Raw genomic sequence first — 57,671 nt, 5'->3', positions numbered from 1 at the left:
TTCGGGTTCGGATATACCGTAAAGATTGAACCGTTGAATGCATTCTCGGCTACGCCGGTGCAGGGATCTACAATTACGGTAGCAGAATCGGTGGCCGAACAACCATTGGCATCAGTGAAGGTGTAGTAAACTACATGAGAACCTACACCGGCAGCCACCGGATCAAATGTATTGCCGCTCACAAACGCACCGCCAAATGTGCCGCCGGCCGGTGAGCCAAGCAGTACAAACAGGCTGTCCTGATCGCAAAGCGTATCCTGTGTGAGCGATACAGTCACCACCGGAATTGCATTGATGGTTACAAGCACTGAGTCGGTTGACGAACAGCCGAGCGAATCAGTTACGGTTACACCATAAAGTGCGGTGCTGGCAGCCACAATGGTTTGTGTGGTATCGCCGGTGCTCCAGGTGAAGATGTTGCCACCTGTGCCTGCATCAAGCGTAACCGAACCGCCGCAAAGCGTGGTGTCGTTGCCGAGGTTTACTAACGGCAGCGCCGAGAAGCTCACGTTCACCGAATCAGTAGCCGAACAGCCAAGTGAGTCTGTTGCCGTTACCACAAACACGCCGGTGGTGGTAGCAAAAATGGTTTGCGTGGTATCGCCGGTATTCCAGTTGTAGAGCATACCTGCCACGCCTGCATCAAGCTGCACAGGGCCGCCGGCACAAGCTGTTACATCGTTGCCGAGGTTCACGGCAGGCAGTGCATTTACGTTCACGGCAATGGTATCTGTTGTTGAGCAGCCGAGTGAATCGGTTACCATTACAGCATACACACCACTTGAAGTGGCGGTAAGCGTTTGTGCCGTGGTGCTGTCGCTCCAGAGGTAGGAAGCACCAGCGTTTCCGGCATCAAGCACCAGCGAGCCGCACACTGTGGTATCCGCACCAAGGCTGACAACCGGCAATGCGTTAATGGTTACAGCAATCGAATCAACTGCTTCGCAGCCGTTGGCATTGGTTACGGTTACGGCATACACACCGCTTGCGGTTACGCTAAGCGTTTGTGCCGTGCTGCTGTCGCTCCAGAGGTAAGTTGAACCTGCGTTGCCGGCATCCAGTGTAAGCGGACCACCGCACACGGCTGTATCAGCACCAAGTGCAACCACAGGCAGGCTGTTTACAGTTACTGCTACAGTAGTTGTATTCACGCAGCCGGTTACGGTGTTGGTGCCGGTTACGGTGTAAGTAGTGGTAGCCACAGGAGCCACGTTTACCGAAGCACCGCTCAGGTTGCCGGGGTTCCAGGTGTAGCTGTCGGCACCGGTTACACTCAGCGTAGCCGAATCACCCACACAAATTGCAGCCGATGAACTGCTGGCCGCAAGTACCGGAAGTGCATTTACAGTTACCGAAACAGTAGCTGTGTTTACGCAGCCGGTTACGGTGTTTGTACCGGTAACCGTGTAAGTGGTAGTAGCCACAGGCGATACACTTACAGAAGAACCACTCAGGTTGCCGGGGTTCCAGGTGTAAGTATTGGCGCCGGTTCCGGTAAGTGTGGTTGTATCACCCACACAAATTGCAGCTGATGCGCTGCTGGCAGCAACCACAGGCAGTGCGTTTACGATTACAGTTACAGTTTGTGTATTTACACAACCGGTTACGGTGTTGGTGCCGGTTACGGTATAAGTGGTGGTAGCAGCAGGTGTTACTGTTACAACTGCACCACTCAGGTTACCCGGATTCCATACATACGTATTGGCACCCGAAGCAGTAAGATTGCTCGAACCACCGGCACAAATAACAGCCTGTGCAGCTGAAGCAGTAATCAGCGGCAACTGGTTTACAGTAATGGTAATTGTGCGTGTACCTGTACAGCCGGTTAAGGTGTTGGTACCGGTTACGGTGTAAGTGGTAGTCACTACCGGATTCACTGTAACCGAGCTGCCGGAAAGGTTACCCGGTTGCCAGTTGTAGATACCGGCACCACCGGCATTAAGCGTTACCGGGCTGCCTGCACAGCTGGTGAGTGAAGATGCTGTAGCGGTAACTACCGGCAGCGGGTTTACAGTAATGGTAATGGTTTGCGTATTGCTGCAACCCGTTACCGAGTTGGTTCCGGTTACGGTATAGGTAGTGGTAACACCGGGAATAACGTTTACAGAAGCGCCGCTGATGTTACCGGGAGTCCATACATAACTGGACGCACCTGAAGCGGTAAGCAAAGCACTTTGACCAAAACAGATTACTGATGAAGAGGCACTGGCCGTAATCACCGGCAACGGATCAACGTTTACACTTACCGACTGAGTGGCTGTACAGCCGGTTACCGTATTGGTGCCCGTTACTGTATAAACCGTGCTGGTTGCGGGAGCTACCGATACCGAAGCACCGCTAAGGTTGCCGGGATTCCACACATAGGTATTGGCACCCGTGGCTGAAAGCGTGGTGTTGCTGCCTGCACAAATTGAAAGCGGACTGGCAGTTGCAGTTACTACAGGAAGCGGATTTACGGTAATGGTTACCGTTTGTGTATTGATACAACCTGTAATGGTGTTCACACCGGTTACTGTAAATGTGGTGGTAGATGAAAGGAACACAGTAACTGAAGCACCGGTAAGGCTACCGGGGTTCCAGGTATATGTATTCGCGCCGGTTACGTTCAGTGTTACCGAGTTGCCGTTGCAAATGCTGGTAGCCGAAGGCGTGATGGTAAGCACAGGCAGCGGATTCACGTTTACAGTTACGGTTTGTGTATTGGTACAACCCGTTAATGTATTGGTGCCGGTTACGGTGTATGTGGTAGTGGTAACAGGTGATACGTTTACAGAAGAACCACTCAGGTTACCCGGATTCCACACATACGTATTGGCACCGGTAGCCGAAAGTGTAGCTGTAGCACCTGCACAAATTGTAGCGGCTGATGTGGTAGCTGCTACAGTGGGCAACGGATTAACTGTTACAGATACCGTAGCCGTATTTGTACAGCCTGTGGCAGTAATGGTGCCGGTTACTGTATAAGTAGTATTGCCCGTGGGCGATACACTCACAGAAGAACCACTCAGGTTGCCCGGATTCCACACATAGGTGTTGGCGCCGGTAGCAGTGAGTGTGGTTGAACCACCCAGGCAAATTGCAGCTGCTGCACTGGAAGCAGTAACCACAGGCAGCGGATTTACTGTTACAGTAACAGTGCGTGTATTGCTACATCCGGTTACGGTGTTGGTGCCGGTAACGGTGTACGTTGTGGTAGCTGTGGGCGATACGCTGAGGGTAGCACCACTCAGGTTACCCGGATTCCACACATACGTATTGCCACCGGTAGCAGTAAGTGTAGCCGAACCGCCCGCACAAATAGCCGGAGCCGATGTGCTTGCTGTAATTACAGGCAGCGGGTTTACGGTAACAGCAACTGTGGCTGTGTTGGTACAACCTGTAGCTGTAAGTGTTCCGGTTACTGTATAAGTAGTGGTAGCTGTGGGTGAAACACTTACCGAAGCACCGCTCAGGTTACCGGGGTTCCACACATAAGTATTGGCACCGGTAGCCGAAAGCGTGGCCGAACCACCATTACAGATTGCAGCTGCAGATGTGCTTGCAGCTACAGTGGGCAGCGGATTTACAGTAATGGTAATGGTTTGTGTATTCACACATCCTGTTACAGTATTGGTACCGGTAACCGTATAGGTGGTGGTAGCGGAAGGCGTAACCGATACGGATGAACCGCTCAGCGAGCCCGGATTCCACACGTAGGTGTTTGCACCGGTGGCGCTGAGTGTGCTTGAACCACCCGCACAAACCGCAAGCTGTGTAGCTGTAGCGGTAATGGAGGGAAGCGGATTAACAGTTACTGAAACAGTGGCCGTGTTTGTACAACCAGTTGCAGTATTGGTACCGGTTACTGTATAAGTTGTGGTTGCTGTGGGAGAAACAACTACCGAAGCACCGCTCAGGTTACCGGGATTCCATACATACGTATTTGCACCGGTGGCGGTAAGTGTAGCATTTCCGCCATTACAAATTGCAGCTGCCGATGAAGATGCAGTAACTGCCGGAAGCGGATTTACGGTAATGGTAATTGTTTGTGTATTGCTGCAGCCATTGGCATCTACACCGGTTACGGTGTAGGTAGTGGTGGCCGAAGGTGTAACAGAGACTGATGCACCGGTAAGCGCGCCGGGATTCCAGGTATAGGTGCTGGCACCGGTTGCACTAAGTGTGGTTGACGAACCGTTGCAAAGGGTGGTTGCCGTTGCAGAGGCTGTAATTACCGGCAACGGATTTACAGTTACGGTTACTGTTGCTGTATTAAAGCAACCCGCAGAAACTGTTCCGGTTACAGTATAAGTGGTGGTAGTTGTGGGTGAAACCGATACTGAAGCACCACTCAGCGAGCCTGGCATCCAGTTGTAGGTTACTCCGCCGGTAGCAGTAAGCGTGGCCGAACCACCTACACAAATAGCCGCTGATGATGTGGCTGCTGTAATGGTGGGCTGTGCTCCAACAGTAATGGTTACAGTTGCCGTATTCACACAACCATTCACATCAGTACCGGTTACGGTGTAAGTTGTCGTTGCTGCAGGTGTAACAGATACGGATGAGCCTGTGAGGGCTCCCGGATTCCAGGTGTAGGTACTTGCCCCGCCTGCTGTGAGCGTTACACTGTTGCCGGTGCAAATGCTGGTTGATGAAGCCGAAGCCGTAACAACCGGCAGCGGGTTTACAATAATGGTAATCAAATCGGTATTCACGCAGCCGTTTGCATCGGTGCCGCTCACGGTATAGGTAGTGCTGGTGGTGGGCGATACGCTTACCGAAGAACCACTCAGCGCACCCGGATTCCACGTATAGCTGACTCCGCCGGTAGCACTGAGGGTGGTTGATGAACCTGTGCAAATGGCAGCATTGGTGGCTGAAGCAGTAATAACTGGCAACGGATTAACCGTTACCGATACTACATCTGTATTTACACAACCATTTGCATCGGTGCCGGTTACGGTATAGGTTGTAGTTGCTGCAGGTGTTACCGAAACAGAAGCTCCGCTCAGTGAACCCGGCATCCAGCTATAAGTTGCTGCACCGGTTGCAGAAAGTGTGCTTGATCCGCCCGCGCATATGGTAAGCGGTGAGGCAGTAGCATCAACTGTGGGCAGCGTATTTACGGTTACCGTCACCACATCGGTATTTACACAGCCATTGGCATTGGTGCCGGTTACGGTGTAGGTGGTGGTAGCTGCAGGTGTAACGGATACTGATGCACCGCTCAGGTTGCCGGGGTTCCACACGTAGGTGGTGGCGCCGCTGCCGCTGAGTGTGCTTGAGCCTCCCGGACAAACAGCCGCAGGTGATGCTGCCGCTGATACGGTGGGCAGCGGATTTACGGTAATGGTAAGTTGTGCAGTGTTTACGCAACCATTGGCATCAGTACCGGTTACCGTGTAAGTGGTTGTTGCAGCAGGTGAAACAGAAACCGAAGCACCGCTCAGTGAGCCGGGCATCCAGTTGTAGCTTACAGCGCCGCTTGCATTCAGTGTGGTTGAACTGCCAATGCAAACCGAAGTAGCCGATGCGCTGGCCGTTACTGTGGGCAATGCATTAACGGTTACTGTAGCCACATCGGTGTTTTCACAGCCGTTGGCATCGGTGCCGGTAACCGTATAAGTAGTAGTGGCCGAAGGCGTAACAGAAACCGAAGCACCGCTCAGGTTGCCCGGATTCCATACATACGTTACAGCACCAGTGGCCGAAAGTGTAGATGAACTACCAATACAAACCGCAGCAGGCGAAGCCGAGGCCGACACGGCAGGCAGCGGATTTACGGTAATCGTAATGGTGCTTACCGCATTGCAACCGTTTGCATCAGTACCCGTTACGGTGTAAGTGGTGGTTGCGGCAGGTGATACGCTTACCGAAGCACCGCTGAGGTTGCCCGGATTCCATACATATGTATTTGCCCCGGTGGCCGATAATGTGGTGGAAGCGCCGGCACAAATTGATGTGGCCGATGCAGAAGCATTAACCGTAGGCAGGCTGTTTACTGTAACCGTAGTTTGCGCAGTGTTTTCGCAGCCATTGGCATCGGTGCCGGTTACGGTGTATGTAGTGGTAGCAGAAGGTGTAACCGCCACAGCAGCGCCGCTCAGTGAGCCGGGCATCCAGGTGTAGGAAACAGCACCGGTTGCCGAAAGGTTAGCCGTGCTTCCGTCGCAAATTGCCGCAGGCGAGGCTGAAGCATTTACCGAAGGCAGCGGATTAACCGTGATGGTAATTTGTGCTGTATTCTGGCAGCCGTTGGCATCAGTACCGGTAACCGTGTAGGTGGTGGTGCTCACTGGCGAAACTGTTACCGTAGCACCGGTAAGTGAACCCGGCATCCAGTTGTAGGTTACACCGCCTGTTGCCGTAAGGTTGGCGGAAGCACCAATGCAAATTGCACTTGCGCTGGCCGATGCACCAATGGCAGGCAACGGGTTTACAGTAAGAGTTACCGGACTGTTATTCGAACAAACCGCATTGGTAGCTGTAAAGGTATAGGTAGTAGTTGCCGTTGCAGCAGTAGCCACAGGGTTAATAATACTGGTGCTGCTCAGGAACGTAGCCGGAGACCAGCTGTATGTGGGAACAGGAGGTGTAAAGGTGTATATCACACCCGACGCAGGTGGATTAATATTCGTGTTGTTAGCTGCAGAAGTACTAACTGTTCCGGTTCCGAAAGTAAGCGACTGAAAGTTGCCAGCGCCACCGGTTAAACCACCCGAAGCTGATTCCAGACCGGTAATTCCCATGGTACCATAACGGAACTCAACCACATTGGTTGACTCGTACAGCCACGCCTGACAGGTAGAGTTTGCAGGGCCTGTAAAGTTATAAGGAACTGTCACAAACCACTGCACCTTGAGAATCCGGTTGGGGGCTGTTCCGGTTACCACATACGTTACACCACCATTGGTTCCCGTAGTAATATCATCCCAATAAGGATAGAGTTTGGGAATATTAGTGGTACTTGTTACGGAGTTTGTAAACTGCGAAGTGGGGGCCACATTACCCATGCGCAACCATCCGTCGGGTGAAACAGAAAAGTCGGTGTAATTAACCCCGTTGAAATTGAATGTAAATCCAATGGGAATTACACCCGAGGGCGTATCATCTACGTTTGCACCCACAGCAGTTGCTGCGCCGGTCATCGGGTCGAGTGATGCACCTGTGCCGCTGGCAAACGAATATGTGTTTACAGGTGTATTAAAGGTAATGTTACCCTGCAACTGTGAGTTGTTGCCGGTACAAATTGAAGCCGGTGTAGCAGTTACACTTGTAATTACGGGATTCAGAACGGATGTAATCGTAGTCACCGCTGTATTCACACAACCATTCACATCAGTACCTGTTACTGTGTAAGTGGTAGTGGCAGCCGGTGAAGCCGTTACCGTTGCTCCGGTTGTGGCACTCAGTCCTGTTGCAGGCGCCCACGCGTAGGTGTTAGCACCCGAACCGGTAAGTGAAACAGGCGTTCCTCCCGGTGAACAGAAATTGGCAGTGGTGGGGGTTACGGCAACCAGCGGAAGCGGATTGATAAGTCCGGTTACTTCGTTGGTGGTAGCCGTTAAACCGCTGAGCGAGCAGGTTACCACACACACAAAGTAGGTGGTGGCAGAAACTGTGCCGGTTGTATAGGAAGATGTGTTAGCGCCACTGATGTTGGTGTAGGGCCCGCCTGAAACGGCGGATGATTGCCACTGGTAAGTGATGCCGGGGCCTGTGGATGCGCCGGTAAGCGAAAGCGAGAATGTACCCGAAGCACAACGTGCAGCAGGAGTTGAAGCTGCTGTGCCCGCAGTGGGTGTACCCGTACAACCAACCAGGAAACCATCGTACTCATCAGCCCCGATATCGGGCGAAATAGCGCCGCCATTTACTGAACCGGCAGGACCGGGACGTGTATCGTTATCAAAATCGTTTGTAATACCGGCAATGTTTGTTCCGCCACTTTCGAGCAGGTAGCTTGTAGCAGCAGGAATATGCAGGAAGCCTGCATTACCCACAGCCGTGCTGGTAAATACAGGATTTACAGAAACGGAAGCCGCTTCGCGTGCACTTACACGGGCCTGATAAGCCGCAAGTGTCTGATCGATGTTGCTTCCATCGAAGAAGATAACGTTGTTGGGACCCGGTGTTCCGGCAAAATAGGCGTTATTGTTTGAGGCAGCAGCGAGCGAAGTAAGAATGGTGCTGGAACGTCGGTAAGCGACCGTAAGTCCGGTTCCATTTGGCGTTGATAAGTTAACCACCAGGTTATTTCGCAAATCAACGCTAGAGGTGGTAGATGTAAAAATACCGCTTGTACCAAACAACGCACCTGAACTTGTGGCGTTAAGCAAAATGGTATTGAAATAAATATTAGACGTAGTGCCGCCGGTAATGTTTATGCCATTAATCGCATTGGCTACGTTGGCCGCTGTGGCACGAAGATCACCAATGAGGTTATTGTTTACGTTGTTGGTTACTCCGCCAGATACCGTGATACCATTTACCGACGGATTCGTATTGGTTGAGAGCAGGTCGCCGATTTTGTTACGGGTAACAAATATAGTAGAACCTGCTGATACCACTAAACCGGTTACTGTTGCACCCGTTGAGCTCAATCCGGAAATGGTATTTTGGGTGATGGTATATGTGGTAATACTCGACGAGCCACCCGTACAACCAATTACATTTCCGCCTGTTCCAGAAGATACTAAACCGGTGATGGTATTGTTTGACACAGTCATATTGGCCCCATTCGAGAAGGAGCCCATTAATATGCCTGTAATTGCTCCCGTTCCGCTGATTGAAGAAATGGTATTGTTGCTGACTATAGTGTTCGTACTGTTGTAATTCGTCTGAATGACGGTAACCGCACTGCTACCGCAAGCCCAGTTACTAAACGTGTTGTTGGAAATATTTTTTGCAGGACCGCCAAAAGATGTACCTTCAAGATCAGCCCAGCCGGCCATAGTGGTTGCTCCGGTTAGCGTAATGTTGGAGAAGTTGTTGTTTTGGTGTGTCTTTGTAGTACCTGCTACCGACGACGGGCTTGTAGTGGTGTAATACAAGGTAACCGTAGAACCGGCTGCCGGTTTGGAAAATGCGGTAACGATAGAATTTCCTGTAACCGTAACAGAACCTCCTGCGGGAAGTGCTACGTTATTCGCCATGAAACGAACCTCGGCCGTGGTATTGGCAGTAAGGTTGGTAAATGTGTTGTTGTTGAAGGTTTGTGATAAAGTGGCCGCAGTGTTAACCATGTAAAACTGCGTTCCGCTACCAACAAGGCTATGTATTATTCCCTGAAAATTATTGTTACTTATTGAAAGTGCTGAAGAGTTGGCTCCGCCGTTGTTGTTTAAACACAATACAGCACCCGAAGTAGTTGCACTGAAAGTAATCGCATTACCACTTGCATTACCAATCTGGTTACTGTTTATATTGATGCTGGAGACCACAGCTCCGGTGTTCGAAATTCCGGTTAAGCCACCTGTTGTGGCTGTTGAAGTAAGACCGCGGATTACGTTCGAGTTCATATTCAGCACACCCGGCCCCGAACTATTGATAATACCCACAATAGTTGAAGAAGATGCCGCTCCGGTAATCGCAGAGTTAAGAATAGTATTGTTATTGATGTTAATAGTGGCTGTAACCAGCGTACCCATTGACTCACTGCGAATATGCTCAAATGTACCGGAGGTAAACCCGTTGGTCATGGTAAGCGTATTGTTGGTGATGTTCACGGTAAATGTTCCTGCCGGACTAATACCGTAAGTCTTATAGATTCCGCGGAATGTAACCGCTGTGCCCGATACCGCTGCACTGGTAAGGCTGTTGTAGGATACATTTTCACCAATCTGGTTATTCATAAAAATACAATAACTGGTACCCGTGTTGGATACATAGGAGCTGGGGGCTGCAAGTCCGCCCCAGTTGGTGATTGTATTTCCTGTAGCAGGTGAATTACCGCCGATATCGTTTCCGCTATCCATATTAGCCGCAGTTGCAGTACCAATGAAAGCCACACCGTAGTTTACGTTACTGATAATATTTGCCAACACACGGTTGTTGCTGTTTGCACCTGTGGGAGAGGAAGCATCAGTAACTATTAAGATCACGGTAGCGGAGTGACGGGTGTTACTGTAAACACCCCAGGTATTGCCATAGGTTCTGTTCAGCGAAATGGTGTTGCCTGCAATGGCATTGTTTTGCGCACCATCGGTAGCTGAACTGGCAAATAATGCCACACCCCATTCTGTCATGGTATTTGAAGCAGTGGGCGTTAATACCGTGTTTGCCGGGTTTTCCTGCATTACAAAACCATTGATGGCGATAAAGTCGCCACCGATAATTTTGAAAATGGCATCCGTTAATGACCCGGTAGCCTGTGGCGTAAATGCGGTAATCACGTTAGCATTACCCTGAATAATAATCGGATTAGCCAACGAACCGCTTGCAGTGATCTGATAGCCGCCTGCAGGCGCTGTTTCAGGGTTGCCTGCAATCAGGTTAAGGGTTACACCACCTGCACCAACGCCCTGTGTATTCAGGTCGGTAATGGCTGCAGCAAGTGTGGCATAGTCGCCCGGAATGTTTCTGGTTCCGGTGAGCTGCGCGCTCAGCATTCCGGGCAGGAGCACCGTAGTCAGCGCCATGAGCGCCAGCTTCAGTAAACCCGGTGATTTCAGGGTAATTTTTGTTTTCATCGTAAATTGAATAAGTCGCTCACTGACAGAATTTACCCGAGCTGAAAACGTAGCTTTCCGGCCGGGCGGTTGGGTTTTGGTAAATTTATTTATGGGTTGGCCGGTACCTGACCGGTTTGCAGGGATTGATTTTGATGTTTGAAACGAGTTAGCCGCGAAATCGGATTTTCACGTTTTACCACTCAAAGTTAAACAACACTTTACAATTGGTCTTTTTAATTAAATCAATTTTAAGAGGGGACTAAACATGCACGTGGTAACAAATAAATACAACAAAACACTCACTTACAGGCACTTGAAAAAGCACACACCCTGAGGGAGACGAAAAGTTATTTTAATTACACCTCTTCGCTAAAACCTATAAATCACGGTTTTAAATGATCTATAAAAGCTGATCGGGGTGATTGCGGGTGTTTTTGTATAACACAAACAAACCTGCTGCGGCTACAACTATGGCTGCGATAAGAACGCCGTAGCCAGGATTCCAGTTGGCCCACCACGATTTGGGAGCATGCTGCCCGATGAACGAATCAGTTACTTCAAACGCATTAAAGGCAAAATGTCCGATAATACTCACCCGCAGCGCACCTGTCCATAAAAAAAGATACCCAAGAATAACGCCGCAGAGAAATATAGCCGGAAAGCCTGCCACGGTGGCATGCAGCAGGGCAAACACCATGGCCGAAAGCCACACGGCAACATGGCTGTTTTGAAGCCAGTTTCGGAGCAGCTGAAGCAGTGCTGCGCGGAAGAAAAGCTCTTCAACCAGTGCCGGCAAAAAAGCCAGCAGGAACAAACAGGCCGCATAATCGCTCCATTCGGGCATGAGTTGAATCTGGCGGCTGTAGATACTCGAAAATTCCTCGCTGCTGCGCAAGGCCGGATCATCAATGAGTGTGGCCATCCAGTTGGCTACCGGATTAGCCACAAAAATCATGGCCAGCATAATTACCGCGGCTGCCAGCAGCCACCACACAGGTGTGCGCCGGTGCAATCCAAGCCAGTAAAACCGGTTGTGCGGAAACGCATTGGCAATAACCAGCGCAGGCACCGCAAACAGCAGCAGCGAACCCACCGCATTGGCAATGCGCATCTGGCTCACCGTTACATCATCGCCATAGCCTTTCAGAAACTCAAGGCCGGGAATATACATCAGCATCGACTGAATGCCGCCGCAACAGAAGAATAGGCTGATAAGCAGCAATACCCGAAAGCCGGGGCCGAAAATTGCAGACGCTGACGGGCGTTGAGGTGACTGTTCCAAGTGCTTTGCGTAATTTTGCACAAAACTAAGCATTCGTGGCCCGCATCGGTTCTGTTGATCTCGGTAATTTTCCGCTTTTACTTGCTCCCATGGAAGACGTGAGCGATCCGCCCTTCCGCTATGTGTGCAAAAAAAACGGCGCCGACCTCATGTACACCGAGTTTATCTCGTCTGAAGGCCTGATCCGCGATGCCATAAAAAGCCGCAAAAAGCTCGATATTTTTGAATATGAGCGCCCGGTAGGCATTCAGATTTTCGGCGGCGATGAAGAAGCCATGGCCCTGGCAGCCAAAATTGTTGACACTACCCAGCCTGATCTGCTCGACATTAATTTCGGCTGTCCGGTAAAAAAAGTGGTGTGCAAAGGTGCCGGTGCCGGTGTGCTTAAAGACATCGACCTCATGGTGCGGCTCACCAAGGCGGTGGTAAAATCAACCTCGCTGCCGGTAACCGTGAAAACACGCCTCGGCTGGGACGATAACAGCATCAACGTAATGGAAGTGGCCGAACGCCTGCAGGATGTGGGCATACAGGCACTCACCATACACGGCCGCACACGCGCACAGATGTACAAGGGCGTGGCCAACTGGGAACGCATTGCCGAAGTAAAGCACAATCCACGCATACACATCCCCATCTTCGGCAACGGCGATATCGACAGCCCCGAAAAAGCACTCGAATACAAAAACCGCTATGGCATAGACGGCATTATGATTGGCCGCGCCGCCATTGGTTATCCGTGGATTTTCAACGAAATAAAACACTATTTCGCCACCGGCACACACCTGCCCGCCCCCACCCTCGCCCACCGCATCGACGTATGCCGCACACACCTGCTCAAATCGGTTGAATGGAAAGGCGAGAAATTAGGCATTGTAGAAATGCGCCGCCACTACGCCAACTACTTCAAAGGCCTTCCCAATTTCAAGGAATTCCGCACCCGCTTTGTCACTACCGATGATTTACAGCCACTTCTTGAAATTTTTGATGAAGTGGCTGAGCGGTATGCCGAAGTACTGAATGAAGACTGATTCCATCTCGCCTCAATCCTTTTTCCCTGTAGTAAGCGTTTACCGTCTGCTTATTCAGATCAGTTAAAAACACATTATTGATTTTTGTTGCGCAGATTGAAATAGTCCTTCAGTCCGTAAATCAGCACTCCCAACACAACCAATACAGGAATGAGAAATGCAATCAGCTCATCTTCATTGTGCTCAACATTAGCCTGAAATACTTTTTTTGCTTTTTTCTCCGGACATCCGCAACCGCTTCTGTTCAATGTTACAGTATCACGATCAGACGGACTGATAAATTGAATTGCATTGGTAAGTGAATCATTTGTATTCCCGCACATATCCATCAACGAAAATCTCACCTCATACATACTGCTGTCGATAAGTCTGAACTCACCAAAATATCGCTCAGCCCCGACACGTATTTGGTTGTATTGTAGTGTTAAAATGTATTCGAATATTTTACCTGATTTTAAATCCTTCAATTCAGTATGAACTAAAACAGAAGAATCATCGTCTGTACATGCACAGAAGTAAGTATATCTATTGCGTTCATATTCGCTTTGACGGCAGTAGTTCCCGATATATGAAGGACTTTTTAACCATACAGGCTTTTCATAATCAGCAGGTAAACTAACTTTAAAGTAAAGAGAATCCCTTTCTAACCGGGCTGCTTCGTATTGTTCCAAACTATCAATACACAATTTATAGGTTAAACCTGCCGTCAGGTTATTTACCGGCTTAAGAAGTGCCATACTCTTCCCATCCATTCCATTGTATATTTTAACTACCTCCAGCAGAATTGTTTCTGACCCTGACTTAAGACTGACGGGATACTTACTATTGAGTTCTCTGATTGTATGCTGACCATAAGCATACCCCTCAACAATAATGAGTGAATTGGGCGATAATTGATGACTTTGTGGCCAGACACGCAAATCCCAAGCTATACGCAACGCTAAAAGCGGCTCAGCAAGCAGAAAGAATAAAAACAACAATCCTGTCTTCTTCATTTCGAATAAAGTGGTATTAAGTAGCTGGGGATGAATATACATTCTTTCTGCAGAATGGAATTTTGCCGGAAAAGCCTCACTTGATTGCTGAGCAGAATTCTTTCCAAATAAATCTAATTATGTTAAGTAAGCGGGGCGGAGAGGAAAAAACGTTCAAACGTCTGAAGTGAAAATTAGCGGCAATACTCTTTATTTACAGCATCATCATTTATCAATCCGAAATAATAACTACACTTACATTCTTCCCGCTTCATCCCCAAATTCAAACCTGTGAATAACTATTCTCCCTTTTCATCAGAAAAAGTAAACCCTGTGTCCTTTTTCACGTAGAACACCCAAACCGGAAAATCAAGTTTCGTGCGCATACCTGGAATCGACTCGCTGCGGGGGCTGGCGGCAGTATCGGTGTGTTTGTATCATTTTGTATGTACAACCACCGGTTACGTAAGCAATGAGACAATATCCGATGCTTTTCATTGGGGGGAGAAAGGTGTGCAGGTATTTTTTATTCTCTCCGGAATTGTCATTCCGCTTGCGCTGCTCCGCTCTGATTTTTCACTGCGGAAAACCCATGTGTTTCTGGCAAAACGTTTTACGCGCATTATGCTTCCGTTCTGGGCTGCTCTGGGTGTAACCGTAGCCTATTTGCTGGTTCGCAACTATACACAGGGCAATAATCCCGGATTTCTCATGCCCGATGCGGGGAATATGTTCACCAATGCATTCTGGCTGGTTCCGTTTACACCACATGCACACTGGCTGAATCCGGTTTTCTGGACATTGGCCATTGAAGTGCAGTATTACATTGCGCTTGCGCTGCTTTTCCCGCTGGTGATGCAGCCACGTGTAAGATACCGTGCCTTGTTTTTTGTTGTAGTTGCCGTTATGCCGTTTTTGCCTGCCTCAAAAGCTTTCTTCCTGCATTGGGCGCCCTATTTCGGGTTAGGCATTGCGTGGATAATTTTTCAGCATAAAAAAATTACGCGCTACGAATACATTGCCTATACCCTGATGTGTGCGCTGGTTGTATTTCACGTGCAGGGATTTGCCGATCTTTGTATTGGCATAGGCACGCTGATGCTGGTGAGTTTTTTTGGCCGCAAGCGCACGGCAGCAACCGAATGGCTGGGCGAAATTTCTTATTCGCTTTATCTGGTGCACACGGCAACGGGTTCAGCCATTATCAACCTGCTTTCGCACCAGCTGAATACACCACTTCAAAAAGTACTGGTTATTATGGCCGGATTTGTGCTGAGTGTGATGAGTGCGTGGGTTATGTATATGCTGGTTGAAAAACCGGCTATGAAACTGGCTCAGCGCATTGGCCGCAGCACACCAAACACCACACGCAAACTCAACGAAGCAGCAGAACACCGCGAAGCCGCCGAAGTGGCCTGAACTACTTTGTGTGCAGCAACAGACTTTCGTCGTTCATTACTATTGCTGTTTGCTGCGTAAAACCGATTTTGCGGAGCAGTGCAACAGACTTTTCGTTATCGGGAGTAGTGATGGCCACCACGTTTGAAATGCCTTTGGTTGCGGCAAAATTCATAACTTCTTTTGCGGCTTCCAGCGCATAGCCTTTGCCCTGATATTCGGGCAAAAATGCAAAACCAATGTCCACATCCTCCAGTCCGTCGCGCTTGATAAGGCCGCAAAGCCCAAGCGGTTCATCATTGTCAATCAGGCTCACCACATAAAATCCGAAGCTGTGTGTGGCATAATGCGGAATATACACGTTGCGCAGGTATGCCGCTGCATCGTCGTGCGTGCGTATGTGCCTGTCGCCGATAAACTGAAGCCAGCCTTCGCTGTTCATCATGCGGTACATGAAAGGCGCATCGGCTTCGGTAAGTTCGCGCATGTGCAGGCGCGTGGTGTGCAGCAAATACATAACTGCTTTTTACACAAACAACGCCTTCAGCTCAGTAGCTTCGTGCGGGTTCATTTTACCGGCCAGAATAAGTGCAAGCTGGCGGCGGCGCAGTGCACCGTCGAAACGCTTTTTCTCCTCTTCCGTTTCCGGCTCAATGGGCGGCACAGGCAGCGGCGATCCGTTCTGATCAACCGCCACAAAGGTGTAAATGGCTTCGTTGCTTTGCACCTTCTCGCCGGTTACCGGGTTTTCTACAAACACGTCAATAAACACTTCCATTGACGAAGAAAACGCACGCGAAACTTTTGCTTCGAGCGTAACGATGCTTCCGTAGGGAATAGGCTGGTGAAAGGCCACGTGGTTAACCGTAGCTGTAACCACTACACGGCGGCAATGGCGGTGAGCCGATACGGCCGCAATTACATCCATCCACTCCAGCAGGCGGCCGCCGAAAAGATTGTTCAGGTTGTTGGTATCGTTGGGCAGTACGTGATGGGTGGAGATGGCCAGCGAATCGGAAGGTTTTCTTGATTTCATAACGGATGTATGTGCAGATGCAGGTCTTGTTAATGCGGGTGAGAAAGTGAGGTCTTGTAAAACGGCACGGCATTTTTTACCGCTTCTTCCACAGTTCTGTAGCTGAGCGGCATGGCCTGAGCCAGTTTGCTTCCGCCAAAACGGTTTACGGTGTGCAGCACGCGGGCAGTTTCGCGGGTGAGGGCGGGTTTTCGGCCAAACAGGCGCAGTAGCTTTTCCATGCGCCAGGCAAGGCTGGTCATCCACGGTTTAAGTGCGCGGCTGGTGGGCTTATGACCAAACTGCTGCATGAGGTAATCGAGAAAGCGATGGTAAGTAATGTTTTCAGCGTTTATGATGAAACGTTCGGCAGTGCGGTTACAGTTCAGCGCCCAGAGCGCAGCAGCAGCCACATCGCGGGCATCCACATAGCCTGTCACACCTTCGGTAAACCACGCTGTGCCTTTGTGCGCAATAGGAAAAATAACATTGCTGCTGCGCGTGGCATCGCCGGGGCCGATGATGTAGGACGGATTGAGGATAACCACATCAAGCCCTTCTTCCACGCCGCGCCATACTTCACGCTCGGCATTGTATTTCGAAATGGCATACTGCGTATTGCCGGGCGCATTTTTCCACCAGGCTTCTTCATCAATCACCGCCCCGAACTCGTTACCGCCGAGTGCTGCAATGGAACTGATATGCACCAGCCGTTCCACACCGCAGTACAGCGCGGCATTTACCACATTGGCCGTGCCTTCGCCATTGATGCGCCAGAGTGCATTGCGCTCCTTCGGATCGAAAGATACCAGTGCTGCTGCGTGTACCACTTTGTGCACACCCTGCATGGCTTCTTCAAGGCTTTGCATATCGAGCACATCGCCGGTGGCCCATTCTATTTTCCCGAACAACGCTTCGGCACCGTAATAGGCAAATACCGACTTTGCCACCGCCGTGCTGCTTTGCTCACGTTTCAACCCACGCACGGCTTCACCGCTGCGAAGCAGTTCGAGTGCAATGTGTGCACCCAGCATTCCTGTAGCGCCGGTGAGCAGAATCATGGCTGCAAAGATACTCAGCCTTTAGCAATTGAACCCTGTTTACCTTTCACTTACCGTATTAAATCAATTTAACCGGTTCCGGTATGCATCCATGCACGAACACGCACAAAATTAACGGTTCCACTCACTGGCAAAATCGGTACCCTTTAATTGTGCCCTCAATAATACACGTAGTGATTGATTATGCTGAAAAAACAGAACATCCTCTTCCGTTTTCAGGCTCTCCCATTTATTTTCAAGTGCTTTTATCAGCTGCCGTATTTTCACCTGCACACCCTTTGCAACCTGCTGATAAAATACCTGTAAATAGCGTTCCGCCTCGCTGATGGTTCTTTTACCCTGTTGTTCATTTATAGCAGTAAGCACACTTCGCAACAACTCATATCCTCCTGTTTTCAGGTAACAAAACATAAGCAGGTAATTCAGCTGTCTGAATCGTACATCACCATAATACTGTTCCCTTAATGCATCTGCCATTGCAAGCACACGTATCGGCTTCCGGTAATTCCCTGCCAGTAAACAGGCAATTACAAAATTATAGATCAGCATATACGAACGCGGATGGCCAATTTTCAGCAACTCATTTGAAAAATGAAGTACCTGCTTTTCCAGTTTCAGTGCCTTCTCAAAATTGCCTTCCAGATTGCAGAGGTATAATTTGCCCAGTATAAACATTGAATCAATAAGTAAAGGCAGATAGCCACTGCGTGATATGCCTTTATTCAGAATACCTTCGGCATGCTTCAGCAAGGCTGTCAGTTTTACTGTGTCGCGCTGAACATAGTAATTGCTGAGGTTATTCATCAGTACGGCTGTTAACTCAGGCAGGTGAGCTGCGGCAATCCACTTATTTGCAGTAAACAGCTCAAGCATTTGTTCGCTGTGAACAATCAGTTGAGGCGTGTTTATACGCGATGCATAATAGTACTGTACGTAAATACTGTGCCTTAGTATTTCAGCCCTTATACTCCGGGGTTTATGCGTCTGCTGCATCAATTCATGCTCAAGCAGCCACACTGCACGTTCCGAACCGGCATGCGTTGTACCGGTAAATCCATTTGTAATTTCAATGACATGGGCCAGTAACTCCGAATACTGTTGTATTTCATCAAGCACAGCAAGCAATTCACGCTTCTTACTGTTCAAATCGGCAAAACGGTCTGCGCTTTCCTGCACATAAATACGCATCAGCAGATTGACTGCGTCAAGCTCAATTTCATGCAAACCGGCCTGATTACAAAGGTCTATCGTTTTGAAAAGAAGTTTGGCGGACTCCTTATGGAAATGCCGGTAAAAAAGCAGTTCGGCCTGTGCTATTTGTTTACGCATACGCAGCGAAAGCACTTCATCTTCATGATAGTGCACAAGTGCATTTAATACCCGCTGCCACAACTTGTGCTTATTGGCTGCAAAAAAACGTACAAATGATTTATTCCTGTGCTTACGCAGAAAGTCTTTTTCAGAACGTTCATCCGCCCGGACAATTGCATGAAACAGTTCGAGATGATCAGGCACATGACCGCGTTCATAATGTGAATTAAGTAAACTGAAAAACCTTTTTTCACCCGGAACCAATGATTTAACAAGTGTAGAAATATCATTCATAAGTACTATCTAAATTTAGTTTTATTACTTGTATATCAATCATTTAAAATTACAAAAAAAATTCCTAACATGAATTCTAAATTCAACCGGAAATAACCGGAAGCATTATAGTGAGTTGTTTTGCAGCGTAAATAATTTAACAAAACAACTATGCGTTCCCGATTCATTTTCTTTTGTGCAATTATACTGCTTGCAGGAAGTGTACAGCTTGTTTCACAAACCATTCCTATGAGCTGGATCAGACAGGGAAACAGTCAGGGAGCCAGCATACTTTCATCTACCGTAGTAACTGACGATGGCGGAAATATTTATACCACAGGTCAGTTTCTCGATCGTATGTACATTGGCAGTGACACACTCACAGCGTTCTCGGCTTTTTACCCCGATATCTTCCTCACCAAACATGATTCTTCGGGCAACTTAATCTGGGCAAAATCATTTGGGGAAAGCGGCTACGACCGGAGTTTCGACATTGCCGTGGACTCCGACAACAATGTGTACATCTGCGGAATTTTCGACAGTCCTTCACTTACGTTTGGCGCGTTCACACTTACTCAATCGCCGGGTACATTTTCGAGCGGATACTGGGCAAAATTTTCACCTGGCGGACAATGCCTTCAGGCGGTGCAGATGCGATCAGTAAACAGCCTCCCGTGGTATTTCGAAAACAAAATAAATTCAATTACCATAGACACGCAGGACAATGTGCTGGTCACAGGCAGTTTCAGTACTGACTCCATTTGCTTTGGCAGTCATTGCCTTACGTTACAGAAAGACTCTTTGCTTTCAGGCAGCAATGTATTTGCGGCTAAATTTGATCCGCTTGGAAACTGTATGTGGCTGAGTGGTTCGGGGCCGGGCACTGAACCGGGGTTGTATGACGAAGGGCTTGACATCAGCGCCGATCAGAACAATACCGTATTTATCGGTGGCAAAATCGGCAGTTTAAAGCATGTCCTCGGAGCAACCACACTACATGTAGCCAATGGTGAAGAGGGATTTTGTGCCGCTTTAGACGGAAGCACCGGTAATTTTCTGTGGGCAAGAGCCATTCGCGGCTATCATTTTGGCGAGTTTACATATGATGAAGTCACCGGCGTGATGCCCGATCATTCAGGGAATTTGTATGTGGGTGGCACCTATCAGGGATTTAATGTGGTGTATGACAGTATTTACACGGTTTCATCACCTCAAAACCCGCAAAACCCGGATAGTCTCAAGGTATTCTTATTTAAAATTGATGCCACCAATGGTATGCCTGTTTTGGGTAAGGGATACGGGAATACTCCCCTGGGCGTTGCGGTGTCTGCAGGCTGGGCAATAAGTCCTGATCTGAGCCGCATTGCAGCCTGCGGCATTTACAGCGGAAACACCGGTTTCGATGCCATTACCCTGCCGCAAACCATGACTCAGTTTGGTCCTGCCACCTGCGGTTACCTGATGGAGCTTGACACGTTGGGCAATGTGCAGCGCGCGCTCGACATGCGGGGTAATATACAGCAGTGGTTTACCGGTGTAACTTACGATGATTTCGGGAAAATGGTGTGTACCGGGCAATTCAGCAGTGCAACCACTACAGTAGGCTCACAATTTTCGTTACAGAATCCGTATCAGCCGCAGGGCGGTTTTTACAGCCTGATGCTTGCCCGCAGCGGCACCCTGCAACCTAATTCTGTTGCGGAGCCGGTATCTGACGGCCTCGTGCGGCTGTGGCCCAATCCCGCTTCCGGCATACTGCACATTGAAATTCCGCAAGCCGATGGCGAACTTATTGTCACCATAACCAACTTTTCCGGTCAGTTAGTTATGCAACGCACAATTGCTGCAGGAATGTTAAGCTTCACAGTTGATTCAGCTACACTGGGAAGCGGTTGTTATGTGCTGTCTGTCAGGGGGAAAACACAGATCAGCCACATTCCGTTTGTGCAGACGGGGCAGTAATGTTCGCAGCAAACTGCCGGCCCCCGCTTTCGGATCGAAGGCGGGGGCATTCCGTTTTAAAAACATGCCGTAAAGCCCGCCGAATCTGTATCTTTGCCCCGCTATGCATACCAATTTTATTGAAGAGCTCCGCTGGCGGGGCATGCTACATGATGTAACTCCGGGTGCCGAAAAACTGCTTACCAGCCAAATGGTAAAAGGCTATATCGGCTTCGACCCTACGGCTGATTCGCTCGGCGTGGGCAACTTAGTGCAGATTATGACCCTGCTGCATTTTCAGCAGGCCGGACATAAACCCATTGCCCTGGTGGGCGGCGCTACCGGCATGGTTGGCGACCCTTCAGGCAAATCGCAGGAACGCAACCTGCTCGACGAAACCATTCTCCAGCACAACCTCAGCTGCCAGCGCGCGCAGCTTGAGAAATTCCTCGACTTCAACTGCGGCGAAAACGCAGCCGAAATTGTAAACAACTACGACTGGTTCAAGTCGATTGATTTTCTCGGCTTCATACGCGATGTAGGCAAATACATCACCGTAAACTACATGCTCTCCAAAGACTCAGTGAAACGCCGCATCGACGGCAGCGAAGGCGCCGAGGGCATGTCGTTTACCGAATTTACGTACCAGCTTATTCAGGGCTACGATTACTACCACCTCTGGAAAAACCACGACGTGAAACTGCAGATGGGCGGTTCTGACCAGTGGGGAAATATTACCACCGGCACAGAGCTCATTCGTAAAAAAGCCGGTGGCGAAGATGCCTTTGCGCTCACCACGCCGCTCATTAAGAAGGCCGACGGACAAAAGTTTGGCAAAACCGAAAAAGGCAATATCTGGCTCGATCCCAAACGTACTTCGCCCTACACGTTTTACCAGTTCTGGCTTAATGCCGGCGATGAAGACGTGAAAAAGTACATCCGCATTTTCACGCTCAAAACGCGCGCAGAAATTGAAGCGCTCGAAGCCGAACATGCACAGGATCCGGGCCGCCGTGTGTTGCAGAAAGCACTTGCCGAAGACATTACGCGCCGCGTACACTCCGAAGAAGCCCTGCAAACCGCCATCGAAGCCAGCGGTATTCTCTTTGGCAAAGGCACCATTGACACACTCCGCAAATTCAGCGACGAGGATTTTGAAGGCGTGTTTGCCGATGTGCCGCAGAAAGAAGTAGAAGCCACGCTGCTCGAAACAGGCATTAACATTGTGGATCTGCTGGTGGCGCAAACCGGCTACTACGCTTCAAACGGCGAAGTAAGACGCGCCATGCAGGGAAACGGCTTTTCACTCAACAAGGAAAAGCTCAGCGACCCAGCCCGCACCATTACCAAAGACGATCTGCTCAACAACCGCTACCTGCTGCTCAGCAAAGGAAAAAAAGACTACCTGCTTGTGCGCGTAGTGTAACATTATGCAGTTTACCCTCCAGCATACCGACCCGCACAGCAAAGCCCGAGCCGGCGAAATTGTGACCGACCACGGCCGCATTCAAACGCCTATTTTCATGCCTGTGGGCACCGCCGGAACCGTGAAAGCCGTGCATCAGGGCGAGCTCGAAAACGAAATCCGCGCGCAGATTATTCTCGGCAATACCTATCACCTCTACCTGCGCCCGGGCCTCGATGTGCTTGAAAAAGCCGGCGGCCTGCATAAATTCAACAGCTGGAACCGGCCCATCCTTACCGACAGCGGCGGGTTTCAGGTGTATTCGCTTTCGCACAAACGCAAGCTCACCGAAGAAGGCGCAAAGTTTACCTCGCACATCGACGGGTCGAAGCATTTCTTTACACCCGAAGGCGTGATGGACATTCAGCGCACCATTGGCGCAGATATTATCATGGCGTTTGACGAATGCGCACCGTACCCGTGCGATTACGAGTATGCGCGCAAGTCGATGGAAATGACACACCGCTGGCTTACACGCTGCATTGACCGGTTCGACAGTACCGAGCCTAAATACGGCTACAGCCAGACGTTGTTTCCCATTGTGCAGGGCAGCACGTACAAAGACCTGCGCATCCGTTCGGCCGAATTTGTGGCCGCACAAAACCGCGAAGGCAATGCCATTGGCGGCCTCTCGGTGGGCGAACCGGCCGAAGTAATGTACGAACTCACCGAGCTGGTGTGCGATATTCTGCCTGCCGGCAAGCCGCGCTACCTGATGGGTGTGGGCACGCCGGCCAATATTCTCGAAGGCATTGCGGCAGGTGTGGATATGTTCGACTGTGTGCTGCCTACGCGCAATGCTCGTCACGGACTGCTGTTTACCTGGCAGGGCATCATCAACATCCGCAACGAGAAGTGGAAAAACGACCACAGCCCGCTCGACCCCGAAGGAAAATCGGCACACGACCTGCGCTACACACGCGCCTACCTGCGCCACCTCATGCACAGCGACGAAATGCTTGGCGCCATGATTGCATCAGTGCATAACCTCGCCTTTTACCTCGATCTGGTGGGCGAAGCGCGCACACGCATTATCGACGGCAGCTTCCGCGCGTGGAAAGAGGCAATGGTGCCGCAACTCGCCAAACGACTTTGATGAAAAATCTTCTCCCGGTACTCGACCGATACATTCTGCGCAAGTTCATGGTAACCTTTTTCGGTTCCATCAGCATGCTCATCAGTATTGTGATTGTATTTGATATTTCGGAGAAGATTGAAGACTTTTTGCGGCACGATGTAAGCGCCAATGAAATTGTGTTTGACTATTACCTCAATTTCATTCCGTACTTCATCAACCTGTTCAGTCCGCTTTTCACGTTCATTTCGGTAATCTTCTTCACCTCACTCATGGCCACACGTACCGAGGTGGTGGCCATACTCACTTCCGGCATCAGCTTTAACCGCTACCTGCGTCCGTACATGATTGGTGCGGCCATCATTGCCATCACGTCACTGCTGCTGGGCATGTTTGTCATTCCGCAGGCCAACAAAACGCGGCTGGGTTTTGAAGCGAAATATGTGGGCGGAAGAACAAGCTCGGTAAAAAACAATTTTTACCGGCAGGTGGCCCCGGGAGTAATTGCGTATGTAGAACGTTATGATTTGTTTGAAAACACCGGCACCCGTTTCACCCTCGAAAAAATAAAAGGACAGGAACTCACCTATAAACTTTACGCCAAGGAAATACGCTGGGACACCCTGCGCCGCCGCTGGTCCATACGCGACTACACCGTGCGCGAAATAAAAGGCAAAACCGAACGCTTCTACAAAGGCGCCCGCATTGATACGGTGCTCAACCTCACGCCCGAAGATTTCGACATGCCCAACAATTTCATGGAAAGCATGACCCAGCCCGAACTGCTCCGCTACATCAACAACGAGCGCATGAAAGGCTCTGAGAATATTCTCTATTACGAACTGGAATATTACAACCGCTTTGCCCTGCCCTTCTCCACGTTTATCCTCACACTCATTGGCGTGGCCGTATCAAGCCGTAAGGAACGCGGCGGCACCGGCAAGCACCTGGGCATTGGCATTGCCATCAGTTTTATTTACATCTTCTTCCAGCGCTGGTTCCAGTCGTATGCGCAAAGCGGGGTTATTCCGCCGTATGTGTCGGTGTGGATTCCGAATGTGGTGTTTCTGGGGGTGTGTTTGTATTTGTTGAAGCGGGCACCGAAGTAGGGGGGGGGGTAGATTTTTATAATACTAAATCAATTAATTTGAGATGATGGAAATCATGTCTTAACATAATAATTGTCTTCATAATTAAAAATGCACGCAAACTATAGTGAACTAACAAACCTCAGTAAATCATCTAAATCATCTCCATATTTTTTTACTCTTCTTCTAATATCTATACAAAACTCATCATTGAATTCAAAAGCATGGTCACCAACACCAACTATAACTCTTCCCTCAGAAGATGTTTGATTTTCATGTCCAAGTATATTTCTTTTTTTTGTTATTTCAGAATACCTACTAGTGAAAACACCATATTTATACGGCTGTGTAACGTTATGACTAACTGTGTCAATTATGAATTGTATAGCATTAATTTTTTCAGAAGTGTCAAACATTACAGTATCTTTGATAACCTGATTAATATTTTTATTATAATAATATCTATCAAATTTTTCCTTCTTTCTTGAAACTTTACTACTTACACTGTCAAAAATTTGATTAATTAGATTTTCACGGATACCCAACGAGCTATTATCAATTCCTATCTTAATAATTTCTAACATAGTCTTATCAATATCGCTAGTTTCTGCCATTATTAATCCCCTCATATTATTTAGATCCTGAACTTTTTTTACTGTAGTATGAATTACTTGCCTCACTTTATCTTCAAAATCAGCATTTTCTCTATCAGCACAGTAAGCACCATCAATTTTAAAACTCCTAAGTGCATCTCTAACAGCATCTTCACCATAAGATGAATAAAAAACAACCTCTGTAAAAACTTGTTCTGTATTTCTAATGAAATCGACTATTGAAGTACCTTTATCATTATTGGCTAAGTTTAAATCAACAATTATCAAATCAATATCACGATAATTAATCTGCTCTATATTTCTAGAATCAATCTCACGTAAAGGCTCTGGAAATAAAAAACCTAATTCATCCTCAATAATATTCTTAACAATTTCCTTTTTTCCACTGTAAGAAACATCATTATCTTCAAACCAAAGAATATTATATGCTAACTTCATTTTTTATTTTAATTATGAATTGAACACCTTTTGTAAGTTTAGTTACATCTATTCCCCAGCTGTACTCAGTTACAATATTTGAAATATGATATAATCCTAAACCAGTACTTCTAGTCGTAGAAAAACCCTTTTGGAAAACACTGTATTTATCATTAATAATCGGCGCCAGACCTATCCCATCATCTGTAAAAGTAAATTCCGCCTCTTTATCTGATATTGAATTAAAGCCAATGACTAATTTTTTAGCACCTGCTTTCTTGGCGTTGCTAATCATATTGTCAATAATAATAGAAATATCCAAAGGTCTAAATGTAGTTATGAATGGAGTATTTGTTTCAGATAAAAAAACGACTTTTAGTTTACTATTAGCAAAATAATTCGAGATTTTAGAAACGTAATTACTAATAAATGAATTTAGATCAGATTTAGTTTTATCAGTGAAGTTTTCAAATATTGCTCGCGTTCCAAATTTGGAAATGGACTCTATTTTATTATTTTCAAGTGAAATGACATCAATAAATTCCCTCACCATCTCATGAGTAATTTGCTGTACTTTATCTAATTTCCTAGTAAATAGCGTGATTTGAGTTGAAATATTATCACTTAGCACTCTTACTTGATGGTGAAGATTGGTTACTTGATCTATATCCTGTGAATCGATCGCAATAGATATTTTTAACTGCTCTATAGTTTTTTCTAACTCCTCTTCAATATTTTTTTTCTCTTGAACTTTTTTATCCCTTTCTTTTTCCGCTGCATTAGCTCGTTTTAGGGAACTTGAAATCGCTTTCTCTACTTTCTGCGCCTCCTTATAAAGTTTTTCGTTGTTTGATTCAGCAGCAATTCTCTTAAAATTCTTGACAAGTTTAGTTGCGCTCTTTTCTTCCTTGAGAGAAAGAAGATTGAGAATATCCTTGTTATATTTAATATCTATCGTTTGTTTATCTGTGATATTAGCTACTAATTTTACAAGTCCTTCGATAGCTTTCTGTGAAGTGAGATCAATGTTTTCATCATCATTATTAACCCCCCATTGTGTAACATCAATAACATATTTTTCTAATCGTCTTAATGTTCTAATAAGAAAACTATCATCTTTATTCGCTAATTGATTGTACGTTTTATTTCTCAACAAACCATCGCCTCTGCTGGTTGTTTCTCTTAGGTCATAGTTCATTCCTTGAATAGAAATTTCACCTATCAAACTCCTTAAACCTATATATCTTGCGTAACCTTGTAATGCTCGATTATCAATTCCTAATGAATCATCATTTCTTTCACCATAAGGATAAATTCTAAAACCATTTTTGTAAACAAACAAACTTCCAAAGTCAACATGCTCAACCCCTGTTCGTTTGTGAAAAGTTAGTTTAGCAGAACGATTCAAAAAGTAGAGTGTTATACTAACATTTGAAAGCAATTCAAACTCAGATTTCTCCTTTATTTCATAAACAAAATTTTCTCTGTCTGAAAGTTTCGTTGTGATTATTCCTTTGTCATCAATGTGAGCTTCTATTTTTGTTGTCTTTATGTTAAGCTCATTAAAAACAAAATTTTTAATTTCCCCATTTACGGTATTATAATATTGCTGAATTTCTGTGTTAGTACTTTGTTTTAAGGCTTCTCTATCTTTATTTTCTTCATCGGGAACTGAAAGAATTATTTTAAACCTCTGTACTTCGTCAGAAGTATTTAAGTCCGGGCGGATTAATTTTGAAAGCTTCTCTTTTAATTTTTTGAAATTATCTCTATTCCAAAAATCATTTGAAATCCCTGTAATTTCTAAAACAGTTCCATGCTTTAAATTATATTTTGTTTTTGAAAGTTCGCTTTGAACAACAGGGATTTTATCAAATAAAATCTTTTGATTTTGCTCAAATTTTGACCAATCAACAAAGATATTCTCAATTTTACTATTAGGTTTTTCACTGACCGTGATTAGATTTAAATATTTCCCAAGTCGGTCACACGAAAACCTACCTACACCTTTCGCCCCTGCATAAACTCTTCCAGATTTAATTTTATCTCTGTAATCCTCTGTGTTATCTCGTTTTGCTGAATAGCCAAGGAATAGCCACTTTTCATTGAGATCATCGCTGTCCATTCCTTTACCATTATCTTGAATAATAATTTTGGCATTTGTAGAGTAAATATCTTCAAAAGTAATTTTTACTTCTGTCGCTCTGGCATCAAAAGAATTTTTCACCAACTCAAAAACAGCAACATAATTATCAGTAATTAAATCACTTCCAATTAAGTTTTTTAAAGCTGAACTTATTTTAAAATATTTATCACTCATTAGTTAGTTGTTTTAATACCAATCCGCTTTGCTCACCAAACAAAGGAGGAATCGCGTTGCCAATCTGAGAATATCTAGGAACTTCTTGTGTTCTTCGTTTTCCTCCAGTTGTGTATTTCCCTTTAAATTGATACCAATCGGGAAAACTTTGAATTCTTGCATACTCACGAACAGTCAAAATCCGTGGTTCGCAGTAATGAATGTAATCGTCAGGCAAAGTTGTAATTGTTGGGCTTTTTGCGTTTTTGTCAAGAGGAATAATCGTATGCTTCTTAATATTAAAACGTTCTCTTGTCTTGGGGTCTATATCTTTATTTTTCTGGCAAGTATTTAATATCACTTGGAACTTTTGAATAATATCAGGTCTATGTTTGGGAAAACGATGACTGTCTGCAATTTTATTATCAACCCCTTTCCTCAATAAAACTTGATATGGATTCTTTGTTTCCGAATAAATACCCGCTTGAAAATTTGCCGTATCCGGTGATTGAACCGTTCCGTTTTTCTTAAGCAAATCTGAAATAGCATCTTTCAGTTTTGTATTGATAGTAAGATTCTTGTTTACTAGAAATTGTGTTTTGTTTGCTTCAATTTTTTTAAAAAATGACCCTGCGATTTGCTTGTTATTTTTAGCTATATCATTTCTTACTCCAACCAAAATAAACCTTGTTCGCTTTTGCGGAATTCCAAAGTCACCAAAGTTTATCAGTTCTCCTTTTACTTTGTAACCAGCCCTTTTCAGAGCGTTTTCCACATAGTTAGAATATTGTTTCCCCTTTTCTCTGTTTTTCTTGAACTCTTGTGTAAAGCCCTTTACATTTTCAAAAAATATGATTTTAGGCTGAACCAGTCTGATAAAACTGATATAAGATTTAACAAGTTTGTTCCTATCATCATTTTCGTTTCTCCGACCAGCCATTGAAAAGCCCTGACAAGGTGGTCCGCCGGCAACCATATCAACCATTCCCCTTAATGCAGTCAGTTGGGACTTATAGTTTTTTATTACCTCATTTATCTCGAGGTTGGTTTGCGGCAACCAATCGCACCAAGTAAAGTGTTTTTTCTGGTCAATGAGATTATGCTTCAATGTCTTAAAAGCATCGGGACTTTTTTCAATTGCAAAAAGTCCTTTCCACCCTGCATTGTGTAACCCCAACGAGAGTCCACCACACCCGGCAAACAAGTCAATATAAGTATAGGATTTGGTCATACGTGTTTCTGCAAATTAAAGTGTTTTATCGGTTATCAAATCTTACATATTACTCTTTTTTTAAACAGTTTTTGTAAATATTATCAGGAAATATCTTGACACCTTACATACAAAACACACAAAACGAACCGAGTTTGGGGTATATTGATTATCCCCCCCTACCCCAACTCCCCCCCCCAAACAGCCGCCCCGGGAAACATCCCCGCAAAATCCCCCCCCCGCTCAAACAACCCGAACACCGCCGACCCGCTCCCGCTCATGGCCGCATAAAACGCCCCGGCCTCATACATCTGCTGCTTAATTTCCCCAATGCGCGGATGCGCGGCAAACACGCTTGGCTCGAAATCATTCACCAGCAGCTCCTTCCAGCGGCTCCTCGGCTCGTGCAGCAGCGTGTGCTCGAGCGCATGGGCGGGCTTGCGCGGCGTTACGCCCCGGTAGGCTTCGGGCGTGCTTACGTGGATGCCCGGATGCACCACCACAATGTGCGTGCCCGCCAGCGAAAGCGCAATGCTTTCATATACATCGCCTTTCTGTTCGGCCAGCACGGGGCGGTTGGCGATGAAAAACGAACAGTCGGCGCCGAGCTGCCGGGCGTAGTGATGCAGTTCGCCCCAGGCTAAGCCGAGTTCAAACAGCTCGTTGAGTGCGCGCAGAAAAAAAGCGGCATCGGCCGAGCCGCCGCCCAGTCCGGCGCCAATGGGCACGCGCTTTTCGAGGTGTACTTCCACGCCGGGCATCGGATAATCGGCCGAAACGAGGTGGTAGGCTTTCACGAGCAGATTATCATCCGGAATGCCCGGCACGGGAATGCCCGAAAGCCTGAGCGTAACCCCGGGCGCAGTATTGGCTGCGGGCTGTATGTGCAGCACATCGCTCCAGCCGATGGGATAGAAAACGGTTTCGATATTGTGATACCCGTCGGCCCGCTTTTCAAGCACGTGAAGCCCGAGGTTGATTTTGGCGTTGGCAAAAACTTCCATTGCCACGAAGGTAAAGGCTAGGCTGCGATTTTCGGCAATTGCGCAGCGCACTAACTGCCAGCTACTTGCATTTTAATGCGGTTTTCCCTCAATTTCTTACCTTCGCTGCTTCGGACCAAACTAAATACCTCGATGAATTACCTTGATTTTGAAAAACCGATTGCCGAGCTTACCGAACTGCGCGACAAAATGGTGCAGACTGCCGAGAAAAGCAAAGTGGATGTATCGGGCTCAGTTCAGGAAATTGAAGAAAAAATTGCGGCCAAACGCAAAGAGATATACAGTTCACTTACGCCCTGGCAGCGCGTGCAGGTATCACGCCACCCCGACCGGCCTTACTCGCTCGACTATATCAAAAGCATTACCGATGGCAATTTTGTAGAGTTTCACGGCGACCGTACCGTGAAAGACGACAAGGCCATGATTGGCGGTTTGGGCATGTTCAACGGCCGCTCGGTTATGTTTATTGGTCAGCAGAAAGGGCGTAATACCAAGCTGCGTCAGTTTCACAACTTCGGGATGCCCAATCCCGAAGGCTACCGCAAGGCGCTGAGACTGATGAAGATGGCCGAGAAATTCGGCAAACCCGTAGTTACGTTCATTGATACGCCCGGCGCATTTCCGGGTCTCGAAGCCGAAGAGCGCGGACAGGGCGAAGCCATTGCACGCAACCTGCTTGAAATGGCCCGTTTGAAAGTGCCGGTAATCTGCATCATTATTGGCGAAGGTGCTTCGGGCGGCGCGCTCGGCATTGGCATCGGCGACCGCGTGATTATGCTTGAAAACGCATGGTATTCGGTGATTTCCCCTGAAAACTGTTCGACTATTCTCTGGCGCAGCTGGGATCATAAAGCCCGCGCAGCCGAAGCCATGAAACTTACGGCCGATGATATGATGGGCCAGGGCCTGATTGATGGCGTGATACGCGAACCGCTGGGCGGCGCACACACCAACTGGGACGAAATGTTTGCCATCATGCGCACTGAACTGCAGCGCCTGCTCGATGAAGTAATGCCGATGGATGCCAATGAACGCATGAATCAGCGCATTGAAAAATTCTGCCGCATGGGTGTTGTAATTGAAAATTAACCGTGCATAGCATATAAATAAAAAACACGGCCGGACAGCCGTGTTTTTTTATTTCCATTATACTGTACAACAGTCAATTATTCTTTCGTCTCAAGAATCACCTTTTTAGTCGAAAAATATTCGGTAAACCCGATGCTTACTGCTATTTTCGCAACATACCATCTATGCCTCATCTCCCGGTAAGGTTGCTTTTAATGATTGGGTTCCTGCTGTCGGTAATTTCCGCCAGCGGTAACCGCTATAACTTTCGCACATTTTCTGTGGCCGAAGGTTTGGCACAATCGCGCGTAACCGCCATTACACAGGATGTGAACGGCTACATCTGGGCAGGCACCAACGGCGGTTTAAGCCGCTTCAACGGTAAAACATTCCGCAACTATTTCCTCGAAGACGGCTTACCGTCCAACCGCATTACTTCGCTGTGCAGTTCACCGGGTTATTTGTGGATTGGCACACCGCAGGGGATTTCGGTCTGGAACGGTTTGCGCTTTGAAAGCATAGGACAAAAAACCGGACTCCACAAAAACACCATCAAACAACTGCTCTGGAACAACGGACTTATCTACGCCATCACTCCGGGTGAGATTTACACAATCAGAGAAAATGTGCCGGGGGGCTCGTTTGCCGTTGATTCACTCAACTCGCGCAATTTTTCAATAATGCCGCAATTTTCAACCGGCATCATTGACAACGACGGGAACCTCTGGGTGGCGTGCACCGATGAAGGGCTGTACGGACTGATCTGGAACAAGAGCCGGGTTTCACAAACTTCGCGCGCGCCGTGGATTACCACCACCGGCAAATTTGCAGGACGCACCACCGAAGTGATGCTGCTGAATAAAGACACCGTTCAGTTTGGCATGAACATTACCTCGCTCACACTCGACCAGCAGGGCAATATCTGGTTCTGCGATCTGGCTGAAGGAGTGGGGCGCATCCTGTTGCCGGCCGGTAAGAACATGAAAGTGCAAAGCACATTAGTGACGGCTTCAGGCACTGATTTATTTCCCAAACGCCGCTACCGTGCTATTTTGTGCGACAGCCGCGGCACCATCTGGACCGGCACCGACGGCGGCGGTGTAATACGCCTGCTTCCGTCAGATACCAAAGGCAACTACACCATTTCCGAAACCCAGCTGCGCGAGTTTACCTACAACACCGGCCTCAAAAGCGACCACATTGTTTGCCTTTATGAAGATGATGAGCGCAACCTCTGGATTGGTACACTCAACGAAGGTATGGCCAGCCTGAACGGCGAAAAATTTATCACACACATTCCCTCAAACCGTTTCGACGGTGATAATACGCTTTGTGTATTCAAAGACAGTTTCGGTAATATCTGGAGTGGTGAGTATGGTGGTGGTTTAAACTGGCACGTGAACAATGATTCGATGATCAACTACCTCTGGGAAAAGGGGATCTGCGAAAGCATTATTACCAGCATTACCGAAGACAAATATCACGGCATCTGGTGTGCCACGGTGGGTGGCGGCATCAGCATTCTTCCCTATGCCAATCGAAATAAAACCGAAAATGCATTTGTGTGCCTCAACTCGGAAAACGGGTTGCCGTGGGACTTTGTATCGGTTGTATTTACCGACATAAGCGGAAAGATTTGGGCAGGTATGCAAACCGGGGGCGTATCGCTCATCACTACTTCAGGCCCGGAAGGTCCGTTTTCTATTTATCAGATTGGTGAGGAAGAAGAAGTATTGAATTCGGGACGCATCAATGCCATTTTTCAGGATGCGAAGGGCGACATCTGGATTGCTACAAGCAAAGGGCTGGCACAACTGAATGAAGACGGCAAAGTGAAAAATATTACCCCGGCAACAGCTAATTTACTGTACGGTGATATTGCCTGTATTGCACAGGATATGTTTGGTAATATTTGGCTGGGCACAAACAATAATGGTATATGGATAACCAAATCAGCCAAGCAGGTTAAATATACATTCTCCGGTACGGCTGATAAAGACGAGTTTATCTCCACTCAAAGCAACGGTCTTTCAAACAACATCATAACCGGCTTTCTGGTAAACCGCGATGTAGTTTGGGTAACCACACGCCTGGGGCTGAATAAAATTGTGCTTAACAGCAGCGGAAGTATTGCCTCGGTGCGCTCATATACACAGGAAAGCGGATTAAACACCGTTGAAATCAACAACAATGCCATTATCCGCGACCGGCACGGCGATATCTGGCTGGGCTCGGTTACCGGTCTGACCCGCTTTATTCTTGATAACGACATTAACACCTACCCGGCTCCTCACCTGAACATTGAGCAGATACTGCTGAACTATAAAAACATTCACACCTACATCAACAATAACAAAAGTGCATACTTCCGCTTCGACAGTTTGCAAAGCTGGTTCGCACTTCCCGCCAACCTTCGCCTGCCCTATTCCATGAATCACATTTCATTTGTGTATTCGGGTATTCAGCTTGCAGCTCCTGAGCGGGTGTATTACCAGTATAAACTCGTTGGATTTGATGATGAATGGAGCCCGCCCACACGCGAAACGAGAGCGGTGTACTCAGGCCTGGAACCGGGCGAATATACGTTTATGGTGAAAGCCAGTAACGCTGACGGAAAATGGATGAGCGATGCACGCACGTACCGGTTTTCGGTATTGGCACCATTTTACCGGACCTGGTGGTTTTATTTGATGTGCGCGGTGCTTGTGGCAGGAAGCATTTTTGCCATATTCTGGTTGCGCGAACGAAACCAGCGCCAGACTCGCGAAAAGCTGGAACGCACCGTACAGGAACGCACCGCCGAAACGCTCAAACAAAAAGAAGAACTCGAAAAACAGGCAGTGCTTATTCAGGCCAAAAACCGCGATATCACCAGCAGTATTGAGTACGCACAGCGTATTCAGCAAGCCATTCTTCCCGAAACAAATCAGATCAACGCTTTCTTCTCTGATCACTTCATCATTTATCAGCCCCGCGATATTGTGAGCGGCGATTTCTACTGGATGGCTGAAAAAGATGAGATGATTTACATTGCTGCTGTTGACTGCACCGGGCATGGTGTGCCGGGTGCGTTTATGTCGCTAATCAGCTACAACCTGCTCAACGAAGCACTCATTGTGTCGAGTACGCGCATTTCGGATGTACTCGAAAACCTGCGGCTGAGCCTTTACAGCCAGCTGAAAAAATACGATGAGGAATCAATTATTTACGATGGTCTCGACATCAGCCTGATCAGCTTTGATCCGCGTACGCGACTGCTTTCCATTACCAATTCAAACCGGCCTTCATTTATTATTTCCGGCGATGTTCTCACGCATGTGAAATCGTGCAAAACAACCATCGGCGGCGTACAGTATTCTACCAACGAAAAGTTTGATACCGTGCAGGTATTGGGCAAACCCGGCGACAAGATTTACCTTTTCACCGATGGCTATACCGATCAGTTTGGAGGACCCAAAAACAAACGATTCGGCCGTGCAAGTTTTGAGCGTATGCTGCTTGAAATTTCTGATTTGCCCATGCCCGAACAGCGCAACATCATCATTCGCCGCTACAACGAGTGGCGGGGCGTGAATGAACAAATGGATGATATGTTGGTTATAGGACTAGAAATCTAATGCCCCCAGGCCCCAATGAGAACACTTAATTCCCTGATGCTGATTGATGATAATGAAATCACCAATTTCTATCACGAAGATTTAATTCGTGACATGCAAATTACCCGTGAATTTCAAATCTTCAACAGCTCAAATGCAGCCCTCGATTATCTGAAAAAGGTAATTGATAAGGAAGCTGCAAAACCAGATCTGGTGTTACTCGATATAAAAATGCCCGATCTCGACGGGTTTGATCTGTTGCACGAACTTGAGGAATACAGCATTGAGTCAGTTGAAATGATGAACATTGTAATTCTCACGTCTTCCACACTCAAGCGCGACCGTGAAATGGCCGAGCGTTTCCCCTTTCTCAAAGGCTTTGTGGAAAAACCACTTACCGAAGAGAAACTAAAGGCGTTGGTTGAGCATACAGATATCAGCCACTAACCCGCCTCAGCAAACATAAATTTCAGCTAATATACCCTGTCTGCTATCTGCAAAAGCTGCGGGCGTATCACAAGCTTGTGCTGTGCACAGATCTGCGTATTGATGTCAAAACGTAAGGCCCCCTGTTCGTCTATGGAGTAGCTTATGGCTGCGCCCCGCTGATAATAATTGGCACGTTCGCACACCAGCAGTACAGGCTTACCAGTAATTTCCTTATTTATTTCCGCAACGGCTGAAGAACGCGAAGAGGGTACAAAAACAAGCTGGCAGTTTGCGGCCTCTGCAGGTGTATTTATCGTGCGCACTTCAATAGTCATGTGCCGCACCTTTTTGGTGCGGGTAAGCAGCTGCAGTTCGTCGTATAATTTTGATTTACCATAGATTCCGAATACAAATGTGCTTCGCTGCATTTCATCAGGCCAATCGATATTTTTGGCAAAGCTGTGAAGGAGCAATGAATAGGATTTGTAATTAATTTCCTGATACCGCACCCCGGCTGAGCGTTGCGTCAACACAAACAGCAAAATAAGGCTAATTGTACGTGCAAGAAATTTCATAACCCGCGCGAAGATAAGGTTTATAACCTCGTTTACTTTACTGCGGGCATGCTTTCTGGCATCACTAATACTAATTAGCGTTAATACAATTCGCCGATCCGGCTTCATCATATCGCAGGGGCGGGAACTATTTTCAAATCCAACGAAATGAAAAACAATATTTTGCATGTCAACAACACCTTAATCGGTGGTAAACACCATGCAAATCACAAAAATCAATACACCCTTTCGGCAATTTGCAGCAACTGCGCCCTCACCACTAATTTTTGCTGTGTACACACCTTGGTATTGATATCAAACCGAAGTGTCCCTTCTTCACTTACATTAAAACTTATTGCACCGCCTTTAAGACAGTAACCCGTTCGTTCACATACCATCAGCACGGGTTTACCTTTAATAAGTGTGGCTATTTCCTTTACGGATGCGGAACGCGAGGACGGTACAAAAACCATATCGCAGGCAGCCGCTTCAGAAGGTGAATTTAGGGTTCGCACCTCTATACTCATGTGCCTTACTTTTTTGTTGCGCGAGAGAAGCAACAACTCATCATATACTTTCGACTTGCCCAAAACGCCATATACAAATGTGGTTTTACCCGTTTCGCCAGGCCAGTCGATATTTTTGGCAAAGCTATGCAGCAGGAGCGTGTATGATTTGTAGTTAATTTCCTGATAATGCATACCAGCCGCCATGTGCAAAAACACAGGCAGTATAAGCAGCAGTATCAGTTTATTCATGTTTCGCATGGGGTTATCGTATGTTCGGCGAATTGAATTGCGGATGCCAGGTAAGGCGCAGCACCACTTCGCGTGAAAGTGAAGCATAAGCCCCCGTTTCGCCCCGATAAGGCATTCCAATTACATAGCTTCTGTTTAGCAGATTATGCACAGACAGCGCCACATCAATACCCGGGAGAAGATTTTTACGACTAATGGTTGACGAGAGCAGAAAATCAGGTGCACAGGCAGATACCTGATAATTGCCAAGCGAATCAATTCCCGAAATCAGGCTGCGCTCAGAAACTAAATGCCCCGTAAAATTCACTACGAACCCGGAGGGGAAAACATGGGTGCCTGTAACCGTGAGTTTGTGCTGCGGGAAATTGAGTAAGGCGCGGTCATTGCCGGAAACAGCATACGCCTCATTCACCGGCATATTATTTACCGAATACCACGACCAGCTAACCCGCAACTGATTAATGGCACCGCGATAGATAAATTCAGCTTCGGTTCCGTAGCTTATTTGTCGTGAACCATTGGTATAGAACTCCTCACCGGTAACAGCATCAAAATAATAGATGATGTGATTGTGAATATCGGTGCGGAAGAAATTGGCGTTGAGATACGCTTTTCGACTGAATTTGTAGCCAAACTCTATTTCTCCCACTTTTACGTATTCCGGCCTGAGGTTGCCGGGGGTGTCCTGCAGGTCGAAGTTTTCGACGGTTGGCGCTTTGAACGATTCGTTGTAGAGTATTTTAAAACTGAAGCGTTCAAAGTTTCTGGTGATGCCAATACGCGGTACAAAGGCAATACCGTATTCCGAGTTGTATTCGGCACGCCCTCCCAGCACCACATTAAACCAGTATGTTTTCAGTATCAACTCAGAAAACAACGACTGACTGCGAATCACAAAATTTGTACTGTCGTTGATACTGAATTTATTCAGTGAATCCAGCGCCTCAGCCTGATCAATAAATGCCTGTCCGCCGAAATTCACTGCAAGCTGGCTGTTAAAACTATATCCCACGCCTATGCTGAAGCGCGTACGCCGGCCTTCGCGGTTGTATGCCGGATCCTGCAGATAAGGAAGTCCCGAATTCCAGGGCTTGTCGTAATTAAAAAACAAGCCACTTTGTATTGACCAGCCTTTTTCAAATTTCTTGTTCCAGGTAATGGATGCGCGGTACTGCAAAAAACGGCTGATGTGGTTTAGTGTATCAATTACAACACCGTAAGGTGCGCATGTTTGCACGCGGTAATCACGCACGAAGAGATTCATACTTAACCCATGCCCGCTGATATTTACCCCCGCGTCAAGCCGTTGTAAATCGGATGCTGCGCGCATTGTATAGCTGCCTCCCTGAAAATCGGTATAGGGCTGATCGCTGCGCAATGCATTTCCTGCGCTGCCGCGCATGGCCAGATACCAGCCATCAGCCGAATGTGTGCTGTATAAAATATCAGCCCCTGATCTCGAAAAACCGGTTTGTGTAGCTCCTACAGTTGAGGATACTTTCAGTCCGTCAGGCTCGGTTACATCCCGTGTAATGATATTAATTACACCAAGAGCCGCAAAACCACCGTTTACCACTGAGCCGGGGCCACGAATCACTTCTACCCGTTTTATTGCGTTAATCTGAAAATCATTACCAAAGGTGAAAAAACCATACATAATTTCGTTCATCTCCACGCCGTCAACAGCCACCAGTACTTTTCCCTCGGCTCCCCATTGCCCCCGGATACCCAGCGAAACCGCACCTTCCACATCAACTCCGAATTCAATTCCCGGCACCAGACGCAGCACGTCCATAAGGTCTCTTGCCCCACTGTTCCGTATCTCATCGGCCGTAATTACCGTCACCACATTGGGGGTTTCACGGGTTGAAAACGGGCGTTGCGAGGCGGCCTCAATACGGGCACTCAGTTCGGCTTCTGTAACTGATGAACTGTCGAGCGCACGTAGCTGCAGAAGCTGATCGAGCGATAATTCGGGAAGTGTATCAGCCGGTTGCTGCGCCTGAAGCGAAACACAAAACCACAGCAAAATCGCCGTCAGGAGAAAACGAGGTAAAAAACACTGCATGTACAGGGAGTTGAGTGCAGTACAAATGTAAGCGGTTAATTCATTGTAAATTTCCGTTTAACGTGATGAATACCGGTAATCCATTAGAAATTAGCCGTTTCACCAGTCATTAATCCGGCATGCTCCCTTTCAACGATTGTGCCACAATTCAAAATCCAGCAAAGGTGTTCCCGTAGTAATGGTTCGAATTAACTGCCCGCTGGGATACGAATGAACTTGAATCGAAGAGTTCCCGTTGCCCACAAACACCTGGTTATTCACCACATCGTACTTTATCTTGCCCGGATCATTTACAGTGGCATAAGGAGTCATACCAATCGGGTTAAGTGTAAACTGCTGTACCATCCAGTTGTTCACCGTTACTAAATGTGTGTTTCCATCGACCCGGCAGGCCGCCCTCACTTCCACACCGGCTGCAAATGTGTAAGGCTGCCAGGCTGTATTGGTAAGGCAGTTGTACAAATACATATATCCCTGTCCGGCGCTGTTTCCATACACCATTACCGAAACAGAATCGAGCGGCTCAATGGCCACTACATCTATTGAAAGCGGATAAAAGTGAATGGCGCTTCCGGTAAACATATCAAACACTTCCAACTGCTTTACTACCTGCGGGGCATCATGTTCGGCAGCCACCACATAGCGGTCTGTGCCTCCGAGCAAATACGGACGCATACCATCGCCGCAGGCTACATTATACATTGAGGTGCCAGCCTGATCGAACGCACGTATCCTTTCGCTGCCATAATGTGCTGCCCAGATGCGGCGGTTGTGTTCATACAGGCTGCTCCAGGCTGTGGGCGGCCCCTGCGGTATGTTTACCTGCCACGGAAATGCTGTATTGTTTAACGCTTCGGCGCGCAATATGCCGGTGTTTCCCGTACTCAGGTAAGCCTGCTGCCACCAACTGCTCACTGCCAGATCGCTGCCCGCACCGGTTGGATAGGAAAGCAGGCGCCACTGCCAGCTTGTATCGCAGTAGTAAACACCGGTTTGAACCGGCGAGAGTGTACCGGAATAACAAAGTCCGATAAATTCCAACGGGGCTTCGGTAAACTGAATTTGCCGGTACTGCCGGGCATTGTTACGGCCGTCGCTCCCACGCACGGAGATGTAAAAGGTACCAGAAGGTACCCGTGCATCGTTGAGTATATAATTCATATACACCGTATCCTGATTGCCGCTGATTGGTTGAACCACTTCGGGAAACACAGGCACCATACCGCTGTTTACGATCTGTACACCACACTCGGTAAGCCGTTCATTATCACTTAATGCGATTACCAGCCGAAGGGTATCAAAAGCAGATACATTTATTCCTGTAGCAGGCTGAATAATAGTAATTCGTGGAGGTTCTTCGTCGTTTTCCTGCCTGCATGAGTAAATCAGTACAACACCAAGTAATAGGAGCGCATAAAATTTCATAGTCTAAAATTAAACGAAATAATTCACTTCACTAAACCGCTGTGCTGACAGTGGGCAAAAGGTTGATAATTTACCCCGGAATTCGGCCTCAAATACCTACCTTTGCACCTCACTTTCCGGATAGCACTATGTCAACAGCTTCTGCCACTGCGGTTACAGTTGAAACCGCCAAACAACTGGGCCTTCTGCCCGAAGAATTTGATAAAATCACCTCTATACTGGGCCGCACACCCAACTTTACCGAGCTAAGCATTTACTCGGTAATGTGGTCGGAGCACTGCTCGTATAAAAACTCCATTGTTTGGCTTAAAACACTTCCCAAAGACGGCCCGCACATGCTTGCAAAAGCCGGTGAAGAAAATGCCGGATTGGTTGACATTGGCGACGGACTGGGCTGCGCATTCAAAATCGAATCGCATAACCACCCTTCTGCGCTTGAGCCTTATCAGGGTGCAGCTACCGGTGTGGGCGGCATCAACCGCGATATTTTTACCATGGGCGCACGCCCGGTTGCCCAGCTCAACTCACTGCGCTTTGGCGATCCCAAGCTCGAAAAAACGAAATGGCTGGTGCGCGGCGTGGTAAAAGGCATTGGCGATTATGGCAATGCTTTCGGCATTCCCACCGTGGGCGGCGAAGTATTTTTCGATGACTGCTACAATGTAAATCCGCTGGTGAATGCCATGTCGGCCGGTCTGGTGAAGGTGGGCGAAACGGTTTCGGCTACTTCACACGGCGTGGGCAATCCGGTGTTTATTGTGGGTTCATCAACCGGTAAAGACGGCATTCACGGTGCGGCCTTTGCCTCAAAAGATATTACCGAAGATTCGGCCAAAGATCTTCCGGCGGTGCAGGTGGGCGATCCGTTTCAGGAAAAACTCCTGCTCGAAGCCTCGCTCGAAGTAATCCGCACCGGCGCAGTAGTAGGCATGCAGGATATGGGCGCTGCCGGTATTACCTGCTCTACTTCCGAAATGTCGGCCAAGGGCGAAAGCGGCATGGTAGTATGGCTTGATAAAGTACCTACCCGCCAGGCCAACATGAAAGACTGGGAAATTCTGCTTTCCGAATCGCAGGAGCGCATGCTGGTAGTGGCTCACAAAGGCCGCGAAGCCGATGTGCTGCGCGTGTTTGAAAAGTGGGACCTGAATTGTGTGCAAATCGGTGAAGTAACCGATACAGGCCGCCTGCAATATTACATGCACGGCGAACTCGTGGCTGATATTCCGGCCGAATCACTTGTACTTGGCGGCGGCGCACCCGTGTATCACCGCGAATACAAAGAGCCTGCCTACTTTGCCGAATCGAAAAAATTCAGCATTGATCAGGTAACTGAGCCGGCCGACCTGAAAGCCGTGGCCATGCACCTTGCCTCGCATCCCAACATTGCTTCAAAACGCTGGGTTTACAACCAGTATGATTCAATGGTAGGCACCATCAACATGAGCACCAATGCACCCAGCGATGCGGCCATTGTAAACCTCAAGGATTCCGACAAAGCACTCGCACTCAAAGTCGATTGCAATTCGCGCTACGTGAATGCTGATCCCGAACAAGGCTGCGCCATTGCCGTAGCCGAAGCCGCACGCAATATTGTATGCTCAGGTGGTGAACCCAGCGCCATTACCAACTGCCTCAACTTCGGCAATCCTTACAACCCCGAAGTATATTGGCAGTTTGTAGGCTCCATAAAAGGCATGGGCAAAGCCTGCACCAAATTTGAAACACCCGTTACCGGCGGCAACGTGAGCTTCTACAACCAGTCGTCGTACGAAGGCCCCGTGTTCCCCACGCCCACCATTGGCATGCTCGGTGTGGTAAACAGCAAAAAACTCATCACTACGCTGAATTTCAAAAACAGCGACCGCAGCATCTATCTCATTGGTCGTTCGCGCAACGACATCAACTCGTCGGAATATGTGTATTCCTACCACGGTGTAAAAAACACACCGGCGCCAGATTTTGATCTCGACGAAGAATACAACGTGCAGCAGGTGGTAAAAGCAGCCATTCGCGCCGGCCTTATCGAATCGGCCCACGACTGTGCCGATGGCGGATTGTTTATTACGCTGCTCGAAAGCGCCATGCCTTCAGGAATCGGTTTCCGCATCACCACCGCCGAAGGTGTGCGCAAAGATGCCTTCCTGTTTGGCGAAGCACAGAGCCGTGTGGTACTTAGCGTAAAACCCGGCAGCGAAGCCGCACTTGAACAAATTGCCGCACAGCATGGCGTTGCCTTCTCAAAAATTGGCACCACCGGCGGCAGCAACTGTGTAATTAACGGCGACGACTTTGGCGCTCTTGCCACCTACCAGCAGCCGTATGAAAATACACTTGGTGCGTTGATGAATTAAGCAATTTATTGTACAACAAAACGGCGGCTTCTTTCGAGGCCGCCGTTTTTGTTTTTATGAAATGAACAGGTTACAAAAAAACATAACGATGCTGTTATGGGAATATACCTCCGTTTTGCTTATGTGTTTTGTCATATGTATTTCGCAGGGAGTTTGCCCGGATAGATCGCAAACAATGGTAAATGTCGGTTAGAAACTTCACTGACTACTGACTCGCAGAATTTTGCCGTCGTAAAGTTGCTTCAACTCATCTCAAAATACTTTTCGAGATCTTGCAGATACATTTTGATCTAGCGAAATGATTTAGCATCGCATAGTTGTCCTGACAGCATTGTTGGGATGAGCAAGAATAGTGTGAAACCAACGAGTCGTAATATCTGAAAAAAAAGATGCTGTGAAAAAGCGGTATGTATAATCTTGAAATGAGTTCTCCTTGATCCAATCCTCTCATTGTTCGCGTCTGCAATGGATTCAATAATCGCCTCAGTATGTGAAAGAATCCTGTACCCGGAAATTTATAAGAACTAAACGAAGCACATATTCTTAAAGACTCCGCAAAAATTCCACATCATTGAAGCCCTCCACGCAGTTAATTAAACAACTACTCCACAAACAGCATTTTTTTTTGACCAGAAATGAACATTTTTTACTTTCTGAAATGTAACTTATACGTAATTTATGTTGTGAAATAATACTTATTCTGGTTATTTAGGCTCAAAAATCCCGATGAAAACACCTTCTGATCAGTTACACCAGCTTATACACTCACTCGACATGAATGAGAAGCGATATCTGTCTCTCTATACAGGACAGAATAACGAAAAGAGTCTGGTTAAATCATATCAAAAACTCTTAACGGAAATAGAAGCACAGAAAGAATATGATGAACGGTATTTAAAAAACAAACTGAGCCTGAAATCTTCAGATCAATTTAAACGATTAAAACATTATGCATTAGAAACAACGCTACGCAGCCTTGAAAACTTTCATGCAACCGGATCTCCGGAAATAATTATCCTTAGAAAATTCATACAGGCAGAAATTTTATTGCAAAAAAAACAGATTGCCGCTCTTCGCCGTTCAATTGAACAGGCAATGAAGCTTTGCCTTATGTACGATAAAATACTTTATCTGCCTATTTGTCTCGACTGGAAATTTCGCTTGTTTTTTCAGGAACCGCAATCGAAAAAAAATGTATCGATCAGCAAAACTGAAATTGACAAAACACTAGACTTAATTAAACGATGGCTTGGAATCAGACGTATCAATGTGGCAGCGTGGAGATTATTACATCAGGAACATAAGCCTAAGAATACTGAATTACGACAGGTTTATATATGGATTGAAGAAGTGAAAAAACTTGTAACGAATAAAGAGGAAAACTTTTTCATGTTACGCGAATACACCCAGACCTTAACTTTTTGTTTTCACCTGCTTAATGATTGGGAAAACAGCCTGAAATACAGTTTGCTTTTTGTCAAAAAAATCGAATCGGATAATGCCCAACTTTTCAATAGAAGTTTAGAATACATTACCACATTGAATAATTGTTTCGTGGCTTACATCAATCTGGAGCGCAAAGGGATTGAACAATACTCACAAAAAGCGGCAGTTTTCTACAGGAAAATTCCGTTAAAAAAACGATCTGTTTTTGTGAATGACAACTACCTCATACTTCAAACGAATTACGTTATTCTCCTGTTAAATAAGCATAATGGTGAAAAAGCAGCTATAAGATGCCGCGAAATTCATAAGACAATAATACAGCAACAGTTCAAATTTAACGACTCTGTTCTCCGCCTCTTCTTCATTAATTATATAGTCGCTTCAATATATATCAGAAAAAATAAAGAGGCATTAAGATTCTACAATATCTTACTCTCCTACCAAAATATTTTTACTCCGGATAATGAAATTCTTGCTTTAATAATCTATTATGAACTTGGCGAATATGATCTTTTGGAGCACCGCGTTCGTTCATTCCGAAAACAGTTGAAGAAAAGTTATCCTGCTGGTCACTTTTTCAACATTTTAGCTACAGCACTTACCTCGTCCGCTCTTCAAGACAGCTCACGAAGCGTGAAAGCCGAAGCGTTTACTAACCTCCGAAACGATCTTCAGAAAACAAACTTCTATGATGGCTCAAAAACTATTTCAGGTGTATTTGACATTGAATACTGGATTGACAGACATAAATAAAACATTAGTGAACAGCATCAAATACCATTTCATAAAATCATAAAATTCAGAAAATCTGTAGTTCAATATATGTTAGTCTGAAAAAGAACTTATGAATGAAATAGGGTAGCACGGTAAATTACATATTATGAATATTGCTTGACTAAACTAATTAACTCAAGCAATGACAAGGAAACACTCTATACTTCTTAGCGTTTTGCTACTCATGTTTACTAGCGGCGTTGCCCAGACTAAACGTGTACTGATTGAAGAATTTACAGGAGCGGAATGCGGAAATTGCCCTCCCCAATCGTATGCGATGCTTACATGGGTACAACAACATAGTACAAACAATATACTCTACTGTATTCATGAAGGATTTATTCCAGATAACATGAGCTCTCCATTTACAAATGAAATATTAGTAGAATTCGCCAGCCCTTTTGGAACTTTCAATCCGGCTGTTATGATTGACAGAACCAGATTTCCCTGGCTGGGATCGGAACCATTCATAAATGTAGATGGCTTTGACTCAGTAGCCACACGCATCTATACCACAGAACCCCCCAAAGTTGATGTAAATATTCAGGGTACTTATAATAGTTCAACACGACAAATTAATGCAACTGTAAATACCACATTTTTACAAAATATTCCTGCCGGCGATTATCGAATAAACCTTTATCTGGTTGAAGATAGTGTTATAGGAAACGGCATGGGTTGGGATCAGCGCTGTTATGATTCTACTTTTGCCGCAACGCATTATCCCGGACAGTACAACAGCGCCACACATTATATTGTTGGATACCCGCACCGGCATGTCTTGAGAAGCAGCCTAACCGGAACATGGGGAACAGCAGGCATCATTCCGAATACTCCGGTTCTGAATACTCCGTATTCGACGAACCTTACATATAATGTTCCGGCAAATTATAATGATCAACGCATTTATCTTGTTGCTTTCGTTTCACATTATGCAAGCAATCCGGCACCTCTTGATTCTGGAAATGGGAATTGCTGGGTATTAAATGCAAATGACGCTAAACTTGGTAGTACGTTTCTTTCCCCCAATGGTATTAACTCACAATCTATAAGTAACTCCGCCGCAATAGAGCTGTTCCCAAATCCTGCATCGGATCAACTCACGTTAATGATGTCGGTAAATGCACAGCTTGATGGCGAATTTTTGTTGATTAATTCTCTCGGACAGACAGTAAAGCAGCTTACATCAAAGACCACCTATCAGACGGGGATTTATCAGCTCAATGTCAACCTCAGTGAATTACCTGCAGGAATTTACTTTGCCGCACTTAAAACAGAACAGGGAATAGTGGTGAAAAAATTTGCCCGAAACTAAAACCAATACTAAACAACAGCAACAATAATTATGAAAAAGCTCTACACACTACTATTGGTGCTATCTGTATGCTCACATATAGCTGCACAACGTCCTTCACTTTTTTCTAATGTTAAAAATAACTCCGCAATTACGACAGTATCATCTGTAATTGTTACACCATATGATACCCTTTCGGGACCTTCTTGGTCGAATGCCAATGCAGGCGGACCGGCTCTTTACATTTATTCAACGAGTGGAGGAGGTTATGTGTCCGGCAATAATATTTTTGGTGATTTACAGCTTGCTCAATCATTCGAAATTGCTAATTCAATGGACGTTGTTGGGGCTTTGTACTGGTTTGCTGCCAAAAAAACGCTTTCAGGCGATACCAGCTCAAAAATTACGCTGAAAATGTTCAACATGAATGGGGCGGGCACTACCAGCAGCGGTCCATCTACCTCCGCTCCAAACAGCATATTGGCAAGTTATGATATACCTATTTCTGCTCTTGATACTTCACTGGATGCACCGGTATTTACAGTTTGGAATTTCCCCACTCCCGTTAGTGTAACCAGCAACTTTGCGTTGGGGGTTGATTTTACTGGACTTTCTGATGGTGATACTTGTGGTTTGATTTCTTCTACCCATGGAGATGCAGGTGGAGCTGAATTACCCTGGGTTCAGATAGCTGATGGCACTTGGAATACACAAGCCTGGATATGGGGAATTGATTATGATCTATACATTTTTGCAATTGTTGATCAAAATACAGGGATAAACGAATTTCACAAAGGACTAAAAATGTATCAGAACAGCCCGAACCCATTCAGTGCTTCCACTACGATTAATTACGAACTGGAAAACGCGGCAGATGATGTAATACTGCGAGTTTTTGACCTCAATGGTCGTATGCTGAAAACAATAAACTTAAATAGTCAGCAAGCCGGTAATCATGTAATTGAGCTTGATGGCAGTGAGTTTGCTAGTGGGGAGTACATCTTTTCGTTGAGTGCCAATGGTAAAAATCTCACCAAAAAGATGACGGTTATTCACTAAATGACTGTTATTTACCAAGCGTATTAATTTCTTGCAGGTGGGGGTGTAATGCATTTTCCCGAAAAAGCGTTTATTCAGAAGTATATTGCCTTACAGTTTGTAATTCTGATAGCGTGAAGTATGGGAAAATGCATTCATTAAATTATGAAATCTTTGGGGTGAATAAAATCATACACTCACCGCGCAGCTGATTGCCTGAACTGCACACTGAAAATCGTTCCCGTATGCTTGTCGGAACTCCAGCTTAGTTTGCCGTCCAACTGATCCGTCAGCGACTCCACAATTGTAATACCAAGTGAGGTTAAGTCGGACGGAGCAAATTTATCAGGCAAACCCTTGCCATTGTCTTTCACGGTAAGTTCGTAGAGTTCGTTATCGAAAGCACTTGTACCGAATGTAATTGTAATTTCACCGCGTACCGACTCGGTAAATGCATGCTTATAACAATTGGTAAGTAATTCATTTAAAATCAATCCGCACGGAATGGCAGTGGTAAGATTAAGCGGAATACTTTGTGCATGCACATTTACCTGAATATTGAGGGGTGTGGCAAACGGATACGAAACTCTTATTTCTTCTACAAGTTCGTGAATGTATGTATCGAAGTTCACATCTTCGGCATTATCCCTTCTGCTGTATAATTTCTGATGAATGAGTGCCATAGAAGCCACACGGTTTCTGCTTTCGAGCAAAATCTGCCGGGTGTATTCATTGTTTACACTATTCATCTGCAGGTTAAGCAGACTGCTGATTACCGAGAGGTTATTTTTTACGCGATGATGTATTTCGGCGAGCAGTGTTTCCTTTTCACGAAGCGCCTGCTGCATTTGCTGCTGATTTTCTTCGCGCTCGCGTTCCTGTGTTTTAAAAGTTTCGTATTCGCGATGATTCATGCGAATAATCACAAATGTGCAAAAGCCGGTGAGTACAGCCGAAGCGATGAGATTATATTTAAAAGAAAGGGCTAACGCATCGGCAGGCTGTTGAAACCAGAACAGTTTTCGTTCAAACACAATACACAACAAAAGCGTAAGCAATGAAATAATTACATGAAAGGTAAAATACCTGAACCGCCTGAAATCAGACAGAAACGACAACATGATGAGCAACGGGAAGAAATAAATGTAAATGCCCCCCTCCACTCCTGCCATATTGTGGAAAAAGAAAATACTGATGTTGGCAATAATCATAATGGCAAACTCGGCCACCACAAATTTCCCTGTGTAAAGGAAAAGAGCGGCCAGCCAGTAAACCACATTCAGCCCCAGCATGGCATTACCGAGCAACGGACCGTCGGAGAAATAAGTCTGAATCATTGACCCGACAAAAGCCGGGAGACTGACAAAGTAAAAGGTATTGATGAGTACAGCATGGCGAAGCTGCAGTTCATCCATTCCGGAATTTGTGCCGAAACGTGTAAGACGGTAATAAAACCTTCGCAGAAACTGATACATAAGCAGGGGTGTTTTAAAATTACGCTTTTCGTGCATAATCTCAAAACAGCAGGATAAAACCGGCTCTCCGGTATGGCCATGTTTTAACGCAAAAGCAGTACAGTAAGTTCCATTTATTCAGATAATTTGCCCGGCCTGAGCATACAAAAGCAAAGAGATTTACTTTTGCAGCGTGAAAAAACAACCTTTATCTAAACGATTGCTCCTGTCGCTCTGGCGGTTCGGGCTTTTCTTTGTGTTTTTCAGCTTTGTACTGGTACTGGTATTCCGGTGGCTGCCGGTGCCGGTAACTCCGCTCATGCTTATTCGCGCCGTGGAGTACAGTGATGCAGGTATTTCACATAAATGGGTGGGGCACGATGAAATTGCCAATTCCATGCAGCTTGCGGTGGTGTGTACGGAGGATCAGAATTTCCTTCATCATCCGGGAATTGATACGGCAGCCATTCAGCGTGCGCTGGACGAAGCGGAAGATGGCAAACGCATACGCGGCGGAAGTACCATTTCGCAGCAAACTGCAAAAAATGTATTTCTCTGGCCAAGCAGCACATACCTGCGCAAAGGATTCGAACTTTGGTTTACCCTGCTTATTGAATTGTGCTGGAGTAAAGAGCGGATAATGACTGTATATCTGAACAGTATTGAGTTTGGCAAGGGTGTGTATGGCGTGGAAGCTGCGTCGCAGAAGTTCTTCAAGCGTCCGGCCAAAGCCCTCACCCGCGAACAAAGCGCATTGCTTGCCGTAGTGCTGCCCAACCCGATAAAATACAAGGCAGATGCGCCGGGCGGATACATTAAACGCCGTCAGCAATGGGCGCTGGGCCAGATGGCGGCCTGGGGCGGCAAACTCGATTACGATTTTGATCCTACGCTTAATCTGCCGCGTAAGCAGGGTAAACGCAAGCGTTCAAAGTAACAACTGCTGGATATTGCTGCGCAGTGTTTCGAAACCGCTGCCGAAAAGCCCGCCAGCCACAATTTGGTGATTTACGATGAGTGCTGCCGCGCCGTGCTCAATTTCTGCCTGCACGCCAAACAATCCGGCACGTACCTGATCGGGCAGACCACTGGCATGCACAATAACCACATGCAGACCCGGCGGCCCGGTGCGGCGCAGGCGGTTGAGCAAACTACGCATCTGCACCAGCGAAATACTGCTGGCCGGATTGTGTGCAATGCACAGTGTACGTGGAAAAAGCAGTGCCGGCAAATCAACCGCTTCGGCAGCCACGGTTATGTGCATTTCTGAAACAGCCAGCCAGTTGCCGGCATCGGTACGCAGGGCTTTGAGACGTTGCTCGCGCTGAAAAAGCGTGAGCGGCTGGCCCGGTGTTTCGGGTTGTGCAGCCTCGTTTGCCCAAAGGCCAAGACGTTGAAGTAAGGCGGTAAAATCCATCGGCATCTATCGTTTCACGATCATCAGCAAGCCATCGCGCAGGGTAAGCAGTACATTATCCACCCGTTCATCGCGATGCACCATTTCCGAAAAACTACGCAGGGCCAGCGTATCTGCATCGTTTATCTTTTCGTCAAACACGCGGCCGCTCCACAACACGTTATCGGCCATAATTAATCCGCCTTTTCGCAGCAGCGGCAAAGCCAGTTCGTAATAGCGGGCGTAATTGCGTTTGTCGGCATCAATGAAAATAAGATCAAACGGGCCTTCAAGGGCCGGCATTACTTCGGCCGCATTGCCGGTTACCAGTTCTATCCTGTTTTGATAGCCGGCCTGTTCCACTGCTTCACGGGCAATAGGCAGCACTTCGTCGTTAATGTCGATGGAAATGAGTTTACCGTCGGGCGCCATTCCTTCGGCCAGACAAATAGCCGAATACCCGGTAAACGTGCCTATTTCAAGAATGCGGCGGGCATTCATCAATCCTGCCATCATGGTCAGAAACCGTCCCTGCACCTGCCCGGAAAGCATACGGGGTTGTAATGTGCGCAGGTGTGTAGTCCGGCTCAGCTGCGCCAGTACTTCAGGTTCGGCGCTGGTGAAGCGTGCCGAGTATTCGTCGATTGAAGGATCAAAAACGTACATATCAGGTGTGTGTTGAGCATGTCAAAACTACAAGGAAAACACAATTGATTGCTGGACAAAACAGCCCGTAACATGGATATATCAGGGGCGCCCCGTGTAAACGAGTGTACTGATTCGAGAGGGCGAAAAGATTTCGTTGGCAACTGTGAGCACCTGTTTGGGTGTAACGGCACGTATGCGGTTACAGATTTCGGCCAGCGACGATGTTTTGTTGTGCTGCAAAAGCTGGCGGCCGAGGGCAAGCATTACGTTGAGTTTATTTTCTTCGGCAATGGTAAGCTGGCCTTCAAACTGCAACTGTGCAGCGCGCAGTGCGGCCGGGCTGAGTGCTTTATCGCGCACTTTCTGCAGTTCGCGGTTGATTAGGCTGATGCAGCGTTCGGTGTTGGAGGCATCGGAGCCAAAGTAAATGTGCGCCAGGCCGCCGTCGGTCCAAGTGTTGTAACCGGCATCAATGCTATACACAAGCCCGTGTTTTTCGCGCACAAGCATGTGCAGGCGGGCATTCATGGCCGGGCCGCCGAGCATGTTTACCAGTAATGCCAGCGCCGTGCGCGAAGCGTGTTCAGTAGCGTAGGCTGGTGCACCCATTACACAGTGCGCCTGATGGGTATCCTGTGCCTGATGCACGGTACGTGCGCGGTAACCGCTGAAACGGCTACGCTTGGGTGCCGCGCCGCCGCCGGGCAGTTTGCTGAAATGTGTTTCGGCCACTTCGGTTGCTTCAGCCTCGGTGTAAGGACCCGTCATACAAAGCACCATATTTTCAGCACGGTAATGCCGCGAAATAAAATCGAGCAGGTGCTTTCGTTTAAGGCGTTTTAAACTTTCCTCGGTACCCAGAATGGGGCGGCCAAGCGGATGCGTACGAAAAACCTGCTGCTCAAAATCGTCGAAAATCTGCTCCGAAGGTGAATCAAGATAGGAGCGGATTTCATCAATAATCACTTCTTTCTCCTTCTCCAATTCGTTCACCGGATAGGTGGAATTCATTACCACATCGGCAATGAGTTCGGCCGCCCGGCTCAGGTAGCGGCGGTGAAAAGAGCCATACACGCAGGTTTCCTCTTTGGTAGTGTAAGCATTGAGCTCACCACCCACCGCATCAAGACGGCTGAGCACCTGAAACATACTGCGCTTGCGTGTGCCTTTAAACAAGGTATGCTCAATAAAATGAGCCAGCCCTTCCTGCCCTTCTTCCTCATCGCGCGAACCGGCATGGATAAATACTGCCAGATGACCGGTTTCGCCGGCCGAAGGACGAAACAACACCCTCAGGCCGTTGGAAAGTGTAAATTGAAATAGTTCTGCTGACACGGGGCAAAGGTAACAAGCATTTTGATGCCCGATACACCCGGAAACAGGGCAATAAAGAGGCCAATAACCATTTGCAAATAGCTGCTGTTAACTTTTCGGTGTTTAAAAGTAGCTGCATACTCAGCTTTTGCGCATGTGCGTAATTGGCAATTTAGTAGTATGATCAGAAAAATTCTGGCTTTATTCATTGTGCTCCTCACTCTGCTATCGCCCCTGCAGCTAAACGCACAGGCCGATAAACTATCCCGTAAAGAGGAAGTAAGACTGGAAGAAGCCGAAGTGGCATTTTCCGATGGTAATTATCTGCGCGCATTGCCTATTTATCTGGAGCTTCAAACCGCGCACCCGTCAAATGCATACCTCAACTATCAGCTTGGAATTTGCTATCTCTACAAAACTGAAGAGAAGGAAAAGTCAATTATCCATCTCGAAAAAGCCTGGAAAGGCAACCCCGACCTGCCATTGGTGCGCTACTGGCTGGGAAGAGCCTATCACCTTAACTACAGATTTGACGAAGCCATCAAACGTTTTAACGAGGAACTCGACAATGGCGAACTGAACGAGAAAGAACGCATTGAAGTAGCACGTTATGTGGAATACTGCAACAACGCTAAACTTATTACACGTGATACATTACCGGTAGAAATTTCAAACCTCGGGCCTCCGCTCAATACCGAAAATTCAGAGTACGTACCTGTAATTACAATCGACGAATCCATGCTGATCTTTACCTACACAGGTACCCGAAGCACCGGTGGCCTTCAGGATCCGCGGTTTAAGCCAGACAGCACAGGACAGTATTACGAAGATATTATGGTATCGCAGAAAGTGGGCGACCAATGGTTCAGTCCCGATCCGATCAGTAATAACATCAATACCAATGGACATGATGCCAGCATTGCGCTTTCGAATGACGGGCAAATCCTGTTCATTTTTAAAAGTACAGCCAAAGACGGTGGTGATATTTTCATGAGCAAGCTGCAAGGCAACGCATGGTCAACACCTGAACGCCTTGGCGCAAACATCAACACCAAATGGTGGGAAGGCAGCTGCTCACTTTCGGGCGACGGCAAACAACTCTTCTTTGCCAGTGAACGCCCCGGCGGCTTTGGCGGACGTGACATATACGTATCTGATCGTCAGTCCGACGGCAGCTGGGGGCCGGCACGTAACCTGGGGCCATCGGTAAACACACGCTACAACGACGATGCGCCTTACATTCACCCCGACGGTATTCACCTTATTTTCAGTTCGCAGGGACACAACAGCATTGGCGGCTACGATTTGTTTTTTTCGCTGCTGAAAGACGGAGTGTGGGGGCCTCCGCAAAATATCGGTTATCCGGTAAACACACCCGGTAACGAACGTTTTTACGTGCTCTCAGCCGATGGTGCCACAGGATATTACTCTTCCGACCGTCGCGGCAGTTTTGGCCAGCAGGACCTGTACACGGCATCGCCCGGATTTATGGGCGAGCCGCCGATTATTGCGCTTGTGGTTGGCTTTATTACACTCGACGGAAATCCGGTGGAAGCCAACATTAATGTAAGCAATGCCGAAACCGGCGAACAATACGGAAACTACAACTCAAACTCTGCCACGGGAAAATATCTCATCGCACTAAAACCCGGCAATAAATACAAAGTGGCAATTGAGGTAGAAGGCGCTGCGCCTTATTATGAGTATATTAATGTAAAGGGCGTTGATACCTATGTGCAGGTACAGAAAGACTACAACTTTGTATCAGCCGGCGACAGTGTGGCTTATTACAATCCGCCCAGCGCCATTGCCGATTCATCGGAAACACTTCAGCGAAAACTCGACGACCAGATTAAAGCCATAAAGGCTGAGCAGAATGATCAGGTGTATGAAGAACGCATCTACAAACAACTGCTCAAAAAATACGGCGATACATACGACAGTACAGATAAGTTCGTGGTTGAACTTGGCACTTACGAAAGAGCATCCTTGTTTGATTCGACCAAAGTGGCCGATATGGGTCCGATTGAACGAACCGTTACTCCCGAAGGCTATGTTCGCTATACGGTAGGTCCGTTTAAAACATTGCTTGATGCTGAACTTTACAGAGCACGCTTAGCCACACGCGACAGCCTGATTGCCTCAAATTCTGAAGTAACTGTGCTCGATAACGGGGTGCGTAAAACGGTACCTGTGTATTATAAAAAAGAATACAAACGCCGCGACTATAAACCACGTGAAGAAACGCGGGTGATTATGAGCAGCAAAGGCACACTTGAAACCACGATTGGCACAAACTACAGTTACGATAAAATTGTAAACGATTTCGGCACATTCCAAAGCCAGGGCCTTACCTACAAGCTCGAACTCGCATCGGTACGTGATACCAACGATTTTAAACTTCAGCACCTTGCCCAGTTTGGCCCTATCGAGAAAAAAGTATATCCCGACGGAACCATCCGCTACCAGATGGGACCGTGGCGCACTCTCAAGGAAGCCGAAGATTTTAAAGCATACCTGATGTCGAAAGATTCGGCTGCGGCAAAATCTATTGTGACCATTTTCCACTTCGGCGAACGGAAAACCGTACCCGAATTCTTCCAGAACCCACCCGAAGCAATAAGGCCGCTTCCCAATACCAAAAACACACCTCCGAACAATACTACAACTACAACTACTACTAATACTACGACCACCACAACTACTACACCTGTAACCAGCACAAACGACCCATGCAGTTCAGCCCCGCTTGATCTGGCCTGGTTCAAGGATAAGTCGCTTAATGATCCCGCTGTATATGCCAAGTTCCTTCAGGTAACCGGCAATTACTGCTCACCCGGACTTATTTACAAAGTACAGATTGGTGCCTACCGCCATCCTGAAAACTTCAAATACCCGCAGCTGAAAGAGTATGGAGCCGCCGAAATTATCAATTATCCCGACGGCATTACCCGTTTCACCCTGCTCGAATTCAAAACGATAAAAGAAGCCGAAGCATTCCGGCAGGAATGCATCCGCCGCGGCATAACCGATGCATGGATTACCGCCGTGTACAACGGCCAGCGTAAAACACTCGAAGAACTCATTGACGCCAATTTCTACGGCAAACAAATTAATTAACCCGGATTATCCGCACACAAAAACAGCAGACGAAATTCGTCTGCTGTTTTTGTGTGCATAAACCCGAATGAAAAGTACCGGGCAATAATTATAAGGCAATAAGTACAAACGAAAGCTCTTTTATCTGCTGATTGTGCCGGGCAATCAGCCTTAGTTTGTTGCTACGCGTATCATAACTGATACACGGATTGTTTTTGCAGCCCAGCCTCGGGAAACGTTGCTTCAGTGTTCGCAATGCAGCCTCAGTTTGCATATCGCCATTAACGGTTACAAACACATAGACCAGCTTCCCGTCGCAAAATTCAAACTCAATTTGTGTAGCCGTAAAACCGTTTAGCTGCAGTTTTTCATTGCTGCGGCGGTACACATGGCAGGTAGTTACTTTCAGGTAAAATGCAGTATCGCCGGTATAGGACGATGAGCTGTCCATTTGCAGTAATTTGTTTTTCAGTTCAGCCTCCGGCATACCAAAACGTACACCTTCAATACCTAAAAAACCAAGATCCTGTGCAGCAGACGAAACCGAAAGCAGCAGCAGAAAAAGCAGAATTGAAAAACGGTTTATCATGGAAAACTAAAACTACACATTTCCTTTGTCTTGCAGTGCTTTATACATACCAGGATACACAATTTCCATCAGCTTGTCAGGATTTTCCGGCGTATGAAAACCAAAACGGGCGTAAAGCGAATGTGCATCGCGTGTGGCCAGCATAAAGCGACGAAGCCCCTGAAGTTCTGGATGCGACATAATGCACTCCATCATCCATTTCCCCAGTCCGGCACCCCGATGCGCCTCGGCTACAATCACATCACACAAATAACCAAACGTGGCAAAATCCGACACCACACGGGCATAAGCCACTTGGCTGTTGTTGTGATAAATCCCAAAACAGAGCGAATGGGCTGCCGCTTTTTCAGTAATGCTGCGCGGTATCTCTTCCGACCAATAACTGCGGCTTAATTCAAAATGAATAAAGTCATGATTGAGTTTCGACTGGTCATCGGAAAGTACATAGCCGTTTTTCTCTGTTTGCATAATTATTCAGCTGTATTCACTATCGCCATTCGATTAGCTAATCCGCGGCTGATTGCAATGCGTGAAATTTTGCGGATACCCACACCCCGAAGATCAGTAATTTCGCGCCAACCGTGTCGTTTGATCAGGTTATATGAAATTAATTTCGAACCCTCACCGGCTACAATATTGTTATAGGAATCAACTGCAAAATCCTGTGTGCCTTTAGGCAGTTGAATGGGTTTAAATTCGGGGTCGGGCATACCGGTTTTGTTAAGTGCTTTAATGCTCCATGTGCTGTCTTCGTTCATCTGTGTGTAAAGCAGCAGTTTCTTTGCCGGGCTTCGCCAGATTTGCATGCAACGGCCAGGGTTGCTCACACAGTTTCGCTTTTTTCCACTTCCTGCATGGGCAAGCACAAGCATGTTCGGATCGCCAAGCTGAAACATAAACACCGTATTGGCGTCAAACCAGCACTGATAGCCCACCGCATAAATTTTCGGTATCAGTAGTTTGCTTTCGCCTGTTACTTTATGATAGCGCCAGATACGCTGTGCCGAGTCTTTTTCCACTACCACGGCTGCCAGAAATTTATTTCCCGGAAGGTATTGCGGCGAATATTCACTCACGGCCGTTTTGGTAAGTTGCTGCGAAAGTTTGGTATTCGGATCAAAGCGCATGATGTCGGTTTGACCATCGGCTTGTTCAGCGGTATATACTAAGTATGAACCGCCGTCGGAAAAAGCAGGCTGATCGTCGTAGCCGGGCCGGCTGCTTACGTTGTAGCCTCCGCTGGGTTGTATTTCACCATTGTTGTAATAAATATCGAAAAGCCATACATCATTCCCCTGCGGCAGCGGCGGTGACACACGGGCGCCACTGAGCAGTAGGGTGGCAGGAAGAATCAGCAAAAAGATTTTTTTCATTCGGTTGCGGAAGAATTGGTGTAATACGTGTTCATGGTTTCGCCAAGTTCACGGGCAGCGGGATCTTCAGATTGAAGCAGATGGGCAATAATCCGCTCTTTTTCGGAACTCGTTTTATTCTGACTGAGTTTGTATTTTGCTTCGAGCTGATCCACTTCTACCGTAAAAGCAACAATGCCTTTAAGCAGTCCTGAAAAATAGGCCGGATCAAGGTTACGGAATTTCTCCTGCCAGCCGGGCTCGAAAAAAGCAATGGTACGTTCGAGCAGCAGCGAAGATGCCTCTACATCATTAAGCACACGGCAAATACCACTGGCATGCACGCTCACATAGTTCCATGTAGGTACATTGCGGGCATGGTCATACAACTCGGGTGAAATGTAAGCATGCGGGCCGCCGAACACCACCTTTACATGGATACCACTTTTGAGCAGAAGTGCTTGCGGATTTGCAGCAGAAAGATGGCTGTGCAGCAGGAGTTTTTCGCCCGACTCTTCGAGCGTAAACGGAAGATGTGTGGCAGCGGGTGTATCCTCATCATTGCAAAGCAAAAGCCCGAACGGATGCGACTGAATAAACTGCAACTGCTCGCTGCGGTTGTGATGCGAAAAATGAGGTGGTATGTACATGCCTTTGCGAATTTACAAATTTGATGCGTGTGACCTGTACAGGCAACGTGCACATTTGGTTGCCCGCAAACCGAAAAACCAGTTAACTTGCAGGCATCCTTTCAGCCATGATTATTGTGCTTCCTGCTTTGTACACCCTGATTTTGCTGTGGCTTGTAGCTCGCAGCAAACACTTCAGGCTTGAAGGAACGCCCGCCTGGATAATGCCCGCTGTTTTCCTGCTTAAAATTGCTGCCGGCACTGCACTCTGGTATG

The 57,671-nt window shown here is 47.0% G+C and carries 38 protein-coding genes (1 of these 38 running past the window's edge); 15 read left to right on the top strand and 23 right to left on the bottom strand.

Annotation, left to right across the window (positions count from 1 at the left end):
• Both IM638_18235 and IM638_18230 read right to left on the bottom strand, forming a co-directional pair.
• Window positions 1-10,670: the 5' portion of a T9SS type A sorting domain-containing protein gene (locus IM638_18235; GenBank protein ID MCA6364975.1), read on the bottom strand. The gene continues 223 nt to the left of window position 1, outside the view; the window shows 10,670 of its 10,893 coding nt (coding positions 1-10,670); it begins with the start codon at window positions 10,668-10,670; the stop codon falls past the left edge of the window.
• A 382-nt stretch (window positions 10,671-11,052) separates the two neighbouring features.
• Entirely contained in the window at window positions 11,053-11,934 is an 882-nt protein-coding gene (locus tag IM638_18230; GenBank protein MCA6364974.1) for a CPBP family intramembrane metalloprotease, read from the bottom strand.
• A gap of 35 nt (window positions 11,935-11,969) precedes the next feature.
• Between IM638_18230 and dusB the strand changes: the two genes are divergently transcribed.
• A complete protein-coding gene (gene dusB, locus IM638_18225; GenBank protein ID MCA6364973.1) occupies window positions 11,970-12,965 on the top strand; it encodes a tRNA dihydrouridine synthase DusB in 996 nt (331 codons plus the stop codon).
• 74 nt (window positions 12,966-13,039) lie between these two features.
• Here dusB and IM638_18220 read toward each other — a convergent pair whose 3' ends face one another.
• Entirely contained in the window at window positions 13,040-13,960 is a 921-nt protein-coding gene (locus IM638_18220; protein ID MCA6364972.1) for a hypothetical protein, read from the bottom strand.
• Between the two features lie 357 nt (window positions 13,961-14,317).
• Between IM638_18220 and IM638_18215 the strand changes: the two genes are divergently transcribed.
• A complete protein-coding gene (locus IM638_18215) occupies window positions 14,318-15,358 on the top strand; it encodes an acyltransferase (protein MCA6364971.1) in 1,041 nt (346 codons plus the stop codon).
• Between the two features lies 1 nt (window position 15,359).
• Here IM638_18215 and IM638_18210 read toward each other — a convergent pair whose 3' ends face one another.
• From IM638_18210 to IM638_18195, 4 genes are all read right to left on the bottom strand, one after another.
• Window positions 15,360-15,854: a GNAT family N-acetyltransferase gene (locus tag IM638_18210; protein ID MCA6364970.1), complete on the bottom strand. Its 495-nt coding sequence runs from the start codon at window positions 15,852-15,854 to the stop codon at window positions 15,360-15,362.
• Window positions 15,855-15,863: 9 nt separating this feature from the next.
• Complete coding sequence (locus IM638_18205) at window positions 15,864-16,373, bottom strand: acyl-CoA thioesterase (GenBank protein ID MCA6364969.1); 510 nt, start codon at window positions 16,371-16,373, stop codon at window positions 15,864-15,866.
• 29 nt (window positions 16,374-16,402) lie between these two features.
• The gene (locus IM638_18200) at window positions 16,403-17,413 is read right to left on the bottom strand and encodes an NAD-dependent epimerase/dehydratase family protein (GenBank protein ID MCA6364968.1); all 1,011 of its coding nucleotides are present in this window, start codon (window positions 17,411-17,413) and stop codon (window positions 16,403-16,405) included.
• A gap of 111 nt (window positions 17,414-17,524) precedes the next feature.
• Entirely contained in the window at window positions 17,525-18,778 is a 1,254-nt protein-coding gene (locus IM638_18195; GenBank protein MCA6364967.1) for a hypothetical protein, read from the bottom strand.
• 390 nt (window positions 18,779-19,168) lie between these two features.
• Here IM638_18195 and IM638_18190 point away from each other — a divergent pair, with 390 nt between their 5' ends.
• The 4 genes from IM638_18190 to IM638_18175 all read left to right on the top strand — a co-directional run bounded on the left by IM638_18190 (window position 19,169) and on the right by IM638_18175 (window position 24,587).
• Entirely contained in the window at window positions 19,169-20,959 is a 1,791-nt protein-coding gene (locus IM638_18190; GenBank protein ID MCA6364966.1) for a T9SS type A sorting domain-containing protein, read from the top strand.
• Window positions 20,960-21,062: 103 nt separating this feature from the next.
• Window positions 21,063-22,364, top strand: a complete 1,302-nt coding sequence (locus tag IM638_18185) for a tyrosine--tRNA ligase (protein ID MCA6364965.1) — start codon at window positions 21,063-21,065, stop codon at window positions 22,362-22,364.
• A gap of 4 nt (window positions 22,365-22,368) precedes the next feature.
• Complete coding sequence (gene tgt / locus IM638_18180) at window positions 22,369-23,499, top strand: tRNA guanosine(34) transglycosylase Tgt (protein ID MCA6364964.1); 1,131 nt, start codon at window positions 22,369-22,371, stop codon at window positions 23,497-23,499.
• Entirely contained in the window at window positions 23,499-24,587 is a 1,089-nt protein-coding gene (locus tag IM638_18175) for an LptF/LptG family permease (protein ID MCA6364963.1), read from the top strand. Before tgt ends, IM638_18175 begins: the two co-directional genes overlap by 1 nt.
• Before the next feature lie 101 nt (window positions 24,588-24,688).
• Here the strand turns inward: IM638_18175 and IM638_18170 are convergent, their stop codons facing one another.
• The 4 genes from IM638_18170 to IM638_18155 all read right to left on the bottom strand — a co-directional run bounded on the left by IM638_18170 (window position 24,689) and on the right by IM638_18155 (window position 30,110).
• Window positions 24,689-25,618 (bottom strand): hypothetical protein, encoded by a 930-nt coding sequence (locus IM638_18170; GenBank protein MCA6364962.1) that lies wholly within the window; start codon window positions 25,616-25,618, stop codon window positions 24,689-24,691.
• Complete coding sequence (locus tag IM638_18165) at window positions 25,602-27,917, bottom strand: ATP-binding protein (GenBank protein ID MCA6364961.1); 2,316 nt, start codon at window positions 27,915-27,917, stop codon at window positions 25,602-25,604. Before IM638_18165 ends, IM638_18170 begins: the two co-directional genes overlap by 17 nt.
• Window positions 27,910-29,127, bottom strand: coding sequence for a DNA cytosine methyltransferase (locus IM638_18160; GenBank protein ID MCA6364960.1), 1,218 nt, complete (start codon window positions 29,125-29,127; stop codon window positions 27,910-27,912). Before IM638_18160 ends, IM638_18165 begins: the two co-directional genes overlap by 8 nt.
• 158 nt (window positions 29,128-29,285) lie before the next feature.
• Entirely contained in the window at window positions 29,286-30,110 is an 825-nt protein-coding gene (locus IM638_18155) for a 4-(cytidine 5'-diphospho)-2-C-methyl-D-erythritol kinase (protein MCA6364959.1), read from the bottom strand.
• Window positions 30,111-30,242: 132 nt separating this feature from the next.
• On the opposite strand from IM638_18155, the gene IM638_18150 reads away from it, so the two are divergent.
• The 3 genes from IM638_18150 (at window position 30,243) to IM638_18140 (ending at window position 35,221) form a co-directional block, all read left to right on the top strand.
• Complete coding sequence (locus IM638_18150) at window positions 30,243-31,199, top strand: acetyl-CoA carboxylase carboxyltransferase subunit alpha (protein ID MCA6364958.1); 957 nt, start codon at window positions 30,243-30,245, stop codon at window positions 31,197-31,199.
• 164 nt (window positions 31,200-31,363) lie between these two features.
• Window positions 31,364-34,795 (top strand): SpoIIE family protein phosphatase, encoded by a 3,432-nt coding sequence (locus tag IM638_18145; GenBank protein ID MCA6364957.1) that lies wholly within the window; start codon window positions 31,364-31,366, stop codon window positions 34,793-34,795.
• Between the two features lie 15 nt (window positions 34,796-34,810).
• Window positions 34,811-35,221 (top strand): response regulator, encoded by a 411-nt coding sequence (locus IM638_18140; protein ID MCA6364956.1) that lies wholly within the window; start codon window positions 34,811-34,813, stop codon window positions 35,219-35,221.
• Window positions 35,222-35,247: 26 nt separating this feature from the next.
• Here IM638_18140 and IM638_18135 read toward each other — a convergent pair whose 3' ends face one another.
• The 4 genes from IM638_18135 to IM638_18120 all read right to left on the bottom strand — a co-directional run bounded on the left by IM638_18135 (window position 35,248) and on the right by IM638_18120 (window position 40,008).
• On the bottom strand, window positions 35,248-35,778 hold the full coding sequence (locus IM638_18135; protein MCA6364955.1) for a YfiR family protein: 531 nt from the start codon (window positions 35,776-35,778) through the stop codon (window positions 35,248-35,250).
• Between the two features lie 215 nt (window positions 35,779-35,993).
• Window positions 35,994-36,515 (bottom strand): YfiR family protein, encoded by a 522-nt coding sequence (locus tag IM638_18130; GenBank protein MCA6364954.1) that lies wholly within the window; start codon window positions 36,513-36,515, stop codon window positions 35,994-35,996.
• A 13-nt stretch (window positions 36,516-36,528) separates the two neighbouring features.
• The gene (locus tag IM638_18125; GenBank protein ID MCA6364953.1) at window positions 36,529-38,583 is read right to left on the bottom strand and encodes a TonB-dependent receptor plug domain-containing protein; all 2,055 of its coding nucleotides are present in this window, start codon (window positions 38,581-38,583) and stop codon (window positions 36,529-36,531) included.
• Window positions 38,584-38,712: 129 nt separating this feature from the next.
• Window positions 38,713-40,008, bottom strand: coding sequence for a hypothetical protein (locus IM638_18120; GenBank protein MCA6364952.1), 1,296 nt, complete (start codon window positions 40,006-40,008; stop codon window positions 38,713-38,715).
• A gap of 128 nt (window positions 40,009-40,136) precedes the next feature.
• Here IM638_18120 and purL point away from each other — a divergent pair, with 128 nt between their 5' ends.
• From purL to IM638_18100, 4 genes are all read left to right on the top strand, one after another.
• Window positions 40,137-42,362, top strand: coding sequence for a phosphoribosylformylglycinamidine synthase subunit PurL (gene purL / locus IM638_18115; GenBank protein ID MCA6364951.1), 2,226 nt, complete (start codon window positions 40,137-40,139; stop codon window positions 42,360-42,362).
• Window positions 42,363-43,088: 726 nt separating this feature from the next.
• Complete coding sequence (locus IM638_18110; protein MCA6364950.1) at window positions 43,089-44,561, top strand: hypothetical protein; 1,473 nt, start codon at window positions 43,089-43,091, stop codon at window positions 44,559-44,561.
• A gap of 163 nt (window positions 44,562-44,724) precedes the next feature.
• A complete protein-coding gene (locus IM638_18105; GenBank protein MCA6364949.1) occupies window positions 44,725-45,897 on the top strand; it encodes an Omp28-related outer membrane protein in 1,173 nt (390 codons plus the stop codon).
• A 30-nt stretch (window positions 45,898-45,927) separates the two neighbouring features.
• Window positions 45,928-46,935, top strand: coding sequence for a T9SS type A sorting domain-containing protein (locus tag IM638_18100; GenBank protein ID MCA6364948.1), 1,008 nt, complete (start codon window positions 45,928-45,930; stop codon window positions 46,933-46,935).
• Window positions 46,936-47,111: 176 nt separating this feature from the next.
• On the opposite strand, the gene IM638_18095 is transcribed toward IM638_18100, so the two are convergent.
• Entirely contained in the window at window positions 47,112-48,425 is a 1,314-nt protein-coding gene (locus tag IM638_18095; GenBank protein ID MCA6364947.1) for a hypothetical protein, read from the bottom strand.
• Between the two features lie 136 nt (window positions 48,426-48,561).
• On the opposite strand from IM638_18095, the gene mtgA reads away from it, so the two are divergent.
• Window positions 48,562-49,305, top strand: coding sequence for a monofunctional biosynthetic peptidoglycan transglycosylase (mtgA, locus tag IM638_18090; protein MCA6364946.1), 744 nt, complete (start codon window positions 48,562-48,564; stop codon window positions 49,303-49,305).
• On the opposite strand, the gene IM638_18085 is transcribed toward mtgA, so the two are convergent.
• The 3 genes from IM638_18085 to IM638_18075 all read right to left on the bottom strand — a co-directional run bounded on the left by IM638_18085 (window position 49,297) and on the right by IM638_18075 (window position 51,747).
• Complete coding sequence (locus IM638_18085) at window positions 49,297-49,785, bottom strand: hypothetical protein (protein MCA6364945.1); 489 nt, start codon at window positions 49,783-49,785, stop codon at window positions 49,297-49,299. The genes mtgA and IM638_18085 overlap by 9 nt on opposite strands.
• A 6-nt stretch (window positions 49,786-49,791) precedes the next feature.
• A complete protein-coding gene (locus tag IM638_18080; protein ID MCA6364944.1) occupies window positions 49,792-50,430 on the bottom strand; it encodes a class I SAM-dependent methyltransferase in 639 nt (212 codons plus the stop codon).
• An 81-nt stretch (window positions 50,431-50,511) separates the two neighbouring features.
• Window positions 50,512-51,747 (bottom strand): insulinase family protein, encoded by a 1,236-nt coding sequence (locus tag IM638_18075; protein MCA6364943.1) that lies wholly within the window; start codon window positions 51,745-51,747, stop codon window positions 50,512-50,514.
• A gap of 159 nt (window positions 51,748-51,906) precedes the next feature.
• Here IM638_18075 and IM638_18070 point away from each other — a divergent pair, with 159 nt between their 5' ends.
• Window positions 51,907-54,846, top strand: coding sequence for a PD40 domain-containing protein (locus tag IM638_18070; protein ID MCA6364942.1), 2,940 nt, complete (start codon window positions 51,907-51,909; stop codon window positions 54,844-54,846).
• Between the two features lie 88 nt (window positions 54,847-54,934).
• Here IM638_18070 and IM638_18065 read toward each other — a convergent pair whose 3' ends face one another.
• From IM638_18065 to IM638_18050, 4 genes are read right to left on the bottom strand one after another with little or no spacing between them, the layout of a single operon-like run.
• Window positions 54,935-55,414: a hypothetical protein gene (locus IM638_18065; protein ID MCA6364941.1), complete on the bottom strand. Its 480-nt coding sequence runs from the start codon at window positions 55,412-55,414 to the stop codon at window positions 54,935-54,937.
• Window positions 55,415-55,426: 12 nt separating this feature from the next.
• Window positions 55,427-55,882 (bottom strand): GNAT family N-acetyltransferase, encoded by a 456-nt coding sequence (locus IM638_18060; protein MCA6364940.1) that lies wholly within the window; start codon window positions 55,880-55,882, stop codon window positions 55,427-55,429.
• 2 nt (window positions 55,883-55,884) lie between these two features.
• A complete protein-coding gene (locus IM638_18055) occupies window positions 55,885-56,787 on the bottom strand; it encodes a hypothetical protein (protein MCA6364939.1) in 903 nt (300 codons plus the stop codon).
• Entirely contained in the window at window positions 56,784-57,416 is a 633-nt protein-coding gene (locus tag IM638_18050) for an FMN-binding negative transcriptional regulator (GenBank protein ID MCA6364938.1), read from the bottom strand. The genes IM638_18055 and IM638_18050 overlap by 4 nt, the downstream gene beginning before the upstream one ends.
• Between the last annotated feature and the right edge of the window lie 255 nt (window positions 57,417-57,671).

The organism is Bacteroidota bacterium, assembly GCA_020402865.1.
Lineage (GTDB): Bacteria > Bacteroidota > Bacteroidia > Palsa-965 > Palsa-965.
The sequence above is the reverse complement of the archived record's forward strand: the minus strand, read 5'-3'. Positions and strand labels throughout refer to the sequence as shown.

Bases quoted from the DNA above. Each gene is read 5' to 3' on its own strand.
- IM638_18170 (MCA6364962.1), bottom strand. From the start codon at position 25,618: ATGAAGTTAGCATATAATATTCTTTGGTTTGAAGATAATGATGTTTCT.
- IM638_18065 (MCA6364941.1), bottom strand. From the start codon at position 55,414: ATGATAAACCGTTTTTCAATTCTGCTTTTTCTGCTGCTGCTTTCGGTT.
- IM638_18210 (MCA6364970.1), bottom strand. From the start codon at position 15,854: ATGTATTTGCTGCACACCACGCGCCTGCACATGCGCGAACTTACCGAA.
- IM638_18135 (MCA6364955.1), bottom strand. From the start codon at position 35,778: ATGAAATTTCTTGCACGTACAATTAGCCTTATTTTGCTGTTTGTGTTG.
- IM638_18060 (MCA6364940.1), bottom strand. From the start codon at position 55,882: ATGCAAACAGAGAAAAACGGCTATGTACTTTCCGATGACCAGTCGAAA.
- IM638_18160 (MCA6364960.1), bottom strand. From the start codon at position 29,127: ATGACCAAATCCTATACTTATATTGACTTGTTTGCCGGGTGTGGTGGA.
- IM638_18120 (MCA6364952.1), bottom strand. From the start codon at position 40,008: ATGAAATTTTATGCGCTCCTATTACTTGGTGTTGTACTGATTTACTCA.
- IM638_18125 (MCA6364953.1), bottom strand. From the start codon at position 38,583: ATGCAGTGTTTTTTACCTCGTTTTCTCCTGACGGCGATTTTGCTGTGG.
- IM638_18085 (MCA6364945.1), bottom strand. From the start codon at position 49,785: ATGGATTTTACCGCCTTACTTCAACGTCTTGGCCTTTGGGCAAACGAG.
- IM638_18100 (MCA6364948.1), top strand. From the start codon at position 45,928: ATGAAAAAGCTCTACACACTACTATTGGTGCTATCTGTATGCTCACAT.
- IM638_18200 (MCA6364968.1), bottom strand. From the start codon at position 17,413: ATGATTCTGCTCACCGGCGCTACAGGAATGCTGGGTGCACACATTGCA.
- IM638_18050 (MCA6364938.1), bottom strand. From the start codon at position 57,416: ATGTACATACCACCTCATTTTTCGCATCACAACCGCAGCGAGCAGTTG.
- purL (MCA6364951.1), top strand. From the start codon at position 40,137: ATGTCAACAGCTTCTGCCACTGCGGTTACAGTTGAAACCGCCAAACAA.
- IM638_18140 (MCA6364956.1), top strand. From the start codon at position 34,811: ATGAGAACACTTAATTCCCTGATGCTGATTGATGATAATGAAATCACC.
- IM638_18190 (MCA6364966.1), top strand. From the start codon at position 19,169: ATGCGTTCCCGATTCATTTTCTTTTGTGCAATTATACTGCTTGCAGGA.
- IM638_18150 (MCA6364958.1), top strand. From the start codon at position 30,243: ATGAATTACCTTGATTTTGAAAAACCGATTGCCGAGCTTACCGAACTG.
- IM638_18145 (MCA6364957.1), top strand. From the start codon at position 31,364: ATGCCTCATCTCCCGGTAAGGTTGCTTTTAATGATTGGGTTCCTGCTG.
- IM638_18080 (MCA6364944.1), bottom strand. From the start codon at position 50,430: ATGTACGTTTTTGATCCTTCAATCGACGAATACTCGGCACGCTTCACC.
- IM638_18095 (MCA6364947.1), bottom strand. From the start codon at position 48,425: ATGCACGAAAAGCGTAATTTTAAAACACCCCTGCTTATGTATCAGTTT.
- IM638_18110 (MCA6364950.1), top strand. From the start codon at position 43,089: ATGAAAACACCTTCTGATCAGTTACACCAGCTTATACACTCACTCGAC.
- IM638_18070 (MCA6364942.1), top strand. From the start codon at position 51,907: ATGATCAGAAAAATTCTGGCTTTATTCATTGTGCTCCTCACTCTGCTA.
- IM638_18165 (MCA6364961.1), bottom strand. From the start codon at position 27,917: ATGAGTGATAAATATTTTAAAATAAGTTCAGCTTTAAAAAACTTAATT.
- IM638_18055 (MCA6364939.1), bottom strand. From the start codon at position 56,787: ATGAAAAAAATCTTTTTGCTGATTCTTCCTGCCACCCTACTGCTCAGT.
- IM638_18220 (MCA6364972.1), bottom strand. From the start codon at position 13,960: ATGAAGAAGACAGGATTGTTGTTTTTATTCTTTCTGCTTGCTGAGCCG.
- tgt (MCA6364964.1), top strand. From the start codon at position 22,369: ATGCAGTTTACCCTCCAGCATACCGACCCGCACAGCAAAGCCCGAGCC.
- IM638_18175 (MCA6364963.1), top strand. From the start codon at position 23,499: ATGAAAAATCTTCTCCCGGTACTCGACCGATACATTCTGCGCAAGTTC.
- IM638_18185 (MCA6364965.1), top strand. From the start codon at position 21,063: ATGCATACCAATTTTATTGAAGAGCTCCGCTGGCGGGGCATGCTACAT.
- IM638_18155 (MCA6364959.1), bottom strand. From the start codon at position 30,110: ATGGAAGTTTTTGCCAACGCCAAAATCAACCTCGGGCTTCACGTGCTT.
- IM638_18105 (MCA6364949.1), top strand. From the start codon at position 44,725: ATGACAAGGAAACACTCTATACTTCTTAGCGTTTTGCTACTCATGTTT.
- IM638_18130 (MCA6364954.1), bottom strand. From the start codon at position 36,515: ATGAATAAACTGATACTGCTGCTTATACTGCCTGTGTTTTTGCACATG.
- IM638_18205 (MCA6364969.1), bottom strand. From the start codon at position 16,373: ATGAAATCAAGAAAACCTTCCGATTCGCTGGCCATCTCCACCCATCAC.